Annotated in this window: 36 protein-coding genes, 8 pseudogenes and 1 riboswitch (2 of these 45 only partly in view); of the genes and pseudogenes, 12 read left to right on the forward strand and 32 right to left on the reverse strand. The window is 33.0% G+C overall.

Translation table 11 applies throughout. The annotated features are described in order from the left end of the window. A protein-coding gene (locus SJY24_RS31240) for a GerAB/ArcD/ProY family transporter (RefSeq protein ID WP_377867484.1) crosses the window boundary here: on the forward strand, positions 1–203 show its end. Its footprint begins 901 nt before the window's first position; only the last 203 of its 1,104 coding nucleotides appear in the window; its start codon lies beyond the left edge, outside the window; its stop codon occupies positions 201–203. Further along, positions 200–1,327: a Ger(x)C family spore germination protein gene (locus SJY24_RS31245; RefSeq protein WP_377867485.1), complete on the forward strand. Its 1,128-nt coding sequence runs from the start codon at positions 200–202 to the stop codon at positions 1,325–1,327. The genes SJY24_RS31240 and SJY24_RS31245 overlap by 4 nt, the downstream gene beginning before the upstream one ends. A 296-nt stretch (positions 1,328–1,623) precedes the next feature. Here the strand turns inward: SJY24_RS31245 and mgtA are convergent, their stop codons facing one another. The 5 genes and pseudogenes from mgtA to SJY24_RS31270 form a co-directional block, all read right to left on the reverse strand. Further along, a complete protein-coding gene (gene mgtA, locus SJY24_RS31250) occupies positions 1,624–4,317 on the reverse strand; it encodes a magnesium-translocating P-type ATPase (RefSeq protein WP_377867486.1) in 2,694 nt (897 codons plus the stop codon). A gap of 228 nt (positions 4,318–4,545) precedes the next feature. After that, a complete protein-coding gene (locus tag SJY24_RS31255; protein WP_016126998.1) occupies positions 4,546–5,085 on the reverse strand; it encodes an undecaprenyl-diphosphatase in 540 nt (179 codons plus the stop codon). 33 nt (positions 5,086–5,118) lie between these two features. Continuing rightward, positions 5,119–5,802: pseudogene (locus SJY24_RS31260) on the reverse strand (FtsW/RodA/SpoVE family cell cycle protein); the annotation flags it as partial. A 443-nt stretch (positions 5,803–6,245) separates the two neighbouring features. Next, positions 6,246–7,574 (reverse strand): magnesium transporter, encoded by a 1,329-nt coding sequence (mgtE, locus tag SJY24_RS31265; protein ID WP_377867487.1) that lies wholly within the window; start codon positions 7,572–7,574, stop codon positions 6,246–6,248. Positions 7,575–7,785: 211 nt separating this feature from the next. Continuing rightward, positions 7,786–7,962: riboswitch (M-box (ykoK) riboswitch) on the reverse strand. Positions 7,963–8,661: 699 nt separating this feature from the next. Beyond that, entirely contained in the window at positions 8,662–10,566 is a 1,905-nt protein-coding gene (locus SJY24_RS31270) for an S-layer homology domain-containing protein (protein ID WP_377867488.1), read from the reverse strand. A 683-nt stretch (positions 10,567–11,249) separates the two neighbouring features. Here SJY24_RS31270 and brnQ point away from each other — a divergent pair. The 3 genes from brnQ to glsA all read left to right on the forward strand — a co-directional run bounded on the left by brnQ (position 11,250) and on the right by glsA (position 16,106). Further along, a complete protein-coding gene (gene brnQ, locus SJY24_RS31275) occupies positions 11,250–12,575 on the forward strand; it encodes a branched-chain amino acid transport system II carrier protein (RefSeq protein ID WP_377867489.1) in 1,326 nt (441 codons plus the stop codon). Positions 12,576–13,204: 629 nt separating this feature from the next. After that, entirely contained in the window at positions 13,205–14,662 is a 1,458-nt protein-coding gene (locus SJY24_RS31280; protein ID WP_377867490.1) for an alanine/glycine:cation symporter family protein, read from the forward strand. A 514-nt stretch (positions 14,663–15,176) separates the two neighbouring features. After that, the gene (gene glsA / locus SJY24_RS31285; RefSeq protein WP_377867491.1) at positions 15,177–16,106 is read left to right on the forward strand and encodes a glutaminase A; all 930 of its coding nucleotides are present in this window, start codon (positions 15,177–15,179) and stop codon (positions 16,104–16,106) included. 1,030 nt (positions 16,107–17,136) lie between these two features. Here the strand turns inward: glsA and SJY24_RS31290 are convergent. The 17 genes and pseudogenes from SJY24_RS31290 to SJY24_RS31370 all read right to left on the reverse strand — a co-directional run. Beyond that, positions 17,137–18,555 carry a 6-phospho-beta-glucosidase gene (locus SJY24_RS31290; RefSeq protein ID WP_000802147.1) on the reverse strand — a complete coding sequence of 473 codons (1,419 nt, stop codon included), beginning with the start codon at positions 18,553–18,555 and terminating at the stop codon, positions 17,137–17,139. 12 nt (positions 18,556–18,567) lie between these two features. Further along, positions 18,568–20,436 carry a beta-glucoside-specific PTS transporter subunit IIABC gene (locus tag SJY24_RS31295; protein ID WP_377867492.1) on the reverse strand — a complete coding sequence of 623 codons (1,869 nt, stop codon included), beginning with the start codon at positions 20,434–20,436 and terminating at the stop codon, positions 18,568–18,570. A gap of 275 nt (positions 20,437–20,711) precedes the next feature. After that, the gene (licT, locus tag SJY24_RS31300; protein ID WP_000905739.1) at positions 20,712–21,563 is read right to left on the reverse strand and encodes a BglG family transcription antiterminator LicT; all 852 of its coding nucleotides are present in this window, start codon (positions 21,561–21,563) and stop codon (positions 20,712–20,714) included. A gap of 485 nt (positions 21,564–22,048) precedes the next feature. Beyond that, complete coding sequence (locus SJY24_RS31305; protein ID WP_377867493.1) at positions 22,049–23,464, reverse strand: phosphatidylinositol-specific phospholipase C; 1,416 nt, start codon at positions 23,462–23,464, stop codon at positions 22,049–22,051. A gap of 477 nt (positions 23,465–23,941) precedes the next feature. Further along, positions 23,942–24,511 carry a hypothetical protein gene (locus tag SJY24_RS31310; RefSeq protein WP_000782840.1) on the reverse strand — a complete coding sequence of 190 codons (570 nt, stop codon included), beginning with the start codon at positions 24,509–24,511 and terminating at the stop codon, positions 23,942–23,944. A 541-nt stretch (positions 24,512–25,052) separates the two neighbouring features. After that, positions 25,053–27,662 (reverse strand): putative mucin/carbohydrate-binding domain-containing protein, encoded by a 2,610-nt coding sequence (locus tag SJY24_RS31315; RefSeq protein WP_377867494.1) that lies wholly within the window; start codon positions 27,660–27,662, stop codon positions 25,053–25,055. A 560-nt stretch (positions 27,663–28,222) separates the two neighbouring features. After that, a complete protein-coding gene (gene hblA, locus SJY24_RS31320; protein WP_377867495.1) occupies positions 28,223–29,356 on the reverse strand; it encodes a hemolysin BL binding component B in 1,134 nt (377 codons plus the stop codon). Positions 29,357–29,387: 31 nt separating this feature from the next. Next, positions 29,388–30,617, reverse strand: coding sequence for a hemolysin BL lytic component L1 (gene hblD / locus SJY24_RS31325; RefSeq protein WP_377867496.1), 1,230 nt, complete (start codon positions 30,615–30,617; stop codon positions 29,388–29,390). Positions 30,618–30,680: 63 nt separating this feature from the next. Beyond that, entirely contained in the window at positions 30,681–32,000 is a 1,320-nt protein-coding gene (gene hblC / locus SJY24_RS31330; RefSeq protein ID WP_377867497.1) for a hemolysin BL lytic component L2, read from the reverse strand. An 843-nt stretch (positions 32,001–32,843) separates the two neighbouring features. Continuing rightward, a pseudogene (locus tag SJY24_RS31335) lies at positions 32,844–33,695 on the reverse strand (transposase). Between the two features lie 270 nt (positions 33,696–33,965). Beyond that, complete coding sequence (locus SJY24_RS31340; protein WP_377867498.1) at positions 33,966–34,439, reverse strand: ABC-2 transporter permease; 474 nt, start codon at positions 34,437–34,439, stop codon at positions 33,966–33,968. Beyond that, entirely contained in the window at positions 34,423–35,292 is an 870-nt protein-coding gene (locus SJY24_RS31345) for an ABC transporter ATP-binding protein (RefSeq protein ID WP_377867499.1), read from the reverse strand. The genes SJY24_RS31340 and SJY24_RS31345 overlap by 17 nt, the downstream gene beginning before the upstream one ends. A 2-nt stretch (positions 35,293–35,294) precedes the next feature. Beyond that, on the reverse strand, positions 35,295–35,669 hold the full coding sequence (locus tag SJY24_RS31350) for a GntR family transcriptional regulator (protein WP_377867500.1): 375 nt from the start codon (positions 35,667–35,669) through the stop codon (positions 35,295–35,297). A 266-nt stretch (positions 35,670–35,935) separates the two neighbouring features. After that, entirely contained in the window at positions 35,936–36,262 is a 327-nt protein-coding gene (locus SJY24_RS31355) for a hypothetical protein (RefSeq protein WP_377867501.1), read from the reverse strand. A 48-nt stretch (positions 36,263–36,310) separates the two neighbouring features. Then, the gene (locus SJY24_RS31360) at positions 36,311–36,949 is read right to left on the reverse strand and encodes a phosphotransferase (protein ID WP_377867502.1); all 639 of its coding nucleotides are present in this window, start codon (positions 36,947–36,949) and stop codon (positions 36,311–36,313) included. 145 nt (positions 36,950–37,094) lie between these two features. Continuing rightward, positions 37,095–38,657, reverse strand: a complete 1,563-nt coding sequence (locus SJY24_RS31365) for an anthrax toxin lethal factor-related metalloendopeptidase (RefSeq protein WP_377867503.1) — start codon at positions 38,655–38,657, stop codon at positions 37,095–37,097. 158 nt (positions 38,658–38,815) lie between these two features. Further along, positions 38,816–39,433, reverse strand: a pseudogene (locus SJY24_RS31370) (IS4 family transposase); the annotation flags it as partial. 244 nt (positions 39,434–39,677) lie between these two features. Between SJY24_RS31370 and SJY24_RS31375 the strand changes: the two are divergent. Then, positions 39,678–40,504 (forward strand): annotated as a pseudogene (locus SJY24_RS31375) (DUF2935 domain-containing protein). Between the two features lie 347 nt (positions 40,505–40,851). On the opposite strand, the gene SJY24_RS31380 reads toward SJY24_RS31375, so the two are convergent. The 3 genes and pseudogenes from SJY24_RS31380 to SJY24_RS31390 form a co-directional block, all read right to left on the reverse strand. Further along, positions 40,852–43,299 carry an insecticidal delta-endotoxin Cry8Ea1 family protein gene (locus tag SJY24_RS31380; RefSeq protein ID WP_377867504.1) on the reverse strand — a complete coding sequence of 816 codons (2,448 nt, stop codon included), beginning with the start codon at positions 43,297–43,299 and terminating at the stop codon, positions 40,852–40,854. A gap of 349 nt (positions 43,300–43,648) precedes the next feature. Then, positions 43,649–43,825: pseudogene (locus SJY24_RS31385) on the reverse strand (IS4 family transposase); the annotation flags it as partial. 248 nt (positions 43,826–44,073) lie between these two features. Next, a complete protein-coding gene (locus SJY24_RS31390) occupies positions 44,074–44,514 on the reverse strand; it encodes a MarR family winged helix-turn-helix transcriptional regulator (protein ID WP_000358363.1) in 441 nt (146 codons plus the stop codon). 141 nt (positions 44,515–44,655) lie between these two features. Here SJY24_RS31390 and SJY24_RS31395 point away from each other — a divergent pair, with 141 nt between their 5' ends. The 3 genes and pseudogenes from SJY24_RS31395 to SJY24_RS31405 form a co-directional block, all read left to right on the forward strand. Continuing rightward, complete coding sequence (locus SJY24_RS31395; protein WP_377867505.1) at positions 44,656–45,129, forward strand: GNAT family N-acetyltransferase; 474 nt, start codon at positions 44,656–44,658, stop codon at positions 45,127–45,129. A gap of 21 nt (positions 45,130–45,150) precedes the next feature. Beyond that, positions 45,151–45,309, forward strand: a pseudogene (locus tag SJY24_RS31400) (IS4 family transposase); the annotation flags it as partial. Next, positions 45,298–45,618: pseudogene (locus tag SJY24_RS31405) on the forward strand (DDE-type integrase/transposase/recombinase); the annotation flags it as partial. The pseudogenes SJY24_RS31400 and SJY24_RS31405, both read left to right, overlap by 12 nt. Before the next feature lie 163 nt (positions 45,619–45,781). Here the strand turns inward: SJY24_RS31405 and SJY24_RS31410 are convergent. Both SJY24_RS31410 and SJY24_RS31415 read right to left on the reverse strand, forming a co-directional pair. Continuing rightward, positions 45,782–47,152 (reverse strand): lytic polysaccharide monooxygenase, encoded by a 1,371-nt coding sequence (locus SJY24_RS31410; protein ID WP_377867506.1) that lies wholly within the window; start codon positions 47,150–47,152, stop codon positions 45,782–45,784. A gap of 393 nt (positions 47,153–47,545) precedes the next feature. Then, entirely contained in the window at positions 47,546–47,839 is a 294-nt protein-coding gene (locus tag SJY24_RS31415) for an ArsR/SmtB family transcription factor (protein ID WP_000560994.1), read from the reverse strand. Between the two features lie 711 nt (positions 47,840–48,550). Between SJY24_RS31415 and SJY24_RS31420 the strand changes: the two genes are divergently transcribed. Next, positions 48,551–48,904: a hypothetical protein gene (locus SJY24_RS31420; protein WP_000473490.1), complete on the forward strand. Its 354-nt coding sequence runs from the start codon at positions 48,551–48,553 to the stop codon at positions 48,902–48,904. A gap of 692 nt (positions 48,905–49,596) precedes the next feature. Here the strand turns inward: SJY24_RS31420 and tnpB are convergent. The 5 genes and pseudogenes from tnpB to SJY24_RS31440 form a co-directional block, all read right to left on the reverse strand. Further along, on the reverse strand, positions 49,597–50,718 hold the full coding sequence (gene tnpB / locus SJY24_RS31425; RefSeq protein ID WP_377867507.1) for an IS200/IS605 family element RNA-guided endonuclease TnpB: 1,122 nt from the start codon (positions 50,716–50,718) through the stop codon (positions 49,597–49,599). 232 nt (positions 50,719–50,950) lie between these two features. Next, a complete protein-coding gene (locus SJY24_RS31430; protein WP_377867508.1) occupies positions 50,951–51,118 on the reverse strand; it encodes a hypothetical protein in 168 nt (55 codons plus the stop codon). Between the two features lie 310 nt (positions 51,119–51,428). Then, a pseudogene (locus SJY24_RS32105) lies at positions 51,429–51,550 on the reverse strand (SunI/YnzG family protein); the annotation flags it as partial. Positions 51,551–51,649: 99 nt separating this feature from the next. Further along, positions 51,650–54,019: a putative mucin/carbohydrate-binding domain-containing protein gene (locus SJY24_RS31435; protein ID WP_377867509.1), complete on the reverse strand. Its 2,370-nt coding sequence runs from the start codon at positions 54,017–54,019 to the stop codon at positions 51,650–51,652. Positions 54,020–55,587: 1,568 nt separating this feature from the next. Then, positions 55,588–55,755 carry a hypothetical protein gene (locus SJY24_RS31440; protein WP_377867510.1) on the reverse strand — a complete coding sequence of 56 codons (168 nt, stop codon included), beginning with the start codon at positions 55,753–55,755 and terminating at the stop codon, positions 55,588–55,590. A 144-nt stretch (positions 55,756–55,899) separates the two neighbouring features. On the opposite strand from SJY24_RS31440, the gene SJY24_RS31445 reads away from it, so the two are divergent. After that, positions 55,900–56,565 carry a response regulator transcription factor gene (locus SJY24_RS31445; protein WP_002090432.1) on the forward strand — a complete coding sequence of 222 codons (666 nt, stop codon included), beginning with the start codon at positions 55,900–55,902 and terminating at the stop codon, positions 56,563–56,565. Further along, a protein-coding gene (locus tag SJY24_RS31450; protein WP_151304101.1) for a sensor histidine kinase crosses the window boundary here: on the forward strand, positions 56,558–57,671 show its 5' portion. Its footprint extends 311 nt past the window's final position; 1,114 of the gene's 1,425 nt are visible here — the first part of the coding sequence; the start codon lies at positions 56,558–56,560; the stop codon falls past the right edge of the window. The genes SJY24_RS31445 and SJY24_RS31450 overlap by 8 nt, the downstream gene beginning before the upstream one ends.

Consider the following 57,671-nt stretch of genomic DNA (forward strand, 5'->3'; position numbering starts at 1 on the left):
AAACCGTTCGCAATTGGGTGCTGGTTGGTTTTATGGTATTAATAGTCGGCTTATTCGTTTTTCTAAATCCCGATGTGGATCAATATTTATTTATATATTCTCTTATGGATATCTTAAATATCACTTTCTTAATTCTATTACCAATCTTCTTTTTCGCTTACAGCATTGTTTTTACTTGGATTACTAGGAGGAAACAGCTTTGATTCGAAAATGGATATGCATTGTAATCTGTTGTGTATGTTTAATTGGTTGTAGTCACAGAATTCCTCTTGAAAAAGTTTCTTTAATCCTTTTAATCGGCTTAGATAGAACTTCTAATGGAAACATAAAAGTAGGCACAAGCATACCACTCTTTCATCAAAAACAGCAACAAAGTACTATAGAGCATTGGACGCAGGCATCAACTGTATATAATGGATTCAGTAAGATAGATACGAAGTTAACGGGCTATATGACAGCCTCCAAAGCTGAAATCATTTTAATTGGAAAAAAATTAGCGCAAGAATCAAATTGGTTGCAGGAGCTTGATTCTTCTTACCGTGATCCTTACGCTACCATTAATGCTAAAGTAGTACTTGTAGATGGACCTGCAGATGAAATTTTTAAAGTTCATAAGCCTAGTAAACCATCTCTACCATCTTATATAAATGGTGTAATCGAATCGTCTATTCAAAATAATCAATCCGTCTCTTCCACGATTCAACAATTAATGAGAGAAAAAAATGAACAGGGAATGACGCAAACTGTTCCCATTATCAAGAAAACAAATAATGAAATTGATACGGTAGGAATTGCATTTTTAAATCATCAAGGAAAGTACTTAACGAAGATTCCTAAAACCGATGTGAAGTTTTTCAACCTTATTAATAAGTCAAAAAATACAGGTCGGATGATACTACACCTTGTTCTTTCTCCAAAAAAATCTGATAAAAAGCCAAATACGTCTGTTTTCGTACAAAATGCAAAGAGAAAAATTAGTGTTGATTTCCAAAAAGGTAAATTTATTTTTAATATAGATGTAAGTATGAATGTATCCTTAATTGAAAAAACCAACGGACACTTAACTAAAACTCCTTTACATGGTAATAAGAAAATAGGTAAATTGGAATATGAAATCCAGGAAGAGTTCAATAAAAAATTACAAGGCATGTTACAGGATATGCAGAGAAATAAAATTGATCCAATTGGTTTATCATTACATGCTAGAGCTTTTCAATATAAAGAATGGAAAAAGGTAAAAGAAGATTGGTTGCGCGCTTTTTCAAAAGCTAAAATACGTGTGAATACACACGTTAAAATAAAAGATACAGGAACAATTAGAAATTAAACTATCTAGATTATTTTTAGCCAAGAAAACTTCCCCCTCAATTTGTGTGAAGGTACATAGCACCAATAAGTTAAGTGGAAGATGAATTCACCTTTTCTGTAGGGAAACATGTGTTTCTAGGATATATATGGTTCTGGTGCAAAGTTTTTCTAGAGATAAACAGAGGCATGAATATATGAGGAAATATTATGAGGCTACTAGTAATTCCTGTAATTCATGTTATACCGAAAAGGCGAAGTCTCCAAAGAGACTCCGCCTTTTCAACGTACAATGAACTTCAACAAAATGTTTTAGTTTTAAAGCCATCGATTAAACTTCCTGATGTATATTCTCTTTATAATTTCAGTAACTAGAGCATATATTGTTAAAATTCCAAATAACCACGGGAAATAATACAACGGAAGTGGAGTTAAGCCAATTTGGGTACTTAACCTGGTAAATGGAAGGGAAATCCCTATAATCATAACTAAACCTGTAAGTATCAAAACAGGTCTAGCAGCCGTACTTTGTAGAAAAGGAATATGTTGAGTACGAATCATATGCACAATTAATAATTGTGTTAATAACCCTACTACGAACCAACCCGTTTGGAATAAGGATTGCATTTCAAGAATATTTGCACCAAATATATTCCACATTACAATAAAAATGATTATATCAAATACACTACTTACCGGCCCAATAAAAATGATAAAACGAAATAAATCTTTTGTATCCCAACTTCTTGGTTTCACTAAAAACTCATTGTCTACTTTATCCCATGGAATTGAAAGTTGGGATAGATTATATAGTAAGTTTTGACATAATATTTGAATTGGTAACATTGGAAGAAAAGGAAGAAATGCGCTAGCAATTAATAAACTTAATACATTTCCAAAATTTGAACTTGCTGTCATCTTAATATACTTCAGTATATTTCCAAACGTTGTCCGTCCTTCCACAATAGCATCTTCTAATACATCTAAATTCTTTTCTATAAGTATAATATCTGAACACTCTTTAACGATATCATCTGCTGTATGGATAGATACACCAACGTCAGACTGTTTTAAAGCAAACACATCGTTAATTCCATCCCCCATAAATCCAACTGTATGGCCATTCATTTGAAGTGCCTTAATAATACGAAATTTTTGACTAGGATTTAATTTTGCGAACACACTTGTTTTACTTGCAAGTTTTACTAATGCTTTATCAGGAAGACTATCTATTTCATAACCCAGTACTGGTTCTCCTATATACAAGCCCATTTTCCTACATACATTTCTTGTCACGGACTCATTATCACCAGTTAAAATTTTCACTTGTACCCCTTTTTTTTGTAGAGTATGAAGTGCAGCAATAGCCGATTGTTTGGGTGGATTTGAAAAACCAACATATCCAACAAGTATCATATCTGATTCATCATCAATAGAGTAACTCCCCACTTTATCACTCTTTAACTGCTTATATGCAACTGCAACAACTCGCATCCCACGTTCCTGCCAGAGTTCAATTAAGTGTTTATTTTTACGTTGAATTTCATCTGTAATAGGAATTATCTTATTATTTTCTTTTATATAACTACAAATTGATATAACTTCTCTAACAGCACCTTTACATAGCATTATTCGTTCGTTAGCATTGGTTTCTACAACAACTGAAACTCGTCTTCGATTAAAATCAAATGAGCATTCATCTATTTTTGAGTATTGAGATATATCATATTCACTACTATCTCTTACATAACGCATAACCGATAGATCAATTTCATTTTTATATGCTGTATGAAAGTAACTATTTAAATACGCTAATTTCAAAACCTTATCCGACTTTTCTCCATTTGTATCTGTATATCGTACCAGGTCCATTTTATCTTCTGTCAATGTGCCTGTCTTGTCGGTACAGAGAATATCCATAGCTCCGAGATTATGGATAGAAGATAGTTGTTTTACAAGTACCTTCTTTTTACTCATATTAATAGAACCTTTAGCCAAATTAGCGGTTACAATCATTGGAAGCATCTCTGGAGTAAGTCCAATCGCTACAGCTAAAGCGAATAAAAATGCCTCATACCAATTCCCATTTATAACTCCATGTATCATCATAACAATAGGTGTCATGATAATCATAAATTTAATTAATAGCCAGCTAACTTTGCTTACCCCTTTATCGAATCTAGAATCAGATATCTTGTTCAGTTTAAATTGATTCTTTGCTATTGAACCAAAGTAAGTATCTGTTCCAGTACCCACAACTATTGCTTTTGCGGTACCACTTATAATATGAGTTCCCATAAAACAGAGATTTTCCAATTCGATCAAATTTTGGATTTTTCTAATTTTACGTTTTTTGTACATATGGAAATACTGATTTGTTTTAACAATGGGTAATGCTTCCCCTGTTAGTGATGATTGATTTACAAGTAAATTTTCCGATGAGATGATTCGTACATCTGCAGGTACAATATTCCCGGCAGATAATTCTATAATATCCCCTGGTACAAGATTCTCAAGAGCAACTTGTACCTTTCCACTTTCTTCTAATACCGCCCTCTTATTTTCCTTATATAAAACATCTCCCCCCCTGAGAACAGTTACCTTTTCATATACAAGATTTTTTAATTTTTCTATAGACTTCTGAGAACGAATTTCTTGTATGAACCGAATTAACACACTTACAGCCACCATAATTCCTACAATAATAGTACCCTTTATATCATTAGTAAGAAAAGATAACATCCCTAATACTATTAGAAGAGAAATAAACGGACTTCTAAAAGAATTAAATAATGTTATATACCATTTTATTCTTTTTTGATAAATCACTTTATTTTTCCCATATACTTCAAGCCGCTTAGTAGCTTCTTCCTGAGAAAGTCCATGAGACGATGTTTTAAAAAAAGCAAACGTCGACTCAACATCACTTTTTGCAATTTCACTTAGCATTTTATAATTTTTTCCTAGTACTTCCTGATTATAAAAAGATTTTTTTTTATTAGATCGCAACAACTTAACCTCCTATCCATTAAATAAAATCCCACTGTTTTTTCAAAATATAAGTTTCAAGCTACATTTTTATAATCACTCTGAATTTTTAATCAAAATTAGAAGTGCAATTGCACTTAAATAGTATTATTCTCACCGTAAAAAGTAATTTTTATTTATAAGTTTCCTCTTATTAGTAGCAAAAATTTTGAATATAATGTGGTCTGTCGCAAGTATAATAGTGTAGACGCTTTATTTATTATTTTTGAAGTTAGTTTTAACTATATAATGGATTATGAAGGCCCATAAAAATCCTAAAACAGCTCCTATTAATACATCCAGCGGATAATGTACTCCTACCCAGACCCTTGAAAAAGCAATTAAAAAAGCTAACAATAAAAATGCTTTCCCTAAACGTTTTTCATATAAGCATAAAGTTATAGCTATTGCGAAGGCACTTGTAGCATGATCACTAGGAAAAGAGGCATTAGCGGTATGCTCAACAAGTTGTTTTATATTCAACTGAGAAACAAATGGTCGTTCTCTATAAAAAAACAATCCAATAATCCTATTCAACACAAAAGCAAAACAGCATGCTATAATAGCTTGAATTACACAGGTTCTATTTTTATATTTTTTGTTTAACCAAAGAATCATAAATAATAGTATGAACATATACTGAGCATATTCAGCAAAAAAGATCATTAAATAATCGATGTATACATTTCCTTTCACATGCTCATTTATATACCGAAATCCATTATAATCTAGATTGTTTATTAAATTTAACATTTCTCCTCCATAAGCAAATATATTATCTGTTTTTTTATTGAAAATTGAGATATTTATCAACAGTCCCATTGCTATCAAATTAGCCATTAAAGAACTTCCACCAAAACCAATAAATGGAAGGGGGGTGCCTGTAAGAGGGAACATTCTCGTGACACCTCCTAAATTAACAATAGATTGAAGACCTATCATACTCCCGATTCCAATTGATATTAGACTTCCAAATTGACTTTTACACTCTTAAGCAATCTTAAAAGAGCGAAGTACTATAGTTAATAAACCAGTTAATATGATTAGTACCCCTATAATTCCAAGCTCCTCAGATACAATTGACATAATAAAATCAGTATGAGGCTCAGGTAAAAAACCTTCCTGTTGAATACTATTTCCATACTCACGTCCACTAACTCCACCAGATCCTATGGCAATAAATGAATTTACAAGTTGGTAACCATCCCCTTTTGCATCAAGAAATGGATTGAACACCGTTGTAATACGTGCCATTTGAACATCAGATAAACCAAACCTAAAAATAAAGTATAAAGTCGGTATCCTAACAATTGAAGTAACAGTTATCCATTTCATTAAAATAGAAATGTTTATTCGAGAACATATAAACATACTTGCCCCTATTTCTGAAATTAATAATGCAGAACCTAGATTGGGTTGTTTGTATATCAAAAAGAACGTAAACATTAAAAACAAAATAACTTTACAGATTTTCCGAACGGGAAAGTCAAATGCGATGTGCAAATAAAAACCGAATATACGTTCTATACATTAAGAATTTGAAATGGTATAATTTTCATAATAGACAAGTAAAAGTCTCTAAAACAATCTTGTTCTCTGAAAACTGAAAACATATGAGGTTGGAGTAACAAATTCTTCTACTCCGTAAAATGTATTGAGTCGTCAAGCACAAGACGCTAAAACACATTTGAGAACTCACAATCTGACTCGTTTGGTAATAGAACGAGTGCCGTATTTGCTATATGCACTGGATACGGAGTAGTGATGGCACACAGCAATCTTACACGTCAGCGATACTAGAAATAGACTTCGCCTTTGGTAGCAAGAATCCCACTGACATTAGTCAGCTTGTGGCTTTAGCCGTGGGAGTGTCAAGGGAACGAACCTAGGTATAAAAACTTAGTATAAATTTTTTATAAGCCTAATAACATCTTTGCAATGGTAAAGTACAGAATTAACCCCGTCCCATCGACTAATGTCGTAATGAACGGACCTGAAATAACAGCTGGATCCAACTTTAACTTATTTAGAATCAAGGGTAATACAGATGAAACAATAGACGACCAAATAACAATGAATAATCCAGTTATAGCTACAACTTGTGCGACTTCTGTACCTACGCCTAAAGTGTACGCACGAATTAATGCCGCCACGGCTAATGTAAGCCCAAGTAAAATACCTACTAATGCTTCTTTTTTCATAACACGAAATATATCTTTAAATTTCACCTCATTTAGAGCTACAGCACGAACCAATGTAGTTACGACCTGTGTACCTGTATTTCCACCAGTTCCAATTAACAATGGAATAAAGAAAGCCAGTGCTACTACATGAGTCAAAGTTTCTTCATAATGTCGAAGTACAGAACCAGTATATGCTTCCGCTACAAACAGAAGTAATAACCAACCTATACGTTTACGGTATATTTGCCAAATAGAGGTTTCAAAATATGGCTTATCTAATGGGGTGCTCCCTCCTAATTTTTGAATATCTTCAGTTGCTTCTTCTTCGAAAACATCCATTGCATCATCAAAGGTTATGATACCTATCATCCGATTATCTATCGTGGTTACAGGTATAGCAGATAAATCATAATCCATTAGCTTTTGTACAGCTTCCTGTTGGTCTAGATCCACTGAAACTGAAATGACATCTGATGCCATTATTGATGATAAATTCTTATCATCTGAAGCTAACAATAATTCACGAATAGAAACAATTCCATTAAGCTGACCACGCGTATCAAGAACATAAATATACGAAATTGATTCTACCCCTGCCCCAATTTTTCTAATATGCGACAGCGTATCTTTCACTTTCCAATTTTCCCTGGCGGCAATATAGTCAATTGTCATCAGACTGCCCGCTGTTCCAGATTGAAAAACCAGCAGACTTCTAATTCTTTGTTGAGATTCTTCAGACATAAGTTGTATCAGCTTTTTAGCCTGAAGTGCATGAATTGAAAGAATTACATCAACAAGGTCATCAATAGATTGCCTTGCTAATAGCTCTTCGCCTTTATCCAAAGGCAAATTGGTACAAATATTATATTGCTCCTCTGGAGTAAGGTAACTAAGAATTTTCGCACCTTTTTCAGTAGGAAAACATTTCATTAAAGATATCTGATCTTTATGATGAAAATCTTTCATTTCCATTGCAATATCATAGGACTGAGTTTTTATAAGCTCTCGCACTAAGTGTATGTCTTTTGTCGTTAATAATTGTTGTAAACATTTTTTCATTGTAATTCCTCCTTAAGGACAGTGGTACTTGTTATCATTTTCCCACTTCTGGGAAAACAAATTTCTTAATAAATATGGGATCAATATCATCAATCATTAGTTTTCCCCCCTTTTATAAGAGATTTATTACAAATAAAATTTTGCATATAAAAAACCTCCCCTAGTGATTCAACTAAAGGAGGTCGATTTAAAAAAGACATAGCTAAATAAAGCTCATTCCCCCTAGTTGAGTTTTGGCACTATACAACGTAAAGGATGAATGATTCATCACTTAGCTATCTTAAGAAGAGCCTTAATCCGACAATTCCTGTTCTACCCATTGGCATCTTTCGATATTTTTGGGCAATAGCCTGTGTTTGTATAGGAGCCTCACCTAACAGGTTATAAATATTTAAAATTTTTTATTTGTTTCGTGTTAAAGCATATCCACTATTTTTGAACTTGTCAAGTAATAAAAAAACCTATTTCTACACTTTTTGATATCATAACATTCCCAAACCACAGATATAAACATCTGTATAATACTTTATTTTTATACAACGAAATTTACAATTTATGCAATAATTTTTATAAACTATAAACTATTAAATTAATTTGTTTTTTTATTATTACACGTGTCCTGATGCTTTATTATTGAAGATTATTGTCCGGAAAAATTTTAAAAAACAAAAAACGCCCAATAGATAACAAAAATTTCAACTTGATTTCCTCTCACTTTCGATATAACCTGTATCTTGAAAAGGGATGAATTTTAAACTCATTATTTTCACATTAGATAAACACGCAAAATATAATTTGCTTATTAGTGCAATTAAAATATGTCTCTGTTAGGTGAGGCTCCTGTATAGTATCTACTATGCACAACCTGATATAGAAAGTGTTCAACAGATTTCGCAAGATTTAAAACAGGAATTACAAAAAAACAAACATTTTTAATGTATTTCATTTCAAATAAGGTTTATACAGATAAAATGATATATAGATTTTCCATATGGATTCATCGAAATATTTGAAATTTAAATGCAAAAAAGTAGAAAGCATTCTTGCTAACAAGAATGCTTTCTGTTTTACACGATTTTTCTAGTATTTATTTATTTTTATTAAAAAAGATATAACTAGGGTCATAAAATAACCATTGATTATCACCAATACTTAACCATCCATTTTGTTCCTTATATACAGAATATGATTCATTTTTATTTAGTTTACGAATTACTTCATAAGTCGTCCCAGGTCCCTTGCGCAGATTTACACCAGAACCAGTTATGGTAACAACACCTATTGAATTATTGTTATCATTATTTAATACATGTAGCATTCTATTCAGAAAGGCAGCAGCTTCTCCGCGAGTGGCTGTACCTTTGGGCATAAATTCGTTTTTTTCATTTCCTTTTACAATCCCTAGTCCATAAACACGTTGTACAGCCTGTTTATCATACGCTAAGTTCTGATCAGTAAAAGGCAAGTCTACTAGCTTTCCAATAATATTTTTATACTGTAACGCTCGATCAATCATAATGACCACTTCATCACGCTTAATTGTGTCATTTGGAGCAAAAATATTATTTCCCCTACCACTAATGATTCCAGCTGCTGCTGCACGATTAATTCCATCTATTAATGAGGGGGGTGCCGTATTAAGATCCGTAAAGTTTGAAGTACCCTCAGGCAACTTTAAGGATCTAGTAATAAGTGCTGCAAATTCTGCTCGAGTAACAAGACGATCCGGCCAATATGAACCTTGTCCATCTCCTACCATAATTCCTTGCGATGCTAATTCACGAATATCCTTTTCATACCAACCACCGGTAATATCATCTTTATTGTTAGCGTTATAATAGTTTTTTGTACCAATTAAGAAATCATTCCAAGCATCTCTTTTAATCATTTTTGATGGACAAATTTTCCCGCTCCAATTTTGATGTTTAACCACATGATCTATAGTAATATCTAACTCCCTCATCAAATATGCTGTTAATTTACGAGCGTTATCCACAGCTTTATCATAGTTCCCATCACTATTTACAGCAATTTCAATTGCAATGGATTGTCTATTTCCAGTTCCATTCGTTCCATCACCTGCATGCCAACCGTTCTCATCTAAAGGTAGATGTTGATAAATCTCTTTATCATCCACTGTAAAGTGCCACGAAGCAGCACGATCTGTATTCCCTGTTGCTTGATTATATAAATATTGTGCGTGATTTTTTGCACCTGCCCCTGGGCTCTCATTATCTGTTTCATGAATTGTAATATACTTTGCATTCATCGCATATCCAGGACGAATATTATCGTTACCTTTTGGAACAATCCATTCTGTAAATGGTACACCATATATATTACTAGTAGTAGCTCTTTGTTTAATAAGTGAAGGCTTTGACCCTTTAAATTTTACAGAAGGCGACTTTATCCATTTGATTTCACCATCAGTTTGTATTTGAAACCAATCTCCTGCCTGTGTTATAGCATCTAGTGTTTGGGGTTCTAAACTACCATTTTCTTTAAATTCATCAAATGGAGATGAATAAACTTCTGTTTTCTCATTAATTACTATCTTTCTTGAATCACTTGGTAAAGTATAGATATTTCTTTCTATAAAGGTTTGATTACTATTATATATCCAACCTTCTCCCGAGCTTGTTTGAACAAAATACCAGTCACCTTTCTTCTTTGTTCCTGTTGCTATTTGTTTAGGTATTTCACTGGTAACAGTAGATTGTATATTAGGAGAATCATATAAAGTAGTTTGTTTTTGGATATTTACAATAAAGTTTCCTTGTATTTCACCATTTTCATCTATTTTATCCCCTTTTCCATCCTCATCTCTCATATCATCTTCAATACTCTTTATCGCTTCTATATCAGAAGACGTTATTTTAGTTCCCGTTACTACATTTTCTACTGAATCTGCAAACGAAGTAGTAGGAATGTTTATGTTTACTATTTGAAGTACCATGACCGCTGCTAAGACGTTATAAAGTCGTTTATTCATATTAATTTTTAACACACTATGCACGTATTGCGCTGTGTTAAATCCCCCTCCTTTTTTAAAATAGTTTTAGCAAATTTACAAACGAAAAAATTTCAATATTCTGTAATTTTATACTAAAAACCACCATTTCTGTATTATTGTATATAAATAAAAGTGGAAATTATCTTTAATAACAGTTCTCCCTCCTCTTCCCATATTCATATTTCTAATAATTACACGCATTTTAGAGTAGCGTATAAAAAAAGAACTACAATGATAAAGAATAATTTACCTCTTGAATTTCAGAGCTTAACAAAATTTTATGCAGTGAATATGGGGAAATTATGTCCGTTATTTGAACCCTAACATTCATCTATAGTAATTATATATTAAAAATAAAATTAACTTATTCAAGAAAGGTCTGTTTTCTCGCGGGCATCAATAAACAGGACGTTCCATCGGTGCCTGCTCCTGTTCATGTCCCTTTTCTTTTTTCTTTACTTCTTCTATTAGTATGTTTTTTCTGACTTTGCGAACTACAAAGAACATATAACAAAATAAATTTGAGTATTTATATCATTTTATTTATTTCAAATAAAAAAGGGATTTTTTTCATTTTTATTTTTCTGTATTTTCTAATTTCATATGTTATAATGAAAAAAACTTAAATTTCGACATTTTTCGTCAAAAAAGGAGAGTGCTCTATGAAACAATCGTTAACTTTTAAAGAAACAATCCCTATTGGACTTATGCTGTTTGCAATATTTTTCGGTGCAGGTAATATGATATTCCCTCCATTATTAGGATATTCATCTGGATCGAATATTTGGATATCGATTTCGGGATTTGTTGTGAGTAGTATTGGACTCCCATTACTAGCCATCGCTGCTATTTCCCTTTTTGGTGGAAATGTTAGTACCCTTGCTAGTAGGATTCACCCCGCCTGTGGTGTTATTATCCCTCTTATCATTTATTTAGCAATTGGCCCTTTTTTCGCCATTCCTCGTACAGGCACTGTTTCATATGAAATGGCAGTTGCCCCCTTTTTAAGTAACACCATGCAAAATCAATGGTATATATTACTCCTATACACATTTGTATATTTCGTTGTAACGTATTATCTATCTTTAAATCCCTCTAAATTGGTAGATAGAATTGGAAAATATTTAACCCCACTGTTACTAATCATGATTAGTATTATTATTGTTAAAGCAATTTCTTCACCAGTTGGATCTATTTCAACACCCTCTGATTCATATCAGGAAGCTCCTTTTTTCAAAGGATTTATTGAAGGGTTTTTAACAATGGATGCCCTTGCTGCTCTCGTATTTGGAATTATCGTAATTAACGCTATAAAAGAAAAAGGTGTTACAAATAAAAAATCCATTGCTAAATCTACTATAGTAGCAGGGCTTATAGCCGCACTTGGATTATCTATCATATATATATCACTTGCTTATATTGGAGCTACTTCTCAAACATTTGGCACATTTGAAAACGGAAGTGTGTTATTAACAAATGTAGTACAACATTTATTTGGGCAATATGGTCTTTCCTTATTAGGAATTACAATGTTATTCGCATGTTTAACTACATCTGTAGGACTCGTTTCAGCATGTGGGAGATTTTTCACAACACTATTTCCAAAGATTTCTTATAACAAAATCATTTTAATTATTTGCTTATTTAGCTTTGGAGTATCAAACCTTGGTTTGTCTATGCTAATTAAACTTTCCCTACCTATCCTAATTGTTATCTATCCTGTAGCAATTGTGCTAATTATCCTCGCTTTTTTTGATCGATTTATAAAAGATAAGCAGGCTGTCTATGTTGGATCAGTTTTAGGAGCATTACTGATTAGTATAGTACAAGGATTAGAAACAGCAGAACTTGCTAGTGACTCGTTGCTTACTTTCATGCAATACGTTCCTCTATATAATGAAGGAATGGGATGGGTTTTAATAGCCTTACTTGGTAGTTTGATTGGTTTGATGATTTCAGGAAGAACTAAACAATGTTCTGCTACCTAAAATCATTAAGGCAATTGTAATCACTGGAACAATGTAACTCTAAAGGGGCGTCTGATTCGTGTACAAAAAGAAAATATATAAACGAAAATAGTATCGGGATTGAATTTTTCCTGGTAATAACATTATGGTAGCTTTTTTGAACTCCCCCACTTAACACTCTTACGAAATGTTTGAAGTGGGTGATTCCTGCGAACATCGATGTATCCACCAGTTATCTTAGCAGTCTCTGCCCGTAGTTCCTACGGTAAGAACTGAAGTGCCTTGTACGTTGACTCATCACGCTTCCTACTTTAGCTTGGTTTTCGCAACTTCGGCAAGCGTGGGACGATGGAACGTTGAAAATTTGACGATTGCAACGATTTTTCTTTGAAAACCTCATATCTTCAGTTTTCAAAGAGCAATCTGTACAAGTATATGGTCGCAAACGTTTTGACTTACGCCATCCGACATTTATCTCCCACCTACCTACTGGTGCTATCACACCTTCACACAAATTGAGGAGTAAGTGTTCTGTCGGAAAAGGATAAAATAATTTTTGCACATCATGTTTCCGCTTATTTTCTTTGTCATACTGAATCCATGTCTTTTTAGATAAATATATATTCATTAGAATAAGGAGGAGTAAGCATATGGATTTTATTAAAGATGTGATCACTCCCATCCACAAATTCATTGGAATTACAAATGAATTTTTATGGGGTTACATCCTAATTGCTCTTTTAATTGGGGTTGGATGCTATTTTACAATTCAGACAAGGTTTGTACAATTTCGCTATGTTGGTGAAATGATTCGCTTACTTAGTGATGGTGCAAGTTCCTCAACTCGTAAAGCACAAAAAGAAAAAAATGGAGTTTCTTCTTTTCAAGCATTTTGCATGAGTACAGCTTCTCGCGTTGGTACAGGAAACCTAGCTGGTGTCGCCATTGCGATTTCCACGGGCGGGCCCGGTGCAATATTTTGGATGTGGCTTATCGCAATAATTGGAGGAGCTTCTGCATTTGTTGAAAGTACACTTGCTCAAATATACAAAGTAAAAGATGGAAATAAATTTCGAGGCGGTCCAGCTTACTATATGGAAAAAGGATTAAATAAACGCTGGATGGGAGTTATTTTCTCAATTTTAATTACAGTTTGCTTTGGTCTTGTGTTTAATGCTGTTCAAGCGAATACAGTTACGCTAGCATTTGAAAACGCATTCAACCTGGAGCCTACAATGGTCGGCTGTATACTAGTAGGTTTGATAGCACTAATCATTTTTGGAGGCGTAAAACGGATTGCTCGTGTCGCAGAAATGATTGTACCATTTATGGCAATTCTTTATGTTGGTGTTGCACTATTTGTGGTTATTACAAATATTACGCAAGTTCCTATTTTATTCAAAGAAATTTTGCTGCATGCTTTTGGTATTAAGGAAGTTGTAGGCGGAGGGCTTGGTGCTGCGATTCTTCTAGGAGTAAAGCGTGGTTTATTTTCAAATGAAGCTGGCATGGGAAGTGCGCCAAACGCAGCTGCGACTGCCAATGTTACACATCCTGTTAAACAAGGATTTATTCAAACACTTGGTGTTTTTACGGATACACTAATAATTTGTAGTTGTACTGCATTTATGATACTTCTATCCGATATGCACAATGCTACAGATCTAAATGGGATTCAATTAACACAAGAAGCATTAAAAACTCATATTGGACCATGGGCACCTACCTTTGTAGCAATAGCTATTTTTCTATTTGCTTTTAGTTCTCTCGTTGGAAACTATTACTATGGGGAAACAAACATTGAATTCTTAAGTGGTAGTAAGACATTATTACTGATATATCGTATTTCGGTAATTGGTATGGTAATGCTAGGTTCTATAGCAACGGTTCAAATTGTGTGGGATATTGCAGATTTATTCATGGGGATTATGGCCATTTTCAACCTAATTGCAATCATCCTCCTTGGAAAATATGCTTTCTCCGCTCTCAAAGATTATTTAAAGCAAAAGAAAGCCGGAAAAGATCCGATTTTCTATGCAACTAATATTCCTAATTTAAATAATACTGAATGCTGGAACAGCGAAAGCACCAAAGAAAAGATTGGATAACAAAAATCTTTTCTTAAATACAGAGGAGTCAATTTTAGAATACCGAAAATACACCTTTATTCAGGTCGTTTATTAAATACAGATTATATGAACACAACTTTGAACTACCCCCACTTAACACTCTAATGAGATGTTTGAAGTGGGGGATTCCTGCGAACACCGATATATCCACCGGTTATTTTAGCAGGCACTGCCCGTAGTTCCTACGGTAAGAACTGAAATATCTTGTACGTTGACTCACCACGCTCCCTACTTTAGCTTGGTTTTCGCAACTTCAGCAAGCGTGGGACGATAGAACGTTGAAGATTTTACGATTGCAACGATTTTTCTGCAACCAACCTCATATCGTCAGTTATCAAAGAGCAATCTGTACAAGTATATGATGGCAAATATTTTGGCTTACGCTAACCGACATTCATCTCCCACCTATCTGCTGGTGCTAGCACATCTTCACACAAATTAAGGAGAGAGTCTTCTGGCGGAAAAAGATAAAAAGGAAAAGGACGTATTAGTTATGCACTCTATTCGAACAAATAACCTAGAACAATTACTAGAGCAAGTACAATCATATACAAAAAAAGGTAAACTGGCTACTTATATCCCAGAATTAAGAAATGCAAATCCAGATGATTTAGGGATTGCAATTTATCATAAAGAAACCGATTATATCCATGCCGGGAACTCCCAAACGCTTTTTACCCTTCAAAGTATTTCAAAAGTAATTACGCTTGCACTTGCACTTTTAGAGCGTGGCGAAGAGTATGTATTTTCTAAAGTAGGAATGGAGCCAACTGGTGACCCATTTAATTCTATTATTAAACTAGAAACAGCTAACCCTTCTAAACCACTCAATCCAATGATTAACGCAGGGGCACTAGCGATTACAAGTATACTAACAGGGGATAGTAATGACGAGAAGATGGAACGGATTCTTTCCTTTGTGCGTGATATTACGGACAATCCTACGATTAATTACTCTTCAAAAGTAGCCGGCTCTGAATTAGAAACAGCTTACTTGAATCGTTCTCTTTGCTACTATATGAAACAAAATGACATTATCAATGGCGATGTAGAGGCGTTAATGGACTTATATACACGTCAATGTGCAATTGAGGTAAACTGCATTGATTTAGCACGGATTGGTTTGATTTTTGCAATGGATGGATATGATCCATATAGAAAAAAACAAATCGTTCCGAAACATATAACAAAAATTTGTAAAACATTTATGGTCACATGCGGCATGTACAACGAATCTGGTGAATTTGCAATTCGCGTCGGAATTCCCGCCAAGAGTGGGGTTGCCGGTGGGATATTCGGATGCGTAAAAGGAGAAATGGGAATTGGTATTTTTGGACCCGCTCTAGATGCTAACGGAAATAGTATAGCTGGTTTAAAAATACTAGAACTACTTTCCGCGCAAAAAGGCTGGAGTATGTTTTAACGAATTCCCCGAAAAAATTCTCCTTCCTCAAGCGTTGGACATCTAGGATGGAACACACCGAAGTAATTCTCAGGGAGACGAGAGGTTGCTTTCATCGTGGAACTGAGAAGCTCCCACTTCAAGCTTTGCTATGTGGTGAATAGTTCACATTCATAAGTTATTATCTAATTGATACAATATGTCCTCTTACCGTTAAAATGAAGAAAGTACCTTTAGTAGTATAGGTACTTTCTTTAAATATACCTTCTATTTACTTGTCTATCGTTCAAGTATAAACAAAACACAACTGTTTTTCTATGAAAAAGCGATACTTTCATCCCATTCCTAAAGGCGGACTAAAGTTCGATATCGTCTTTCCCACATCGCGAATTCTGTAAAAGGTGCTGAAATTATATACGCTTAGCTTAATAGCAATGTGGCGCGATCCCTATTATCTTGCTTGTATTTTTGCTTATTGCCCTTATTCGGATTATATAATACCACTTGAACTTAAAAAGTATCACTGTCCGTAAAACCTAAAACATTCATTTTCTCTTTCAATGAACGCCATGGTTCTATTTTAATGGATTTTGTAGTTTTGTCCCTTAGCACACATGCAGATAATTTGTTTCTTCTTTCTTTTTCAAAATCCGCCCTACTGCAAAATGATAAACTAAATAGCTATATAAAAATTATATAATTATTAAGTGTATTATGAAGTAATATGTGTTAATTAGGTGGTTCATAACTTTACTTTATTTCTTCTCTTTATACTCTTTAATTATCGATTCCAACTACATAAACAAAGACGAGGTCTTCAATCAGACCTCGTCTATTCGTCGTATAGCGTATTACAAAAATTATTAGCGGCTTCATAAAATTCAATTGTAATTTCCTCACCGTTTTATGTGTTAAGAAGCGTTACAACAGAACCGTTTCTAATTTATCAGAAATTTTTTGGCTGCATCAAACCGAAAGATTTCTCCCACCTATCGCCCTGTACACGCTTGAGGAAAGAGAATTTTTTCGGATAATGTGTTAAAAATTAATTTCAAAATGAATCCAAATTATCACCATTAGAGGCAATAACATTTTTATACCATGCAAAGCTTTTTTTTCTATAACGTTTTAGGGTACCATTCCCATCATTATCCTTATCTATATAGATGAATCCATAACGCTTTTTCATTTCTGCTGTTGATGCACTTACTAAATCAATTGGTCCCCATGTAGTATAACCTAATAAATCGACTCCATCAGCGATGGCCTCTTTCATTTCTTTAATATGAGATTTCAAATAATTAATTCTATAATCATCATGTACTGTACCTTCTGTATTTAGTACATCTACTGCTCCAAAACCATTTTCAACAATGAATAGAGGTATTTGGTATCGATCATATAACAAGTTCAAGGCTATGCGTAAACCTTTTGGATCAATTTCCCATCCCCAATCTGAGACCTTTAGGTATGGGTTTTTAACACCACCAACCTGTAAGTTACCGGCAGAAGTTTCATGTTTATCAGGAGAAGCAGATGCCGTACCGCTATTATAGTAGCTAAAACCTAGGTAATCTACTTTATGGGATGAGAGAATTTCCTCATCACCAGGTTCCATTGTGATTTGTATTTGATTTTCAGCGAAATATTTTTCAGTATATGACGGATAATATCCTCGAACTTGAACATCAGTAAAGAATACTGTTTCACGATCTAACATCATAGCTTTCCATACATCTTCAGGATTACAAGTATGCGGATAAGTTGGCGCATAGGCAAGCATGCAACCTATCTTACTATTCTTTATCGTTTCATGACCTGCTTTTACAGCTAAAGCGCTTGCGATAAATTGATGATGAGCCGCTTGATACTGTATGTTTTGTCTATGATCCCCATCTTTAAACTCGAGTCCCCCACCAGTAAAAGGAGCATGAATTACAAAATTAATTTCATTAAACGTCAACCAATATTTCACGTGTTTATAGCGTTCAAATAAAGTAGTAGCAAAATTTAAATAAAAATCAATAAGTTTACGATTTCGCCATCCTCCATATTTTCTCACTAAATTGAGAGGCATTTCATAATGAGATATTGTTACGATAGGCTCAATGTGGTATTTTTTCAATTCGGCAAATACTTGATCATAGAAAGCTAATCCTTCTATACTTGGTTGGGACTCATCACCATTTGGAAAAATTCGAGTCCATGCTATACTCATACGGAAGCATTTAAATCCCATTTCTGCAAAGAGAGCAATATCTTGTTTATAGTTATGATAATAGTCAATTGCAGTATGATAAGGGCAATCTCCATTTAGTAAGAAATTTGGTGGGCTAAATACACCATTTGGTAGTACATCTGCTGTAGAAAGGCCCTTTCCACCTTCTTTATAAGCCCCTTCAATTTGATTCGCTGCTGTTGCTCCACCCCATAAAAAATTTTCAGGAAACGGTTTAGAGAATGGTTTCATATTTAATACCCCCTATTTAACTATTGTTAATAAATTTGCATTAGTTGAGACGGATTGATTCGTCGTGTGAATAATATCTAGAAATTGATTGCTATTTGTCACAATAATGGGTGTCGTTGTTTCATATCCAGCTTCTTTAATTTTATCGATTTCAAATTGAATTAAAGATTGCCCCATCGACACTGAATCCCCTGTTTCTACAAGCTTAGTGTAATACTTTCCATCTAATTGAACTGTATCAATTCCTACATGAATTAAAATCTCGATTCCATCATCTGAGGTAATTCCCACTGCATGTCCAGTTGGAAACATAGTAGTCACAGTCCCGTTTACTGGGGAAATCACCTCACCCTTATTAGGATCAATGGCTATACCTTTACCCATTGCTTCGGATGAAAATACTTGATCATTTACTTTTGATAATGGGATGACTTGTCCAGATAATGGACTGTTAATTATTTGTTTGTTTAATACTTTTTTCGTGTTATTAGGATTACTCAGCTGCTTAGGCTCCCCTTCTATCTTTCCCTTCTGTTTTAAAGGTTTATCTTCATATCCAAAGAAATAGGTAAGCAGTGTAGCTCCACCAACTGTAAGTAAGATCATGAAAAAGTAAGGTAACCATGGAGTGGTAGAACCGCCTAGTGTAAAAATACTATGCAGCATAAACGCTTTCGCTTCGGCTTTAAATGACCCAATAAATGCGCCTCCGATAGCACCAACAATAATGACATAAGCTAGGGTACGTTTATGAGTTAAAATTAAGCCATAAATAATTGGTTCTGTTACACCAGAAAGTAAACCAGTAATTGTAGTAGATCCTGCTAGAGATTTTAGTTTTTTGTCTTTCGTTTTCAGGAAAATCCCTAAAGCGATTCCCATTTGTGCAAATGTACTTGCTGCCCACATTGGATCTATTGGATCTCCACCATTCGTTAAGTTTTCGATACTCATTGGAATGAGTGCCCAATGAAGTCCAAAGACTACTAAAATAATCATTGTACCTCCAATCACGGCACCAGTCAGTAATCCACTGTGTTCACTTAAAAAGTTAATACTAGAGGTAATCATTTTTCCTACATAAATTCCGAAAGGCCCAAACGCTAGTACTGTTAATGGAACTATAATAATCAATGAAATCATTGGAGAAAGAAATAATTGTAAATCCTTATGGATAACTTTTTTTAGAAACTTCTCCAATTGTGCATAAATAAGTACAGCAATAAAGGATGGAACGATACTTGAAGAATAATCCATTAATAAGACAGGAATTCCCAAGAATGAAGTTGTATCTCCATTGCTCATTAGACTAGTAAAATTCGGTTCTAATAATGAAGCTCCAATAATTCCACCCATATATCCATTAGCACCAAGTTTAATAGCAAGAGTAATACCAATCATAACAGGTAAAAAGTATAAAATAGCATTTCCTGCTGCTGCTAGGATTCCATACGTACCACTTTTTTCAGAAAGAACATCAAACATAACTAATACTGCTAATATCGCCTTTAACATCCCAGCTCCAGCAAGTGGTGCTAAGAGTGGTGTAAACGTACCAGAGATTAATTCGAAAATCATTGCTGTGAGCTTTACCTTTTCTTTAGGTTGATTATTTGATTGAGCAGATCCACTATTAAAGTTTCCTACTTGAACTAAATCATTGTACACATCTGCCACATTTGAACCAATTACAATTTGAATTTGTCCTGTACTCTCAACAACACTAAGTATCCCTTCTAAATGTTCTAACTTTTCTTTGTCTAAAAGCGTTTTATTATTTAGTTGGAAGCGAAGACGCGTAGCACAATGGACAACGCTTTTGACATTCTCCTTTCCTCCAATTCCTTGTATAATCTTTTTTGATAATTTTTCATATTTCATTCTACACACTCCTTTATTATTGAAAATTATTATATATATCAAGATAGCCTGAATTTCCTTAGAGATTTGTACTCAAACTCTTAACCCCTTGGACACCAAAAGAGGAAATTGGAGAAACAAAAGGTTTCTTCTAAGAGAATTTCTTAGCTTTTGATTAGATAAGGGTCAATGCTATAAAATGTAGCATCAGAAATATAAAAAACCTGAGTTGAAACTATGTATATACATAAGCTTCAACTCAGGTTTTGCCTGCCAAACAGTCACAATCCTGTAAATTAATCATTTTGATTTAGTTTTCTTTGAGTAACACGGTTTATATGAATAACAAAATAAGTAATCTCATTTTTTGTAAGTTTTTGATTGTAGTTAGATTTTAAAAGCGCCATTATCTTCTTTGCACAACCGTAAGCTTCCGGATAACTTTCCTTAACTTGTTGAAATAATAAGCTATCTTCTTCTACTATTTGTTCATTACGAGAGAGACGATAAGCAAAATACCTTAAATGTGTCACAAAACGATTATAGTTCAGAGATTTTTCATCTAATTTGATTCCAAAATGATAGTTTACAATTTTTAAAATTTCTCCTACTATTTTTGTTACCATAATGGTTTCTTCCATTACTATATTATCTTGTTGTGCATTAATTACATGTAAGGCAATAGAACCTGCTTCTTCTTCTGGTAGTTCAAATCCAGTATGTTCTTTAATTATTGTAAGAGCTGTTAAACTAACATTATACTCTTCTGGATAAAACTTTTTTATTTCCCAAAATAAAGGATTCTTAATAATTTGACCTTGTTGAAATCGATTAATTGCGAAGTTAATATGATCAGTTAAGGTAAGATAAATATTATCACTAATTGAGTTAGAAATTTGTTTCTTTATATATTCCACAATTTGGGTAGTAAGCTCGAAGTGTTCCGTAGGAATCTCATTAATTAATTGTAATAATTTATTCGATACTTGACTTTCCTTCTCTAGCACAAATACTTTATCCACTATGGATTCATCAATATATTCACCTACTTTTTTTTGAAAAGAAATTCCTTTACCCATGACAATCATTTCTGTTCCAGTACGTTTTACCAAAGCAACATTATTATTGAAAACTTTTTTTATGAGCATATATCATCACCTTATTAGGTTTTTAGATATTGATTGCTCAGCAGCAGCTATATACTTTAGAGTATAAAAAAACCTAAATTAATTAGAATCCAGTATTTCAAAATCTGGTTTCACCATAATTTAGGTTTTGCCTGCCGAACAGTCACAATCCATTTGAAGTTTTATACCCTGATTATAGCTAACAATGTTAGCGTTTTCAATATGTTTTTATAATTACATATTATTTCCTCTTTTTTAACCGGTTTAAAAGAACATGTTGACCAAAGGATTGGTAGCATAAATTGAATACGAATCATAGCTCGCAATCCTCTACTATGCATTGATTTGAACTACTCACCACTTCAAACAGTCCGTGAGGATTTTAAGTATTGACGCTCTTTTTTGTTATCATAAGAAAACGAACAGTTCAATTAGCATAGTCTGTTCGTTTAAAAAAGAGATAAGAATAGAACCTTATCCTTATGAAGAAACTTTACACTAAAGCCTTAATTTGTAATAGCGTATATTTTCACTGTAAATTTGTTTGTTGCGCCACTTGGGTTTGCAATATAGTATTTAGAATTTGTATATGCTTCAGTCCTAGATCCATTCGAAATGTTTCCCCAACGAACAGAATCCGTCCCCAGAGAAACATCAATCATAACATTGAAGGAAATAGTAGAAGCATTATCTTTTTCTGTAGGCTCGATAACCCATTTTAATCCCTTTGTTCCTGTGGGCAAATTATTAATGCTAAAGTTTTGACTTGATCGATTTTTTTGTCCAGATAATGGCTTAGATTCAGAAGAAATTTGGGAAATTAATATTTCTTTTTCACTTGAGTCTATCCCATTTAATCTGATAATACTATCTATTAAACCTGGTCCAGGAAAATCAGCAGCAATAATACCAGAATGCTTAATACCACCTTGTTGTATGAAATCAGTTCCAAGTGTATTCATTCCCCCATAAAATACTTGTCCATTTATGTCACGAGGGAAATCCCTCCATTCATTTGTTACATTTTTTTGAATCAGTTTTGGATTACTATTAGTATTTCTGCTCTCTTTTCCGCTTGCAACAAACCAAGGGTAACAATTATTCAATAATGCTACTGCACCACCTGTGCCACTAAAATGGTTGAGATAGATCTTACCATTGTTAAAGTTATTATTTGCATTTAGAAGATGGGTTTTCACCGCATTCCATTTTTCATACATTCCGTCTGGTCCAGTGCCAACTTCAAACTTATCTTGGGTATTCAAAGATTCATAATTAATACCATATTCTTGAGATGCCAAGAAATTTTGTAATATTACAATTTTCCCTCGAACATCTCCTAACTTAGGATTATTTTTTTCTGAGGATGGTACAAAATTCAGATCCCAAAAATAGGAAGCATTACGGTCTTTATAATTTTTAAATATTTCCTCGAATGATAGCGAGCCACTTTCAGGATCAGTATCTTCCTTTAAACGCATTAAAATAGTTTCTTTAGGATTTTCTCTTAGAAATTGAATTGTCTCTTTTAATACATCTTCAAACATTGCTTTTTGATTTACAATTCCATGGTGCATCGCAAAAGAATCTTTTACACGTTTAACACGCATGTCTACATAACGAATTCCTGCATTGAATTGTTGAGATAGGGTCATTGTTTGATTTCTTGTCAAATTTTCATCAATAAAACTTGCCCCATGTAAAGCCATTGAACCATGAGTCCCCGGGATAGATACTTCGCTTATTCTTTTTGTATCTTCTAGTTTTGACATCCATGTTGGATTTTGATAGCCTATATTGGATTCATAGGAATAACCTGGATGACTATCAGCAAATACTGTAGAAGTCGTACATAAACTTGCAAGTGTAAAACAAGTAAGGATTCCACTTTTTAAGATGTTTTTCATTTTTATTTTCTTCATTATATCTCTCCTAATTTTTAATAGATTTATCTCATAAAATAAGGTACGTTTTTTTACAATATACATTGCTTCTTTTCCCAGAATAATGAGATTTTCTGCTTGAAAATATTTTTTGATAGCGGTCTGTTACTTCAAATTTTGAAGGGCCATGGCGGTTCATCCAACAACCATCAGATTCATGCATATACAAATTTCATAGAGCCGAACCATAGACATGTAAAGACACCGTTCTTCATCATACTTCACGGATCTTAAAAAGAATTGAAGCCACTCATTTTTTATACACACAAAACAGAAGTCTTAAACAAGACTCCTATTTTGTGACATATATGATAGACAAGATTGTTAACAAATTAAGAAAATATAACAGGTGTGTTAATACTTGGTTTATATTTATTTAAAAGTTTTTATAACAAGGATACTTACGAAAAATGGGCTTCTGCAAAACTAAACAAAATCTTATTTCCCCTTCAATTCCTACTCATTAAAAGTTAAACTAACTACAGTGGCAATAGATTGTGCTGCTTGTTCCCAGCTTCCATCTATAACTTTTCCCATCTGTTGACCAAGTGAGTTTAAATCGTTTGGATTAACTGGGATTCCATTATACGCAGCAAGAATTGATAAAAGCGGAGCCACAAATGGTGTAAAACCACCCCTATCAATATTAAATACAGGCTTATCTATCACCTTTCCATCTTGTACTGTAAACTCATAATAAAATTGATCATCTGGACGAAAACTTAAATGATGAGAAATTTGTCCCTTAACATATTTTTTACCGCCAGCTAAATTTACAACTTCAATTGGTTTTACATTAAATTCGTGCTCAAATACTTTGATTTTTTTGACTTCGGGACCATGTAAAGCAGCATTAACAGCTGTTTCCAAATTATTCTGTGCCAACGGTTGAATACTAATTTGTGACTCTTTTTGTTGAATAGGTGCTTCTTTTTCTGCAGCAAATACCGATGTAGTAGGCAATGCACCTGTAGCTAAAGTAGCTGCAAGCGCTGTTGTCATGATCATCTTACTCTTCATTTTCATAGTTTTCTTCCCCCTTTAAGTTATGATATATAACCTTTTAAATACTGACACCGTGCAATCTTTTTATCACAATATAGGCCAAAGATTATTATAAGAGCATCCGATAAGTAGTGTCAGAAAATTAAAATTAATTATATATGTATTTACAATAATATCTATCTACACACCTTTTCGTAATTTTCAGATAAATGATTAGATAATAGCCTTTTATGAGATAGTTTATCATCTTAAATCTTTATATATACTCTATAAACATAGTAAAATCATATTACTAACACTATAATTGCAGCGAAAAATCATATTAAAGTTAATAAATTAACACAAACTTTCATATTTATTTTTAGGTTCTATTATAAAATTTCTTCACAGATAAAAAATGAGAGAGTTTACAAGTTACATTAAAAAATAAAGCATTTGATGAAAATAAGAGTATATATAAGAGAGAGTATTTTCATTTCACTTTTCTTTAAATAAAAGCCAAATAGTCGTTCATAATGAACGACTATTTGGCACCTTACTAATAATTCGAAGGTTCTTCATATTAATCTATTTTGTTTAATCCCGTAGAAGTAACTTGATAGGTTCTTTTCTTACCTATATATTCCTGTTTACTATTCTCAAGGTTAGTTAGTGTAGCGCGTGTCTTTTCCTTTACTGCTTCCCCTTCTATATGGGTAAACTCAATGTAATCTCCCACTTTTACAGGCACGGTTTGGCTTTCAGCAGTTTGTTGTCTATTTCCCACGATTTCCTTATTGTACACAACACTACCAGATGAATTCTGTACTTTAATACTTGCATACGTATTATTAAAGTAAGAATGTGGTACGCCTGCTTCTAACTTCACCTGCATTTTCTCTGTTGCCCTATTATAATCTACTTTTGCGATGTCTCTATCACTATAACCTTTTAAGGTCCAGCTAAATTGATTTCCGTCTAAAACCGTTGTTTCTGGCATTTTTTCTACTTTCTTCAGACCTTCTTTTGTAACTTCGTACATGGCTTTTTTTCCAAAGCTCTCTTGTTTACTGTTGTCTACATTTGTGAAAGTAGCTCTATTCACACCTTCTAGATGTGTTAACTCAATATAATCGCCTACTTTGACTGGAACTTTTTGCAATTCAGCATTTTGTTGTTTGTTTCCATAAATATTTTTATTGTATGCTACTTTTCCTGATGCATTTTGTACTTTAATACTCGCATATGTTTCATTAAAATAATGATGCGGTACGCCTGCTTTTAAGTCAATTTGCATTTCTTCTGTCGACTTATTGAAATTGATTTTAGCAAACTCGAAATCACTAATCCCTTTTAGTGACCATACAAATTGATTTCCATCTAAAATTGTTGCTTCTGGCATTTTTTCTACTTTCTTCAAGCCTTCTTTTGTAACTTCATACATTGCTTTTTTCCCAAAGCTTTCTTGTTTACTTTTGTCTATATTTGTGAAAGTAGCTCTATTCACACCTTCTAGATGTGTTAACTCAATATAATCGCCTACTTTGACTGGAACCTTTTGCGATTCAGCATTTTGTTGTTTGTTTCCATAAATGTCTTTATTGTATACTACTTTTCCTGAAGCATTTTGTACTTTAATACTCGCATACGTTTCATTAAAATAATGATGCGGTATACCTGCTTTTAAGTCAATTTGCATTTCTTCTGTCGACTTATTGAAATTAATTTTAGCAAACTCGAAATCACTAATTCCTTTTAATGACCATGCAAACTTGTTTCCTTCTAAAATATTATTTACATTAGGCATATCTGGTTTAATTGGATTAGAATCCGTACCCTTCCAAATCTCTGCTGTTAAAATTGGATATCCTAATGCAGCTACTTTTTGAATAGTATCATTATTCGGACGTAATCCCCACTTCTCAAAGAAAGGAATCAAATTTTGTTTGGCTACTTTTGATGCTGAAATCATAAATAATTGTTTTTTATTTTCATCCGTTTGTGGAATTTCATTTGAAGGCATGTCTCTATACAATTGATGCAATTTAGGATAGAAGTCCTCTCCATATGCTAACTGTAGCTGCCAAAGCATAACAAGCTTAACAAAAGCATCACTAATTTCGTCATAATTTTTATTAGATTGTTCTAAGTATTGAAATGCCTTATTATAAGCACCCTCTTGTTGCAATCTAAAAGGTTGATTAGATGTGAATGCTTTTTCTACAGAAAGGCTGTAAATATTATTTTGTACTTCTGTCATATTATAAAACTTCCAAGGTGATTGCTGTCTCAAATGCCCTGCCTCATGCCATGGACCCCAACCATCTTTTATAAATTTATTAATATCTAACACATATTGGATTGCATCTCCTACATATGCGGTTCGATAAGAAGTTGCATACATATAATAATCGGGAGAATGATTTTCTTCTACGTAATGAATATAATGTTTATCTGCTTGTTCCTCGGATAATCCAGCTACTTTGTCTTGAATTCGAGTAGCTTCATCCATCTTTTTTAAGAGTTGTACAGGATCTGTATTAGAGCCCAACAAATATTTCTTAACACGTGCAGGGCTGGCCGTAATTAATACACGTTCTCCTTTTAACTCCACTGCATGTGCATTTGGATATTGGTTCAGCATGTCTATTAAATCTTGTTTCGTATGCTTGCCTAGTTCAAAGAAAGGAGTAGTCGTTCCACCTGTTGTGACTGTTGTTCGAATGGTACCCCCTTGTTGTTTATTATAAAAATAAATCATCCCCCCATTTGGAGATTGGATTGTGTTTATACCGGGTTTTAATGTAAATGATTTTATTTTAGAATCTTCTCTCCAAGAAGCATCATACGAATACGTTCCAATGTATGCTTGAATATTTTGATTTCCTTCTACATTAATCGTTATTTGTTCATTTGGCTTTGCATATAAACCAGTTGGTTCATATGGACTAAATGCCATACTTTTTCTTTCCTGTTGTTTTAGTATCTCAACATCCCCTTTTCCTGGGACTGTATAAGTTCTATTTTCTGATTTAATTGACTTTCCCTCTAGCAGTGATGTTGATAATTTTTTTTGTTGCTGCGTTTCCTCCGCAAAGACATCTGATGAAGAAACCATTCCAGTCGCAAGCATAGTTAATGTAGCAGTAGCTGCAAGTATTTTTCTAGTTTTATGTGTTGAATTATTTCCCATAATATCTCCCTCATTTTTCCTTAATACTCTTAAGGATTTTTTTCTTTTTCATGTTTTTACACCCAAAACTATTCATGCTATTTATGCTGTATCTATTACTCTATTTTTTCTCATAGTAATCTCCTTTTCTTTATTTATTATTGTATATAAATGTTAGTTGATGACACATTAAATAACATTTATATGATAAACTCATCGATAACAACCTATTATGTTTTGATTCAGTATGCTTAACCTCCATCAAATTGTATAAATGTGTTCAATTGGCGAAATAAGTAAATAAATTTCAATATTCACGGTTAGAATCTCACGGGAAATTCATAAAGGTTATTTAACTTTAAAGGTTCAAACAATCGTAACCACGTTTGTTTAAACCTTCACAATCTTTTCTAAGTTATTCCCTGAAAATCTTATTTTTTATTGTACCTGAACCTGATTGCTACTCTTTAGATAAAATGAAAAGACGAAATCCTTAATACACCCTCGCCTTTTTTTGTATAAAAAAACGATTAATTATCTTATGACTATTTACGTAACTTTGCAATAGATGTAGTATCCCCCTATTTTTTTGAAGATACAGGATCCATTTTTAATGTTTTTATCCCTTCTTTTAATGTAAACGCATCTGCTCTTAATGTTTTCCAACTATCTTTCGCTGCATTCAAATTAGGTTTTAGGAATTTGAATTTATTTTGATCCGCTTTTTGGGATGCTTTATCAATATGACTAAGCACTCCCGAATATTGAGAATCTAAATCATGCCATTGTGCAGACATATAGGTAAGTGCATTAATAGCCGATCCAATCGCATTGTGCATTTCATTAATATTATTATACGCAACACCAACTACACGATTTAATGTTACTTTATAATCTATAGTCTGACGTAATTGTGCTAACAACGGCTCTAACGTACCTAAATTATTTCTTGCTACCCCTATCATTACACCACCAGCAATCCACGTAGGAATTGAAGGAATTGATACAGTTATTATTCCATCTGATTCTACTTGTTTAAAATGTCTTACTTGCTCTAAAACTTCATTTAGGCGCTTTTCATCTTCATCAATTCCAGATGCTTGGTTTTTCAGAATCGAATGCAATATATCTTTATGACCTGCAAATGCTCGGACATCTTCTCCAATACTATCTCTTAATTTAGCTAATTCTTGTATTAAATTCTGTGTATACGCTTGGTTTTGTTTAATCTCTTCTTGTAAATCTGTAATTCCTTCTTTTAATGTATCTCCATCTCCTTCATCAATGGCTTCTACTAGTGTATCGTAATAATTGTCAAACTTGGTATCATACTCCACAATACCCGTCAACGTATCTAAAAGTTGTCTTTTTATGTTCTTATCCCATTTAGTAGCATGCTCTCTTGCATTTTTTTGATCTTGTAGAATTTGACTAGGTAGATTTGTATACCCTTTAATATCAATTCCTTCAAAGTTTACATCTGGGTTATTAATCAATAAATAAGAATAGTCATTCATGGATTTTGCGAATACCCCAGCATCTTGCAAAGCTTTTTTCATCTTTTCGCTGTTTACAGAAAGAGATATATCTTCGGTACTAGTTTGTTCCATTTTACTTTCACTTGCGAAGGCTGCCACTGGAGAAACTACCGTGGTTGTTGTCAGAGTTAAAAACGTCGATACAGCAAGTAGTTTATAAGGAAAATTTTTATTCACTTTAATTCCTCCTATACATATATATTGATTTTTAGTTTGTTTTTTCTTGTTTAAAAGCAATGTCTTTTGAAATGAATTCTGCATCCTTATGAATATCATTCCAACTTTGTTTAGCAGCCTTTAAATCGTCAGGTATTAAAGAAAGTTTATGTTCTTGCATTTGATCAACATTATCATATAGATCTTTATAATTTGCCCCCATCGTATTCCATTGTTGCTGAATACTTGTTAGAGACATAATTGCTTGATCAACTGTCTGATACAAATATGTTAAAGTGTCTTTTGTGTTAGTAAGTGAAATAACTGCTTGGTTAGCCAGATCGGCTTTCATACTTAATTCTCCTATTTTATTAGAAATTTCGTTATAGGAGTTCATATGATTAGATGCCGTAACACCAGCTGCTGTTCCTAAACCAATACCAGCTGCTCCTAGAGCTGCAAGACCACCCACAACAGCCGGTGTTGCTGTGCCACCAGTTACAACAATTACTACCGCTCCTGCAATCGTTCCAATAACTAAAATAGCTGCTCCCAATCCACCACCAATTGACCATGCTAATACATTATTAAAATGTGCTTTCTGAGTAGAACGTAGATTCTCAATTTCTGCCTGAAGTTGTGGGACTAGCGCTTGTTTTCCCGCTAATATAGCCGTTAAGCCCCCCTGACCATCTGGACCTCCAACATTATTTTTGAAATCTACAGTATTTGTATACAACTTTGTTTTGAAAGCCTCTAACATCTTAATGACTTCTGTGACTTCTTTTGAATTTGTATGAATTGTACCGATTAAATCACCTATACCTTCTTTTAGGCCTACCTTATCTTTCTTTTTCACAGTATCTACTAATGTGTCGTAATAATTTTGAAATTGTTCATCATAATTTACAATATTACGTGCTGTCTTTTGAATATTTGGCTTCGCTGTATCTAACCAGTAATTTGCATTGATTCGTGACAGTTCCTGATTTAGGTGAATGTTTTTAATTAATTCTCCCCCTCCTGAACCTAAATCAATATTGGATAAATTTACATTCGGTTGCTTAATCATTGTTTTTGCGTACAAATCCATTACAAGAATATGAGACCCTGTTTCAGCCAATGCTTTCTTTAGCCCTTCAGGCCCTAACGCATAATTTTTTATTTTCTGTTCTTGTGCTGTCTGTTCTTGTGCAAGTGCGTGAATAGTACTACCATTCGTAGCAGTTATAACAGTTGCCAAAGTGGCCAAAGTTATGACCTTAAATGGAAATTTCATCATTTTTATTCTCCTCCTTATTTTCAGATGGGTTCTTATCTTTTTGTTCACCCTAAGTTCTTAATATCAAAATTTATTAACCTGTTCTTCGAGTTGGCTCGTTACATTTTTTAGTCGTCTTAATGTATCTTTTTGAGACTGATTGTTAACAGTATCAACTTCAGTCGATAGTTTTGTAATACTATTATTTATTAGATTCAAATCTTCTTTATAGCGTTTCATTAGATCAATTTCTCCATCAACTTGGTTAGCAAATGTATGCAAATCATTTTGCATGAAAAGAATCATTGATTTTTGTAAATCTGCTACTGTTAATTTTGTTGTTAAATCATATAACTTTTGATTTTGTTTCTCTAGATCATCTAAATACGCTCGTTGCTCTGCTGTTAGTTTATTAATTTCAGCAAAGGTACTATATGTTTTTTTGATTTTTTCAGGATCAATTACTTTCATAAGATCATATTCTTTTGTTTTTGTAACTGCAGCTGCTGCAATTTCACCTTTTTTATTGTTCTCTATCGCTTCACGTGCTTCTTTTTTGGCAACTTCAATTTCTAAGGCTGATTTTCCCTTTTCTGTTGCTTCTTGCTCTGCTTTTTTCTCCGCTTCTACAATTGCGTTGTTAATTTCTTTTCCTTTGTTATACGCTGCTACCGCTGTTTGGGCAGCCGGTTCGATGATATCTTTTGATAGACTATAGATTTCTTGGAACACCTTTAGCCCTTGTTCATTTAAAGCTCCTGGTAACAATGCTATTTGCTGTAAATCATTTTGAATTGATTTTTTTGTATCTAGCATTTCATTTTTAAACTTGTCTATTTTTCCTGTTCCCTCTGAACTAAGTATACTCTGTGCGTTTGCCACATCAGTATCAAGGTTTTTTAGCTTTTTATCTACCTGTTGCTTAAGATCTGTTAACTCATTAATCTGTCGTTGCACGTTTTCTTGGTTCGTTATAGTCATGCCTTGAAGGACTTCCAGTCTATCTAAAAATCCTTCTTTATCTTCCTTATTATCTACAAATTCTTTTAATGTTGGATAATAGCTATTAAATTTTGTTACAAATCCTTTACTTTTTGAATTTAGTAGAATTAAATTTGGATAAAGTTCTGATGACCACTCTTTCATATCTTGTTTAATTAGAAATTGATTTGTATGTAAAGATGGAACTTCTTCCAGTTGCACATTAGGACTTGCTAAAGCTCCATCTATAAAAGTCTGTGTTAACTTGGAGTGTGCACCTATTTTTCGTAATGATGAGGAAATATCTATACTATCTTGCTCCGTTTCTGCCTGAACAATTGGTATTGCGAGAGTATTGATAGGAATAGTCGCTCCAGTAACGATTGATGTTATTAAAAATCCTGCCATAATTTTATTCTTCATTCCGTACACCTCTTTACCGTTGTTTTTTACAATCTTAATCGTATATGTTTTACAAACTAACGTTACGATTTCTTCTCGCATACACTCGAGGATGGAAATTTTCCGATAGTACAATCGTATTTCGTTTCTATTTATTTTTGATAGAATGTAAGGACCTTACTTCCCCTTCATTTTAAACACTATGTTTTTCATAAGTAAACCAGAATATCACATCGATTGTATTTGAATTTTCAGATATTAATTGTTCAAATTCAAAAAAATTATATCTAAAAAAGTTAAAGACAACTTTCACTTCATAAGGTGAAATAATTATACTGTGATAATTAACCATTAAAATTTATTAATTTTCTTAAATCTATATAAATCCCTTTCAAAAAAATGTTTTCAATATAATTTAACATTACTTTGTAGATCTTTGTCTTTTATATGAATATGTAAAATTACATATTCATATAGGAATATTCAGCTAAAATCCCCCCTAATATTATTATCTTCTACATAGTAATTACATTGCTATAAACATCACAGGAGAACATTCTCCTCCTGCACTTGATTGGATAAATCGTCCGTACAATAATAATTGTTGCATTTTTACAGATTGTGAAAAAAACTCTTGAAAAAAGTCCAATTTCTCAATTTTAAGATAATGAGAAATTGGGCTTTTTAATATTGTAATTTCCTTAACGTTGTAAATCCTCATTTCCCTGACACTACCCCATCGCTATCAAGCTAAGCCCATACAACGTTAGTTATAGTAGAGGTTGTTTCTTTTCTAAAAGCTACGTGTAGGGGATTTAAAGATTTGCATACGAAATAAGCCCTAATGGGTTTCAATTTTTTAATTTAAGCGGCTTGATTATCAAACATGGTACAATTGTAAACGACACCTAATATATCAAAGACTGTTTTCTTTTCATATCGATGAGATTTTCTCCCGTTTTCTGTAGGAGGTTGAACAGGCGAATTAGAATCTTTGATAGCTCTTGGGTGTCTTTCTGTTTAGCTTGGAAAAGAAAAAGAAAGTAATCTTTAATCATATATATGGCCTTATATTCACTCAGTTCTCGTTCCTTTTTCATAAGAAGCAATTGCCGCATTTGAAACATGGTAGAAGAACAAAGTAGAATGGCGATCAGTTGCCCATACAAATGGCATTCCAATCGTTCTCGTTTTATCTTTTTACAATGATGAATATGAAGGAATTGTCCACTTAATAAATCATACTCAAGCTGTATCTTTACCCCTGCTGTATGGCTGCATCCTCCCGCACCAGGATAAATTGATGAAAATATATCCTGAAGTTGAAATGCAGTTGAATCTAAAACGAATACGCTTGAAAACAGAAGTATATAGATAAGAAATCGGCATAGATGAGGTCAGTTTTTGGTTTAGTAGTTCAGCTAATAGATGTTGTAAAAATTGGACGGCTGCTTGATTAATTCGTTGATTCAGTCCTTCAGGACTGATAAGTACTTCTGTTAATGCTTCTAAACAGCTAGATAACTGGGTTAAAGACGTCGTAGCGACATTTTGGTTCAACCATACACATAAAGCTACTAGATCTTTTGCTTGGTATTTACTGGCTATTTGTACAAAACCAACATTTCTAACAAAATCCCGTAAGGCATTTGGAGATATAAACCTTTGAATTTCTTGAGCAAATAGTTGTAATTCGTCAGACACAGAAACAGACATAAAAAACGCCATCCTTTCCTATGATTCTACAGAAAGAATAGCGCATTTTTTTATTTGAGGGGGGAACTTTGTTTTATTATATTCTATATTTTAGTTAAAAAGAATTTTTAAAAATCAGTACGTTTATAAATTCTCAACGTTAAGAAGTAAGAACCGATAAATATAAGCATGGTAACGATTGAAGCAAATGTAATTATTTGATTAGTAGTAAATTGATTAGTAACGCTATATACAAGGTCAGTAATGTTTACATATGCCTCAATTGGCCTCTCATAAAACAACACATACAGGGAAAATAATGGTGACAGCAGCCATCAAATATTTATTGGTGAAGCGATAGAAAAATGGTAAGTAGATAGACGTAAACAACATGACAGTAAGAACACTAACCACAATTGTCTGTGGATTTTCAATTTCAACTCCATAAGTCGGGGATGCAACTTGAATTACTACTTGAATCAATAACGAGAATAGAACTACTAGAATTGTAAACAACACTGTACCGATATATTTTGACATAATAATTTTATTTCTACTATAAGGCAGGCTATTAACAAATTTGTGACTATTATTCTTTTCGTCGTAATAATGTAGATTTATCATATAAGAACCCGCCACCAAAACGACTATGAACCCAAAACTTCCAAACGTCCCTATAAAAAAGCATATACCAAGTACATAGAGTAAGATCACTAATTTTTGCAATCGAAAATCCTTTAATATTAAATTATACATATTGAACATTCCCCTTTTTTGTATAGTACATTATATCTTCTAATGTCGCTTCTTCAATTAATACATCATTCCCTAATTGCATACGTGAACGATTGGCGTTACTTGTGAGTGCTTCAAATCCCACGTTTGTTTCACGAATCCCGATTAATTGTTCTCTGATTTTCGGTGTAAGCATGGATTTATCCCCTTTTACAATTGCATATTCTTCAGAAATACTATGTATATCTTTTTCAAACACAATCTCACCATTATGAATAAATACAATATAATCAGCAATACGATCTAAATCAGTGGTAATATGTGTGGAGAAAAAAATTGTTTTATCTTGATCGACCATTAAATCATAAAGGATGTCTAAAAGTTCTCTTCGAAATACAGGATCGAGTCCAGATGTTGGTTCATCCATAAGTATAAATTCGGCATGGTGTGAAAGTGCAAATGCTAGGGAAGTCTTCATTTTCATCCCTGTAGACAGCTCTTTCATTTTTATGTTAATTGGTAACTCAAAGCGCTGTAAGTAGGATTGGAACTGATTTTCATCCCATTTTTTATACGCTGGAGCAATGAATTTTTTTAGTTGATGAATTGTCATATCTTCATAATAGATATTGTCATCGTATACGAATCCAATACGCTCTTTAATAGAAACTTGGTCCTTTTGATGATCTTTACCAAAAACTGTGATATCTCCGCTATCCTTGCTAATAAGATCCATAATAAGTTTAATTGTCGTACTTTTCCCAGCACCATTTGCGCCAATAAATCCCGTTACAAACCCCTTTTTGATGCTGAATGATACATTTTTTAAAGAAAATCCCTTATATGTTTTTGAAATATTTTTCACTTTTACAATGTTCTCCATTTTTATTCCTCCTCATAAATATGATTAATAATTTGTATTAACTCATCCCTTAATAAATGATTAGCCTTACTCTCTCGAACGATTGTACTGAACTTATCACGTATTGGATCACTTGGTTCATCCGCTCGTTTTTTCTTTGTTTGTTTTGCAACAAACGAGCCTTTCCCTACTATAGAGTAGATGTAACCCGCTTTTTCAAGTTCTTCGTACGCTCTTTTTGAAGTAATAACACTTACCTTCAAGTCTCTTGCTAATGAACGCATAGAAGGCAACGAATCATCTACTTTCAATGTTTCATTTGATATTTGTAATATAATCTGATCAATGATTTGTTGATAAATAGGCGACTTAGACTTATTAGATAGTAAGATTTTCATGATTGAACTCCTTGCCTCTTAAATGCTTATGAACATATTATACACAATGTATACAATATATACAATATACACATTTGGAGCGATGTTAATTTTTCATACAGGATACCGTCATATTGAAATAAAGGCGTTATCCTTTCCTATGATTTCTCAGAAAGAATAACGCCTTTTTCATTTTAGGGGGTATTTTGTCTTGTTAGCTTGATAGCGATGTGGCGGTACACCATACCCATCAACTTAAGAAATTATTAAGGGTTGCTACAAAAAGACTATATATTTCGCTCCTCATACTCAAAGGGTTCTTTGCACGAGTAAACTTTATGGAAAAATCCTATATACGGAATATCGTCTTCCAAGCATTTTATGCGATATGACAACTCTTCATCGCATTCCGGTTCTTCACCTTTGTTCCGCATACAGTCGAATTCCTCTACAATAGATTCCATGAGGTTTACTTTGATAAATAAGGGTAACTTTTCTAACATCAAATTTTCAATTTTGGTCTCAGATCTGTATCCTGCGAGGACTACTTCAAAATAATTATCCATAAACTTTTTACGTTTATCGGCATCTGGTTCAAATTGTATCCAACCCATTCCGCTTGTCCAGAGACTTGCAAGGTCAAACATATACCAGCAGTAACATCAATTATCGAAATCATATACGGTTATTTGCCCCGTATCAAAATCTATCGAATAATTCCCATCGTTGTAATCAAAATGGACCATACCGAATGACTCACGGTTCCTGTCCAATCTTTCTAAGGTTTTAAGGAGCTGTATCATCTTCTCCTTAAGTAGCGATAACGAGTCAAGTATAAATTTATCGATATATTCGGCATTATACTTTTCAGAAAAATTATTCCGGCGGTGGACAGGAGTATACCCCTTTGATATTTGGTGCAGTTTTCCTAGGGATTTACCACAATTATAATAATACTCGGAGATCGGAAATCCTTCCCGGTACCTATAATTACTTTCCACAAGCATTTTTCCTTTTGCCTTTTTAAATAGACAGATAAAAAAGGTATGATTATTATAAATAATCTCTTCCAGCAGTTTCCCCTTCTTAGAGCTGATTACATCCGATACACTTCCTCCATGCTTGAATAAATGCCTGATGTACTCAACTTCTCCCAGAAAATCTTCTCGGCTTCTGTCATTTAAAAAGGAGATTCTAAGTATCTTGGCATCAGTGCCCTCTTTCTCACAGGTATAAACGACATTACGCCCTCCGGTATGTGCCTTAACCGGCTTGACTTCATAGCCTTGCAACCCGTACAAGTTTGATACTAATGGAAGTAACTATGCATCACCAAATCTAATAACCTCGTTATGAGTCATAATACCTACACTCATAAATCGACGTCCCCCGCTTCCTTATTTCCCCTTGCATTATTATCATATTGCGGATAGGAAAATTTTACAATTATTTTATTAATAATCCCGTAGAAGTAATTTGATATGTTCTTTTCTTACCCATATATTCTTTTTTACTATTCTCAAGATTAAGTAGTGTGGCACGTGTCTTTTCCTTTTGTGCTTCTCCCTCTATATGAGTAAATTCAATATAATCCCCTACTTTTACGGGAACGGTTTGGATTTCAGCATTTTGTTGTCTATTACCCACGATTTCTTTATTGTACACAACAATACCCGATGAGTTCTGGACTTTAATACTTGCATACGTACTATTAAAGTAGGAATGTGGTATGCCAGCTTCTAATTTTATCTTCATCTCTTCTGCCTTCTTGTTATAATCTACCTTTGCGAATTCTCGATCGCTATATCCTTTTAAGGACCAGGCAAATTGATTTCCGTCTAAAACTGTTGTTTCTGGCATTTTTCCGATTTTCTTCAAGCCTTCTTTTATAACCTGATACCTTGCTGTCTTTCCAATTGTTTCATTTTTGTTATTTTCAAGATTGGTTAAAGTAGCTCGTGTCTTTTCCTTTTGTGCGTCTCCTTCTATATGAGTAAATTCAATGTAATCCCCCAATTTTACGGGAACTGTTTGAGTTCCCACATTTTGTTGTCTATTACCCACGATTTTTTTATTGTACACAACAATACCCGATGAGTTCTGGACTTTAATACTTGCATACGTACTATTAAAGTAGGAATGTGGTATGCCAGCTTCCAATTTTATCTTCATCTCTTCTGCCTTCTTGTTATAATCTACTTTTGCGAATTCTCGATCACTATATCCTTTTAAGGACCAAGCAAATTGATTTCCGTCTAATAGTTCATTAATAGGTTCTGTTGAATCGGAATCCCCTTGAACATTTTTAATTAATAAATCTATGTATCTATAAGTCAATGGAGCCTTATCTTTTAGCTCTTGCTTGGATGATTCGCTAAAATAATAATATGTAAAACATTCCGCAAAATATTCTTCCTTATTTTCGTAATATTTATCCGGGAAAAATTTCTGTCTTTCTTGACTGAAAGGAACATCAAACCAATCAGTATGACTTATATTTAAAAAAACCACTCGATCAATTGCATGCGCTATTTCATGAAGTTCTAAATTAATGGAACCATGCCCCTTCCCTCTTTCACTAAAACCTATTCTAGCCATTACAGGTTTGCCACCAATATCAGATCCCACACCTGGTACATCATCCCAGGTCAATTGCTTTCCTTCGGCATTGGTTTGCCCTTCCCATCCTCGTGGAATTAATCCCTTTAGGTCCCTGTACTCGTCAGACTCAGTGATAGGATAATTAACAAGTTTTACATATGTTCCGTCTGCCACTAATTTATCAAGTATGCTGCTTTTTATTTTTTTTATTCTATCAACCATATGTTGTGCCTCTTGATATTCTTCCACATTATTTCCTCTTATATCAATATGAATAAGATTTTCATTTTTAGTCTGTTGTTCTTTTATAAACTCAAGTTTATTTAAAGTTTCGGCTGCAAGGGGATGGTTTGTAAGGGAAATAGAAAAAATAAATATCAATAATATCAAAATTGTATTTTTTTTCATATAAATCCTCCTATTATATGATTTTTAATACCTTTGATTAAATAGGGATATTTCAAAAACAAAATTGATAGTGATTGAAGAAATAAGCATTCCTTTTAAAAGCCTCATTTCATGATTCCAATAATTCAGGGTTAATTTTATTTTCCATACTGGTTTACCTCTTTATATTGTATGTATTGAAGGTCTTTTAAATGAAAACAACATAAATCATTTGCTGTTACAGTTGGGACACACAGAGAGCCGTAAGTTGTTTACCTGGACCTGTATGAATATGTAGGAACTCTCCACTTAACAAATCATACTCAAGTTGATTTGTTATCCCAGCCGTATGGCTGCATCCTCCTGCACCTGGATAAACCGATGAAAATACATCCGGGAATTGAAATGCAGTTGAATCTAAAATACGAATATGCTTAAAAACAGAAGTGTATGGAGAAGAAATCGGCATAGATGCGGCCAATTTTTTGCTTAGTAGTTCGGCTAGTAGGTGTTGTAAAAGTAGGACGGCCGCCTTATTAAACCGTTGATTCAGTCCCTCAGGACTTGATGAGTGCTTCGGTTGATGCTTCTAAACAAATAGATAACTGAGTTAAAGAAGTCATAGCTGCATTTTGGCTCACCCATACACATAAAGCGACTAAATCTTTTGCTTGGTACTTACTGGTTCGTTGTACAAAACCAACATCTCTAGCAAGATCCCGTAAGGTATTTGGAGATAAAAAACTTTGAATCTCTTGAGCAAATAGTTGTAATTCATTGGATACAGAAATAGACATAAAAAACTGCCATCCTTTCCTATGATTCCTCAGAAAGAATAACGTCTTTTTCATGTTAGGAGGATTTTGTCTTCTTATCTTGATAGCGATGTGGTAGGACCTTATAGCCATATTGAACCTTTATTGATGGCATTTTTCTATATGCTTATTGATAAGAATAGAATTAGCTTAGTATTTACTGGAGGGATTGAGAATGAATAGGAATTAAGCTTCTTTACATCCTGATACAGGTGTTACATCTGGAATGTTTGTTGAGCGATCATTAAATGAAATTTGTTTTTGGTCTAGAATCATGAAAGAGCATTCTTTATTTCTTCGATTGGGGTTTAGATGTGAGGATACCCAATTAATCCAAGAGGCTAATCAATTTTATCGATTGTTTGAACATATCGAACAAATAGCGCATTCCTATACAACTGCAACAGATCCTGAGCAAATAAAAAGATTTAATTCCGAGGTACAACAAGCTGCAACTAATATTTTTGGATTTAAACGAAAAATTCTAGGATTAATTCTCACATGTAAATTGCCAGGACAAAATAATTTCCCACTGTTAGTTGACCATACAAGTTGGGAAGCTGATTATTTTAGAAAACGCTTAATTGAATTAAATGAAGATAGATTGGATGCTCTTCCTGATGCTATTATTAAAGAAAATGTTTTCTTTTAAGGATTATGGCAGACCATGCTAAATTTATTGATCATCTTCTTGATCCATCGGAAAGAAAACTTGTAGATATAGCCCGGAATTTTAGCAATGATTTTGATGGATTGATGTATCAAGCAATTGACTTAGAATCTATGAAACCACAATCCCAAACAGTTCCTCTTTTAGATCAATTTTTGGATCAGAATCGTGTGTCAGTCACAGCTCTTAGAGATTTTAAGAAAACGGCACGTGATTTAATTGAGCAATGTAAGATAAAGAGTATCATTCATCCACTATTAGCAGACCCTGTTTTCCGTGAAACTGACAGATTCCTTGAAATAATTGATATGTTTGATGCTCATCTTACAAACAATAGAAGATGGCGATTTATTGTTAGCCTCTTTTCCTTTTCCTGGTTTTAGAGTATCCATTTTTTATTTCCATCTATAAATGTTGATGCGACTTACTTTAAAAATGGACTCTAGTTCATTTAGTGAATAATTACCATCCTCCCATTCTTTCAATATATTAAATTTATCCTCCGCAGAGTAAACTTTTTTAGACATTAGCAAAACTCTCCTTCAAGCAAACAGATTTTTATTTTTTATCTGTCTACCTAAAGGAGAGCATATCAGTTTAGAAAGAATAACGTTTCCTTGGTACTTAGGGGTATTGTTGATGGGCATGTATGGTGCCCCTATCAGTATATCCAAGTTTGATAAACCATTTTTATATGTTTCAAAATTTTTACATCAGAACCCATATTAATTTAGCCTTTTTTTGCACCTATAACTTGGACATCATCAAATAATACATTAGATGTTCCATTTGACGTTAGGATCCCAACATGAGTGTTTGCTAAATCCCTGCTTGTAATAAATTCTAGTTGTATTTCTTGATAGCCTGCTTTCCCCTTAAGCTCGACTGTTTTTGTTATTCGCTCATGTTTCAAATTATCTGTGAATATCGTTACCTTTTGTCTCTCATTTCCATCATTGGAATCCAATTTCACTTTTATACTCAAGGTATATTTAGAGAAGGGTAATACTTGATCTTGAATATAAGTCCAAGTATCTCCATTTGTACCAATCATACCAGCTTTCCCTGTGATACCTCCATTTACAATACCACCTAGGTTGATCCAATTTAACCGTTGATTGTCAAAATTATCCCGCGATATCACTTGATCCTGTTCCACCGGTTCTAATTCAATTTGATCTAAGGAGAATTTACCTTGTGAATTTTCCAATTTCAAATCATGTGCACCTTTTGTTAACTTAACAGTAGGGCCTTCTACAATCTTGTAAGAACCATATTCTCCTTTAACAGTATCCGCTGCATTTCCTGTAATAGGAATAGTAGTGTCAGCTATTTTTGCATAGTTACCACCAGGTTTTCTATGTGAAAGACTGATTTTAGAATTCTCGTTAGCTGCAACCTTATACCTAATTTTATATTCCTGTTCTTTAGAAATTTCGACGCCATATGCTAAATAAGAATTGGTAGTATCAGTTTTCATCGCTTTTTGCTTAGCATGTATAGATTCCACTTGTGGTTGAAAATTGCTCATTCCACGGTTATACTTTGCAGCTGGGATTGTTGTTATCATATTTGTCATTAGATAAGTGGACGACTGTGTAAGATTCTTGTCTACAAACCCAAATACTACTGCATCAATACCTTCAAATCCCGGATAGGTACTTCTGTTAAATGCGTGAATTTGAGAAAGTTTTTGATTCGGATATTCAAAAATATCTTCTTTGTATGATCCACCTGAAAAATATCTACCAAAGTAAGGGTTATCCCCCCCAGTATCAAATTTAAAGTCAATATAATTAGGAGTACGGCTTGATTGCGCCTTAACTCTAGTAATCGGATTATCATAAGGATTTATAAGAGTCTTTAAAGTCCCCCCAGTTGTATTTCCAGTCCATCCAGGAGTAGTCCAATTGGAACCACCATTCTGCTTATCAGAATACCATGGTTGAATTGCATCAATACGATCAAAGGATCGTATATCCAGCTTGTGCAGATCCCCTTTATATTCTTGAGAATCTAGGATCTTTTGTATGTTTTCCCATGTTGTTCCTTCCCCTGTTCCTCCTTGTGGTATGACTGCTCCTTTAATAGAAGAATAAATTTGCCTAGAATTTTCTTGCATTACGCCTTTAGAATATGTTTCAGGATTTGTTGCTGGAAACAAATCTACAAAGTCTAAAACACTTAATGTATATTCCCTTACATAATCATTAATATGATTCCATCTGTCAGTATTTCTATTTGGTTGTTGTGTATTAATCTCTTCAGCTTCTTTTTTCCTTTTTTCCAATCCATCATTATATACTTTCATAGCATAATTCGTATATTCTTGAATAAGTTTTTTCTGATTATCCTTATATCCTTGCCATTGATCTCTATCCATTCCCCATTCTTCACCATATAAAATCATATCTCTCTGCAATAAGAGATGAGCATTTGCAGCTTGCACAAAGATTGGAGCTGTTATTTGTTGATATACAGAATCATTTGATTTTTCAGGCGTTTGAATAACAGCAATAAACTCTTTCAACTTCCTATCTGCTGCTCGGACAGCTTCAATCACTGGTGTGCCAGGCTCTTCTACTCTTTTTAAGCTATTTTTACTGTCATTATATATTTGGAGAACCCGTTGATACTCTTTTATCGCTGACATAGCCCCATTAAATTCAGCACCCATCAGATATTTATGATAATCATTTATTTTACTATCTATTTTTTCATCGATGTATGTTTCTAATTGCCTCCACATATCAGTTCCGTTAGCATCATTAGTAGGAATAAACACACTCCAAATACTTGCTAAAAGACTAGCTGGTGGTGGTAATAATGATAATCCTGTTGTCATCATGCCTTTTAGAAAAGAAATAGTACCCGAACCAGCATCCCCTTTGTTCTTAATATTGACTAATAAAGGTTGCCACTGATTGTTATTAAATGCATCTATAAATTGTGAAAAAGTTACTCCCTTATAAGGGTTCTCAAACCATCCATATGAATCTATCGGAAGGCTATTTTGATTAATATTTTTTGCTTGATTTTCTTTTAAATCTTCTTTTTGTTCAGTTTCTGCAAATACCGTATAAGCAGTTGGAATGTAGGTTCCAGCAAATACACCTGTAGCTAATGTGATAGATAATATTTTCTTTTGTTTCTTTGTCATAAAATCCCCCGTTCCCATAAGTAAATCCCCTTATTGTTTGTTCTTCGGGTGCTTATTGTACAAAAATTCAGAAATATTTTCTTGTCAAATTCATTCCTATAGTCTTGAAAATAGAAGAAGTATACTCTAATTTCATTGGGATATAGTCTTAATAGTAATGATTGACACAATATTTAGCAATTCAATGAAAACCGCCGCCTTTGATAGTTATTATGCTTATTTAAAAGTATATTTTTAAATATTCCTCTTAATAAACGTAGTAAAAAAAGAAAATTTAATGTGAAAATCATACACTAAAGGTTAACTACCATTTAAAAAGACACAATATTGTAACTTCTCTTTCGTTTATTGAGTTTTAATAAAAAGGGCTAGCGACTCGTTGACTAATCCAGATATAAATGGTGGCTAAGTCTGAGCCAGAAAACTTACGTTTTCGCTTTACAAACCCAAGTTCTCTTGCAAGTTCTTCTAAAAATACAGGTGTCACATATCGTTGTAATTCCTCTGCAAATGGTTGTAGTTCATCTTGAATCGAGAGATTCATCAAAAAACGTCATCCTTTCTAATATAGCTTATTTAGAAAGGATGACGTTTTTTGATACATGAGGGCGTCGATGAGTATGTGGTGGGACCCCATCGCCATCAAGCTAATATTTTAAAGTACCCCCTAAACAAAAATTTGTGTTTTTTATAGTATCAAAGTTCATTTTTATCGTTTTAGGAGCAACCTATTCTGTTAAGTTGATGGATGTGTGACGCTACCCCCATTAGTTTTTTAAAATCATTCATTTTTTACTTTTGTTTAATATTTTTATCCAATTTTTCTTTTATTATCATCATGGAAATACAGATTTCATTAATCTCACTATCACTTAGTCCGTTTAACAATTGATTTATTTGTTCATCTGACTGAATATGAATTATATCCAGTAGTTCCTCTCCTTTTTTTGTCAAAAAGAGCAAGTTTTTTCTGCTGTCTTTTATTGAGCTTCGTTTCTCTATTAATTCTTCCTTCTCAAATCTACGTAAAATTCTGCTCATATAGCTTCTATCAATATTAAGTTCTTGCACAAGATTATTCGCAATACACTCTGTTCTTTCGCTTATTTCAAATAGTATTCGTGTTTCGGTTAATGAATAATCTGTATCTAGAATCTGGTTATTAAATAAACCAAGTACCTTTGTATAAAATCGGTTGAATTGTCTGATGTCATAAATAATTTTTTTATCCATAGATCCTCCTTTAGTTGACTAAGTCCACATTTAATATTAATATAACTGTACCCTTAAAATGTGGGCTTAGTCAATATTTTAGGGGCCGTTTTCAAAAATCTGTCGCAATCTTTATTAAAACCTAATTGAAGGAGATCATATATGATTATTCGAGAAATGAAAAAAGAAGACAATGCAAAAGTAAAAAAAATTATACAAGATTCATTAAAATCACTTGGATTAGCGCTTCCTGGAACAGCTTATTTTGACTCTCAACTTAACGACCTACACCAATATTATAATAATCTAAAACATGCGAGCTATTGGGTAGTAGAAATGGAAGGAGAAGTTGTTGGTGGAATTGGTATAGCACCGTTTAACGAACATGATAAAGTTTGCGAATTACAAAAGCTATACTTAAGTCCAAAAGCACAAGGTTTAGGGCTTTCCAAGAAACTAATGGAAACAGCTTTGTCATTTGCCTCTAAACATTATGAAAAGTGCTATTTAGAAACAATGCATGAATTAAAAACTGCATGTCTATTATATGAAAAATTTGGATTTATACTTTTAAATGAACCTCTACCAGGTTCTGAACACTCTACTATGAATGCATGGTATATAAAATCTTTTTAAAATTAGGTGTATTAAACGCATCTATTTGAAAAGAAAAAGCAGGAGCTGAGTGAATACAAAGCGATTTATATAATTAAAGATTACTTTCCGTTACTGTTTCAAGCGATAAACGTTGGCACAGAAGAACTTTTAAAAATTCTGCATCGCCTTTATCAGCTGCTCAAAAAGAACGATCGTAAGAGAGTCGATGAAACATATATCAAAGTAACAGGTCAATGAATGTACCTGTATCGTGCTGTTGATTCGAACGGAAACACAATCGATTTTTGCCTAAGCAAAACAAGAGATCATAAGGCTGCAAAGCGCTTTTTCAAGAAAGTTTTGCGGTCTTTTCATGTTTCAAAGCCACGTGTGATAACAGTCGATAAGAACCCAGCTTATCCTATAGCAATTAAACAGTTGAAAAAAGAAAAAATGCAATTATTAAACGATATTATACACAACGCTTTAGCAGAAGACACAGACAAAACAGATTTATTTTTAATATAAAAAATCTCAATAAATAATTTTTATATTAAAAATAAAACCTTATAATCCATTAATTTGATTATAAGGTTTTAAACTGTATATTATAAAATTTGAATTTGTCTCCTCTTAACTATTCATTTCAAATCTACTTGATTACATGAAAAATGAGCTACTAATTAAATTACTATTTTATTTCATTCCATAAAGATAAAGCAAAAATCCAATTCGGATCCCCATTCCCTTGATAACTTTGGGCCGCCTCGTATTCCTTGCCTTCGTGAACTACTCTATCTCCTTTTTTATATGCTTTATACGAATCCCATTGCTCATAAGTGTTTTCTTGCTCCTTCGTAGTAACTGTTAAGACATCACTTTTCATTGATTCATTACCAGCCGTATCAACTGCAGTAACTACATACTTGTATGTAGTATTGACTTGCAAATTCTTGTCCATAAATGATGTGGTATTTGCAGTACCTATTTCCTTCATACCCCCCGCATTTCCTCTGTATACAACATAATGATCCACATCTATGTTATCTTCAGACGGACTCCACATTAAGTCAACAGTATTCGCAGTGATTCCCATACTGTGTAACCCTTTAGGCTGAGTTGGCGCTTCTGTATCTGGTTTTTCTACTGTTGTTTTAATAACTAATGCTTCACTTTCCTTAGATATATTCCCTACAGCATCTACTGCTTTTACTGTATACGTATATTCTGTGTTTGGGCTTAATTTTTTATCAACTACACTAGTACCCGCTACAGTATTAATTACTTCTCCATTACGTAACACTTGATACTCTTTCACCCCTACATTATCTGTTGCAGGCTTCCAATTTAGTTCTAAGCTATTTGAAGTGGCTTTTACTACTTGTAGTCCAGATGGCTGAGTTGGTGCTTCTGTATCTGGCTTTTCATTATTAACTAGATTCACATCAATCACATTATAAAAAGCATTTACAGTATCAGCTACATCCCAAACCGCTAAAATGACATGATATCCACTACGATCAGTTGGTACATTAATTTTATGTGATAAATTATTAGATGCTGCAGAACCATCGTGTTTTACAGTTCCTATTGGCTCAAAATCCGCTCGTGTTAGAGGTTTATTTGGATTCCATCCTTTTTTTGTGATGTAATAGTGCCATTGACTTGTTGAATGAGGAGCAGTGTATTTCCAAGTAAATGTATTCTCTCCACCCTTAATCGTATTCTTAAACCATCGATCAGCTGTTTGTTGATCAAGAATCCCACCAAACAGGCCTCCTGCTGAAGCAATTTTCCCATCAACCGGTCCACCTTGTGGGAATCCTTTAGGTGCTTCTAAACTTTGTGGTTCATACATTATATTTCCACAATTTAAATTCAAAGCTCCATAATTTTGACTGCATAAAGCAGCACGACTACCTGGCTTTTCAACAAACCCATGTGCATAAGCATTTTGAGGAATTAAAGTTGTACTCATAATTCCCACTGCTACTACAGCAGCACTTAATCCCTTTTTATTTGTAGCCATTTTTCTAAACTGATTTAGAATTTTTTTATTCATTTTAATAGTCCCCTCCTATTAATTTTCTTACTATATTAAGAGCATTGATGTAAAAGAATGATAAACATACATAACTAGAATGAAACAAATTAAAATGAAATCTTATAATTTCACACTCACATATTTATTTACCTCTCTTACATCCAAATAACCTTATAACTAGATTATCTCATACTAATTTATTAAACTTGTACAGAAATTGTGCACAGTTATTGAACTTTTTTCCAACATTCCTCTTTTTTTGCTTAAAAGTTCCCCTCACTGTAGCGTTAAGAAACAGTTTAAGAAAATAAACTTCTTTAGCCCATGTTTTATATTACATGTGTAAAATTTGTTAAATACACAAGAAAAGTTTCCTGCTTTATAACAGGAAACTTTTTACATATCATTAACCTAGAAGCCTAAAATTCCTACAATCTGACGAGCTTTAGCATTATCAATATAATAATGCACTTCTAATCCTCTTCTTTCTGTACGGAGTACGGTTCTTCTCAATTTTGATAAATGCTGTGAAACAGTGGATTGAGGGAGCCTTAATATTTCCGTTAATTGTGTAACATTGCATTTTTTATGATGCATTAATTCATTTACAATTTGTAATCGTACTGGATGCGCCATAACCTTTAATAAATCTACATTCTCTTCCGAAATTCCTTTTACATTTCGATCATTTTTTAATGCTATCATTTCACATTCTCCTTTATTATTTATTTCTATTTTCCTATTATCCTCATAAGTAGTACTTATAGATAATTACCATTTGTCCTGTTGAGAAAATATATTCCCTTTTTCAAAATAAAAAGAACACCTAGCCTGAAAACAGCTTTTTTACTGTTCCAATGAGTTCATGCCCCTAATTTTTTCCAGACTATATTTTTGTTTAAATAGATTATTATATAGTCTCTTACATACCTTTGAATGATGCTTAACATGCTTTGCTAAGCAAAAATAATACTTCTGTCCCTTATTTAAGACAAATTAATATTCTGTTTTTACTTTCTCGTATTTCAAAATCTATAAGAAGCACCTCTTCATTTCATCTTCTACAAAACAGAATTTATATTTCTCAAAACAAAACGAATGGAATTGAAACCCTAATAATGGTACCTTCAGTTGTCAAATGTCATGCCCTTTTGAAAGCCCTTGTCTTTAATGATAGGGACTGTTAAATTTCTCCAAATAAAAATAACTATTTTATTCCACTTTCTTGTTAAAACCAATAGTATATATATCCTTTTTAATCCATTAATCCCCTGTTACACTCCTCCATTTAAAGATTGAGGGACTTCTCGTTCACATCATAAATTATGCAACATTGCATTTGATAATCATTTTCATTGTAACTATAATGATTACAGTATTACTATTAATCCAAATATTCTACGTGGAGGTTTTATTATGTTTAAAAAAATCATTGTGTCTTCTATGGCACTTACTATGTTTGGTGGAGCTGCAACTATGCTAGAGACACCTACTGCTCAAGCAGCTACTTATAACTCAACATCATCTTCTTACTTTAATGTTACACCTGAAGAAGCCGCTGCTTTTTATCAATCTCAAGACTATAAAAAATTAATAGCATTTATGGATGACTTTGAAGCTAGAAATCCTTATACTCCTGGTGGAGGCTACGCTCAAGGTAGTGTACGTATGCAAAGATTCAACGATGCTCTTAGAGATGCTAAATTAACAAATGTCTATCAAGAATTTATTAGAATCTCATATTACAATCATTATCCAGAACCAAAATAAGCAATACCGATAAAATGCTCTTTATTACTATAACTTAGCCCAATTACCTAATTTTGAATGCTAATTTAACCCTATTAAAAGTTCTTACAGATTTCGCGATGTGGGAAAGCCCATATCGGACTTTAGTCCACCTTTAGGCACGGGATGAAAGTATCGCTTTTTCATAGAAAAACAGTTGTGTTTTGGTTATACTCAGACGATAGACAAGTCTTTAAAACGACATTGTGTTCCTTGAAAACAAGATATCATATGAAGTTCGGTAGCCGAATTCACGTTATCGGTAAAATGATATGTGTCGTCAAGAACAAGACGCTAAAACATCTGAGGACGAAACTGTACGGTATGGTGATAGTACCGTAGCTCAGGAACCTATACGGTCTGTCGTGAGAGTGGTGATGGCACACCGCAATCTTGCACGTCAGCGATACCAGAAATGGACTTCGCCTTTGGTAGCAAGAATCCCACTGACGTTAGTCAGCTTGCCCCTTTAGGAGTGGGAGTGTCAAACAATCTAATGGACAAACAGCGTTATATCTTGCATACGGTGGAAATATAGAATCCACAAGTACTTCACAAATGTTCATTAATGTTTTCGTTTATTGAAAGTAAACTAATGATTGAACTACCCCCACTTTCACTTTGTTTAGAAGTGGGGGATTCCTAAGTAAAGAGTTCTATCGAACTCTAATTTATTAGGCTATCTCCGCAGTCCTTGCGGTTAGAAGCCTTATTGCTTCATTCTTTAGATTGATACTTGCGTTAATATCTCTATCATGATGTGTATGACAAGAAGGGCAATCCCATTTGCGTAGGTTTAGATTTTTAACGTCTTTGTTTTGATATCCACAACAAGAACATAATTGGCTTGAAGCAAATGTTTTTGATACGACAATGATTTGTTTGCCGTACCATTTCGCTTTATATTCCAATATGGTTCGAAACTGTGACCATGATACCTCACTAATTGCTTTTACTAACTTATGATTCTTTAACATATTCGATACTTGCAAATCTTCTATACCGATAACATCGTGGTTTTTGATGATTTCAGTTGAGATTTTGTCCAAGTAATCTTTTCTGGCATTTGCCATGTATTCATGAATTCTAGCTACCTTTACTCGTTGTTTATTCCAGCGAGAAGATCCATTCATTCTTCTAGAAAGAACACGCTGTGCTTTTACCAACTTCTCTTCTAACGATCGAAAAAACTTTGGATTTTTATAGATTGTTCCATCTGACAAAATGGCGAAATCTTTTATTCCCACATCCATTCCAATGTAAGAATTTGTTTTCGGAAGTTCTTGCACTTCTGTTTCCACTAACAATGACACAAAGTATCTGCCAGAAGGGTTTCGTCTAACCGTAGCATTTAAAATACGTTCCTTTACTTCACAACTTTTGGCAAATCGAACAAGACCGAGTTTTGGCAATTTCATTTTGTTTCCTACAACGGCAATGTTTTCATTTGTTTGTTTTGTGGTGTAAGATTGTACGTTGTTTTTCTTAGATTTGAAACGCGGGGCACTGTTTTGTTTTTTGAAAAAGCGTGTATAAGCATCCGCAAGGTTGCGAACAGACGACTGAATCGCAATACTATCCACTTCTTTTAACCAAACAAACTCTTTCTTCATGGCAGGAAGTTTCGCAGAGCATGTCCCATATGTCAAACCTTTTCCTGTTTCTTTGTATGCATTATCCCATAGAGATAGGAAATGATTGAATACAAAACGAGAACAGCCAATTGTTTTATTGATTAGGGTCGCTTGTGCTTTATTTGGATAGATACGAAATTTATATACTTTATTGATTATCATTCGTTTCACCCCCATTTCGATATGTATCTATTATACAACAAACGTATATTCGATAGGTAGTGAAGTAACAGTTTATGTATGTCGAACAATTAAGATGGCTTCCTGCCATCCCTTGTCCGAAGCCAATTCATCTCCCACCTACTCACTTCCCGTTCCTTGAGGAAGGAGTCTTCTTGGCTAAAATGATAAAAATTCACTTTCTATATCATTAAGGAATTTTTAAAACCGGCCTTTAATCAGCAGTTTTTTTAGCGTTTCCTCTTTCTAAAGCCACCGAAAAAATAAGCAATATAGTTAACACCAAAATAAACCTTACTGCACTTCCATTGCTTACAAAAAACGAGACTAGGGTATACAATAAAAGTACTATTCCCCAAATAAAATTAATAATTTTATGCAATGAGCTCCCTCCTTATTCTTAATTACAAGTATCATAAAACAACTATCTGGAGTTGTTATGTTGTTTATCTAGAGTTTATGTAAACATTAAAATTTTTTTGTGAAATATTTTTTACATACATAATTTTAGCAAAGCCCAATGGTTTTAAATTATTTTTATTTTACTTCTACTTTAGTCGTACATATATTTTAATTTTTTTGAAGCATTAATGAAGATCTAATAATTGCAAAGGTAAACTATTAAATAGATGTTTATTTTCATCAAAAAAAATAAAAGATGGCTGATGTTCAGCCATCTTTTATATAAATATTTAAGCGTTTATTTTATTTAATATTGAAGCTTTATAGTAGTACATAATAGATAACCTAGTTTTACTGTTTTAATTAAAATACGATCAATTGTACCGTATGCAGTTCCTATTCGAATTGGATATGTTTTTTCAATACCATCTTAGGTATCACCTTCAATAACTTCAATAAAAAAAATTATTTTGCTAATGCTGAAATAACAATTCTATCAAATTGACTATATTTAACTTGCTGTAATTGGTCTCCATAAGGATAACGAGAATATCCAATTTGAATCTCCATTTCCTTGGTAACTTTGAACAGCTTCATAGATTTTCCCTTGATACTCTACTCTATCCCCTTTTGTATATGCTTTCTTCGGATCCCATTTTTCATAAGAAGTATTTTGCTCTTTTGTTTTTATACTAAGAGCACTACTTTGAATAGACTGATTTCCAGCTGCATCTATAGCCTTCACAGTATATTTGTATTCTATGTTAGCAGTCAGTTTGCTATCAGTAAATGTGGTTCCCTGTACCGTTTGAATGAATTTCCCGTCACGTAATACTTGATATTCTTTCACACCTACGTTATCTGTTGATGGATTCCATTTTAAGTCTACGCTATTTGCAGTAATGTTGGTTGCTTGTAATCCTTGAGGCTGTGTAGGAGCTTCTGTATCTGGGTTAGGGTTAATAATTTGGTCAACTTTCTTAAGACCATTAACTGTAACTTGATACACTATCTTCTTACCAAAGCTCTCCTGTACATTTTTATCCACATTTATAAGAGTCGCACGGTTTCCACCCTCTAAATGTGTAAACTCAATATAGTCTCCGACTTTCACCGAAACTTTTTGTGTATCAGCATTCTGTTGCCTGTTTCCATAAATATCTTTATTATATAACACTTTTCCAGATGAATTTTGGACTTTCACACTCGCATATGTACTATCAAAGTAATGGTGTGGTACACCTGCTTTTAATTGAATTTGCATTTCTTCTTTTGTCTTATTAAAATCTAATTTTGCAAACTCAAAATCTCCTATTCCTTTCATTGACCATACAAATTGGTTTCCTTCTAGAGTATTAACAGTATTTGATATATCTGGACTATACCCCAAATTTGACAAGATTGACTTTAAATCTGGTAAAACACCAATTTTATCTATTGAAGGATCTTGGGATTTGGTACCTGTATTTGGATTACTTAGTATGTTTCTTAATTCAGCTGGTTTATAAGGGCGACCTAAATGTTCTTTAGCCACACCTTGTATTGAAGTCGCCGCTCCAGCAATAATTGGAGAAGCACTAGATGTACCACTAAAGCCAGTTGTATAGAGATTTTTAGTAATTCTATTAGGTTCAGCACGAGTTGTATCTACGTTTTCTCCCCAACCATAAACATCAATTCTACTACCATAATTTGAAAACCATAAACGTTTATGAGGAACAGTTGACGATGCGGCTCCAATCATTATAGCCCCTGAATCTTTAAAGTCCGGACTATTGCGATTTAATACCTGTTTTCCATTCTTATCTCTAAATTGATCAAGGTCATTAGTACCATTTGCCCCGGCTTCTATCACAATAATTCCTTTATCAGTTCCAGCTCGTATTGCATCAAAAATAGCTGGCTGTACTTCAACAGGTAAATATTTATCTCCATATCCATCATAAGATGCTTGTGCTTCTAATAATAAAATATCCCCAGCTTGTAAATTATGTACAGCATTTATTATCGCATCAGCTGTATTATAAGACCCATCACCTCTTATTTGGGATACTACTTTAACCTTTGCCTTTGGTGCAATTCCTATGTTACCAACCTTATTATCTTCAGCAGAAACAATTCCAAGAACAGAGGTTCCATGACCAACGTGTTGATCTATATTTCTACCAGATATTAGTTCAATTTTTTGATTTACTAAATCTTCATGGTCTAATAACCACCCATACTCCATATCTACAAAAGTAGTTCCTTTTCCATCTCCACCTTTAATGCTCCAAGCATAAGATGCATTAATCCCATATGGTGCTTCCTTAAGATATCCCTGGTTTAAAAATCTTGGATCGTCGTAAGGATTAAGCGCTAAAGTAGGTAATTGTATTTCTGGTAAAAGAGTTGGTTTTTCTTGCATATATACTTCTTCAACAAGATGAGATTTCTTAAACTTGTCCATCAACGATTCAGCTGTTACTTTATTAGGAACTTCTACCATATAATAATCTAGTAAATTAGAAGATGATTTCTTTTCAGTTTCCCTCGTATCTTTATCAATATTTTCAATCTCTATTGGGTCCACAGATGTAAATAAACGCTTTAATGTTAGCTGTGGAAATTCAGAAAAGATTTTTACTAATTCCGGATCGCTATCTTCGTTTTTTATTTGTTTTTCAAGTCCATCCTTATACGGGAAATTCACTTCGCTTTTAAACTTTACAATAATCTGATCTTCTTCTTTAATATCTGCCTCAGATTGACTTATATTTTTCACAGAATCTTTCGAATCCGCATACACTTCATCGGGATTTCCATTAAATTTAATTAATTCTAATCCTGTAAAGGCTGTAAGTGCAATCGTAGTAACAAATATCCCTTTTATAAATTTCATAATGAATACCTCAATTCCTATTTCTTTATATAATATTTTATAGATTATTTAGGGTTCTACAATGAGAATCCTTTGAAAAACGTCAAAAATATTATAAATTCACTTATAAATAATTCTTCATATTGCTTACATTTTCATAGTAGATGGCGGCACGTTTTTCTGACCTTATTAATCTTTTTGGACAAAAAAATGATGAATGTGAAGTTAAAACTCAGACAAGTTACCTATAATGGTAGTTGTGCAGATTGTAAGATAGAAGAATGTAATTTGTATGCTACAATTTGACATAATTCTAATGGTGTGGGGTGTATATTTCTCCGTAAAAGTAACTTATTTTCATCTTTTTTAAACAATTTATTATATTATTTTCATCTAATTAGGCACAGAAACAATTTAAAAATTCTTACTATTTTTTTTAGAAAAAACGTTTTTAGGGTACATTTTAAAATAGCTCTTTTTCTTTAAAATGTTCCTGTACTTAATATTTAAAATATCTTATGTCAAAATTCCCCGCAACTAATATGTTAAATGATTTATAATTATATACAATATGGAATATTATAGTTAAATATTCCATATTGTAATCTATTAAATATAGCGTATTTAACTTATTATGAATTGATTTGTTAGTCTAAGTATAAATTATTAAGTATGTTTTGTTTATAATTGTCACAATATAATTTTATATTCGACATTTTAATTACTTATAGAACATTTACATATGTTATAACTGTTATTTATGAGATTAAGAATCTCTATACATATAAGATTTACTTAATTTAGATTTTTTCTCTCTCAATCATTTTGTCGAAAAAAGTCGGATTTTTATATTTTTTCTTTATTTTTTATTGTAAACGTTTTATTTTCGTGTTACCATCTTAATCAAACAATAGATAGTAACAAACTTAAAATATTTCTTTCCATTAGACACATATAAACGTTCGGTAACAACATGAAAATATGGCCAAAGAAAAATGAACTACATGTTAAAATATTCAATGGGATTTTTACCACCTAATTTTTCTGTTAATTCAGAATTCACACCTTTAACATTTTGTCCCTAAACAAAATTTACATTTTAGCGTGGAAAACCCAAAAAACTAAATCACCCACCCAAATTAATAAATGAAATGTCTGGTTATATCTAGTAATAAGTCATGAGAAAATGATTTCTTCCCTAAGAAAACTGAGCCAATTTATAAAAAGCATCTAAATTACTATCTATTGTTGATTACATATTTACCAACTATAAAAAAGAACCTACTGAAGGTTCTTTTTTATTTTAATCATTAGTATTTCAATTATTGATAATCATTGGTGTTGAATCTTTATCTCCTCAGCTTCAATCAAGTATTATCGTCCTTTTCTATAAAAAATTGTTTCATGCGATTCTATTTATTCTTAACATGCCTCTTTAACCTTTCAAAAGTTTCTTTACCCATTTGAATTTAGTTATCCATCTTACAAAAACGATATCTGTACTTACTCTGGCTTCATTCCTCTTGAAAAGTATTTTAAACGTTTAACTAACATCTGATAGAGATAAGGAACTAATTTCTTGATTTTTGTTAACTCGGTTTATATAGGTTTCTTTTATTTACACTTACGTACTTATATAGATCCGGTGATAATTTTACTTTTTGTTTTTTTATTTTTATACGATTATGTTCCGAATGATGGATCATCCACAATTTTATATCTAATAAAGAAAGAATTATGTCTGTTTCAAGTGACATTTTGCTTACCTCCTTCTTTCTTAATTGTTATGTATACATAATATCTCTTAAATCTGGAGCTGATTTGAACTATATATTGTTTTCTAGTAATTCTCCATACAAACTCCAGATAGTAACGTTATAATGGCTACTAGAGGTGATATAATGATCAACCATCATATTCTTGTAATAGAAGACGACCAAGAAATTCAGGAATTAATTAAACAATTTTTATTGACACAACAGTATACAGTTGAAGTTGCATCAGATGGATTAGAAGGAATGATACAATTTAATAAGCAATCCTTTGATTTGATTCTTTTGGATGTGATGATGCCAAACCTTAACGGATTTGAAGTTGCGAAAATGATTCGAAGTCAATCAAATGTGCCAGTTATTATGCTGACTGCGTTAGAAGAAGAACAAGATCAAATGAAAGGATTTGATCTTGGAATCGATGATTATATTACAAAACCATTCTCTTTTCATGTTTTGATTAGACGAGTCGAAGCAGTACTAAGAAGAAGCAATGATAAAAGCTTAGATAATCATTTCGTCTTTAAAGAATTGCGTGTCGATGTCGACGCCTATAAAGTATATGTAAATGAAGTTGAAATCTCCTTAACAACGAAAGAATTCGAAATTCTGCAACTACTACTTCAAAATGAGAAAAGAGTACTCCCAAGAGAAAGCATCGTAGAAAAAGTTTGGGGATACGATTATATTGGAGAATCACGAATAATTGATACACATATGAAAAACATACGAAAAAAATTAGATATCCCATACATTAAAACAATAAAAGGCATTGGTTATAAAATCGATGAATAGGATCGTAAAAATCATGAAAATGAAGCGAATTACTTATAAACTTTTTATGACTACATCCCTCATTTTGTTAGCCTTTGCAGTCATGATTTATTTAACTTTATACTTTTTTCTTCCTACATTTTATGAACAATATAAAACAGAGCAGCTTGAAAACGGAATGGAAGAAATAATTGATAAATCTAAGAATCTTACTTTTCAAAATGCACAACCGCTTTTTGAGGAGTATATGCAAAAAAATAATGCAATACTCAGATTTCCAGATTACGAAAGAGTAAACGTTTATTCTACTCCTTATACATTTATTCAAGGAAGTGTTACTCAAGCAGCACGAATAGGGAGTTCAAATAGCCTGAACAAATCATATGATATTCCATTTCAGGATGGTAACCAAACCGTCATAGTATACGCAACATTTCAACCTATTGATGAGGCTTCCAAAGTTTTGGTACGTTTCCTTCCCTATATCAGTATTATTGTAGTTGTTATTGGGATAGGAAGTGCTTATTTATTTTCAAGGTTCATTACAAAGCCACTCATTTATATTAATCGAGGGGCACAAAAAATGGCGGACTTAGACTTTTCCGAAAAAATTGAGATTCGTTCTATGGATGAATTAGGGGAACTATCTAATAGCTTGAATGATATGTCCATTAATTTACAACAAACTATGTTTGATTTACAAAAAGCAAATCAGCAATTAAAAAGTGATATTGAAAAAGAAAGAGAAATAGAAACAAAACGCAGAGAATTTTTTGCAACTGTATCACATGAATTAAAAACCCCTCTCACTATTATGAAAGGATACTTAGAGGGAATGATATATAATATTGGTCCTTATCAAGATCGTGACCAATACTTAAAGAAAAACCACCAAATTATCGAAAAGATGGAAGATCTAGTTCGTGAGATTTTAAGTATGTCTAAATTAGAACAACATACATTTAAACTACAATTAAAAGAAATAAATCTCTCCGAGTTAATGGATATAATCACAAAAGATCTCAGTTTTTTTGCTTCTCAAAAAGACATTCAAATCATAAAACAGATTGATTCTAACCTTTCTGTCTATACAGATCGGGCTCTTTTAGAAAAAGCCTGTAAAAATA

Source organism: Bacillus sp. R86525, from assembly GCF_042466195.1.
In the GTDB taxonomy this organism is placed as follows: domain Bacteria; phylum Bacillota; class Bacilli; order Bacillales; family Bacillaceae_G; genus Bacillus_A; species Bacillus_A nitratireducens.

Coding starts and splice junctions, on each gene's coding strand:
- SJY24_RS31380 (WP_377867504.1), bottom strand. CDS start 43,299: ATGGGAACGGGGGATTTTATGACAAAGAAACAAAAGAAAATATTATCT.
- SJY24_RS31350 (WP_377867500.1), bottom strand. CDS start 35,669: ATGAAAATCTTACTATCTAATAAGTCTAAGTCGCCTATTTATCAACAA.
- licT (WP_000905739.1), bottom strand. CDS start 21,563: ATGCTCATAAAAAAAGTTTTCAATAATAATGTTGCTTTGGTAAAACGT.
- tnpB (WP_377867507.1), bottom strand. CDS start 50,718: ATGATAATCAATAAAGTATATAAATTTCGTATCTATCCAAATAAAGCA.
- SJY24_RS31270 (WP_377867488.1), bottom strand. CDS start 10,566: ATGAATAAACGACTTTATAACGTCTTAGCAGCGGTCATGGTACTTCAA.
- SJY24_RS31390 (WP_000358363.1), bottom strand. CDS start 44,514: ATGGATAAAAAAATTATTTATGACATCAGACAATTCAACCGATTTTAT.
- hblC (WP_377867497.1), bottom strand. CDS start 32,000: ATGAAGAATAAAATTATGGCAGGATTTTTAATAACATCAATCGTTACT.
- SJY24_RS31290 (WP_000802147.1), bottom strand. CDS start 18,555: ATGAAACCATTCTCTAAACCGTTTCCTGAAAATTTTTTATGGGGTGGA.
- SJY24_RS31420 (WP_000473490.1), top strand. CDS start 48,551: ATGTTTAAAAAAATCATTGTGTCTTCTATGGCACTTACTATGTTTGGT.
- SJY24_RS31345 (WP_377867499.1), bottom strand. CDS start 35,292: ATGGAGAACATTGTAAAAGTGAAAAATATTTCAAAAACATATAAGGGA.
- SJY24_RS31305 (WP_377867493.1), bottom strand. CDS start 23,464: ATGAAGAAAATAAAAATGAAAAACATCTTAAAAAGTGGAATCCTTACT.
- SJY24_RS31445 (WP_002090432.1), top strand. CDS start 55,900: ATGATCAACCATCATATTCTTGTAATAGAAGACGACCAAGAAATTCAG.
- SJY24_RS31355 (WP_377867501.1), bottom strand. CDS start 36,262: ATGGGTTGGATACAATTTGAACCAGATGCCGATAAACGTAAAAAGTTT.
- SJY24_RS31440 (WP_377867510.1), bottom strand. CDS start 55,755: ATGTCACTTGAAACAGACATAATTCTTTCTTTATTAGATATAAAATTG.
- SJY24_RS31415 (WP_000560994.1), bottom strand. CDS start 47,839: ATGATAGCATTAAAAAATGATCGAAATGTAAAAGGAATTTCGGAAGAG.
- mgtE (WP_377867487.1), bottom strand. CDS start 7,574: ATGAAAAAATGTTTACAACAATTATTAACGACAAAAGACATACACTTA.
- SJY24_RS31295 (WP_377867492.1), bottom strand. CDS start 20,436: ATGAAATATGAAAAATTATCAAAAAAGATTATACAAGGAATTGGAGGA.
- SJY24_RS31315 (WP_377867494.1), bottom strand. CDS start 27,662: ATGGGAAATAATTCAACACATAAAACTAGAAAAATACTTGCAGCTACT.
- glsA (WP_377867491.1), top strand. CDS start 15,177: ATGCACTCTATTCGAACAAATAACCTAGAACAATTACTAGAGCAAGTA.
- SJY24_RS31280 (WP_377867490.1), top strand. CDS start 13,205: ATGGATTTTATTAAAGATGTGATCACTCCCATCCACAAATTCATTGGA.
- SJY24_RS31310 (WP_000782840.1), bottom strand. CDS start 24,511: ATGAAAATGAAGAGTAAGATGATCATGACAACAGCGCTTGCAGCTACT.
- hblD (WP_377867496.1), bottom strand. CDS start 30,617: ATGATGAAATTTCCATTTAAGGTCATAACTTTGGCCACTTTGGCAACT.
- SJY24_RS31435 (WP_377867509.1), bottom strand. CDS start 54,019: ATGAAATTTATAAAAGGGATATTTGTTACTACGATTGCACTTACAGCC.
- SJY24_RS31410 (WP_377867506.1), bottom strand. CDS start 47,152: ATGAATAAAAAAATTCTAAATCAGTTTAGAAAAATGGCTACAAATAAA.
- SJY24_RS31365 (WP_377867503.1), bottom strand. CDS start 38,657: ATGAAAAAAAATACAATTTTGATATTATTGATATTTATTTTTTCTATT.
- SJY24_RS31255 (WP_016126998.1), bottom strand. CDS start 5,085: ATGTTAAATTTAATAAACAATCTAGATTATAATGGATTTCGGTATATA.
- SJY24_RS31340 (WP_377867498.1), bottom strand. CDS start 34,439: ATGTTCAATATGTATAATTTAATATTAAAGGATTTTCGATTGCAAAAA.
- SJY24_RS31395 (WP_377867505.1), top strand. CDS start 44,656: ATGATTATTCGAGAAATGAAAAAAGAAGACAATGCAAAAGTAAAAAAA.
- brnQ (WP_377867489.1), top strand. CDS start 11,250: ATGAAACAATCGTTAACTTTTAAAGAAACAATCCCTATTGGACTTATG.